The organism is Thalassospira povalilytica (assembly GCF_002844235.1).
GTDB lineage: Bacteria > Pseudomonadota > Alphaproteobacteria > Rhodospirillales > Thalassospiraceae > Thalassospira > Thalassospira povalilytica.
The window spans coordinates 576,715-634,385 of record NZ_PGTS01000003.1 but is presented as its reverse complement, the minus strand read 5'-3'; the positions used below and the strand labels follow the sequence as shown (position 1 = coordinate 634,385).

53 protein-coding genes, 1 tRNA gene and 1 other RNA gene (2 of these 55 only partly in view) are annotated in these 57,671 nt (G+C 53.5%); 20 read left to right on the top strand and 35 right to left on the bottom strand.

Annotated features, from left to right (window positions below; all coding sequences use genetic code 11):
• Together CU041_RS11375 and CU041_RS11370 are read right to left on the bottom strand one after the other, a co-directional pair.
• Positions 1 to 172, bottom strand: the 5' portion of a protein-coding gene (locus CU041_RS11375) for a DUF3012 domain-containing protein (RefSeq protein WP_212733789.1). 17 nt of this gene lie to the left of the window's left edge; only the first 172 of its 189 coding nucleotides appear in the window; it begins with the start codon at positions 170 to 172; its stop codon lies beyond the left edge, outside the window.
• Positions 173 to 310: 138 nt separating this feature from the next.
• The gene (locus CU041_RS11370; RefSeq protein ID WP_233433086.1) at positions 311 to 1,768 is read right to left on the bottom strand and encodes a TrkH family potassium uptake protein; all 1,458 of its coding nucleotides are present in this window, start codon (positions 1,766 to 1,768) and stop codon (positions 311 to 313) included.
• Positions 1,769 to 1,985: 217 nt separating this feature from the next.
• Between CU041_RS11370 and CU041_RS11365 the strand changes: the two genes are divergently transcribed.
• Positions 1,986 to 2,699 (top strand): thermonuclease family protein, encoded by a 714-nt coding sequence (locus tag CU041_RS11365; protein WP_101246978.1) that lies wholly within the window; start codon positions 1,986 to 1,988, stop codon positions 2,697 to 2,699.
• Here CU041_RS11365 and CU041_RS11360 read toward each other — a convergent pair whose 3' ends face one another.
• The 10 genes from CU041_RS11360 to CU041_RS11315 all read right to left on the bottom strand — a co-directional run bounded on the left by CU041_RS11360 (position 2,700) and on the right by CU041_RS11315 (position 15,041).
• A complete protein-coding gene (locus CU041_RS11360) occupies positions 2,700 to 4,064 on the bottom strand; it encodes a PepSY-associated TM helix domain-containing protein (RefSeq protein ID WP_101246977.1) in 1,365 nt (454 codons plus the stop codon). It abuts the gene before it with no gap.
• Positions 4,064 to 6,502 (bottom strand): TonB-dependent receptor, encoded by a 2,439-nt coding sequence (locus CU041_RS11355; RefSeq protein WP_170310203.1) that lies wholly within the window; start codon positions 6,500 to 6,502, stop codon positions 4,064 to 4,066. The genes CU041_RS11360 and CU041_RS11355 overlap by 1 nt, the downstream gene beginning before the upstream one ends.
• A 135-nt stretch (positions 6,503 to 6,637) precedes the next feature.
• A complete protein-coding gene (locus CU041_RS11350; protein WP_101246975.1) occupies positions 6,638 to 7,678 on the bottom strand; it encodes a FecR family protein in 1,041 nt (346 codons plus the stop codon).
• Between the two features lie 118 nt (positions 7,679 to 7,796).
• On the bottom strand, positions 7,797 to 8,357 hold the full coding sequence (locus tag CU041_RS11345) for an RNA polymerase sigma factor (RefSeq protein WP_170310202.1): 561 nt from the start codon (positions 8,355 to 8,357) through the stop codon (positions 7,797 to 7,799).
• Positions 8,358 to 8,516: 159 nt separating this feature from the next.
• Positions 8,517 to 8,590 (bottom strand) — tRNA-Gly (locus CU041_RS11340).
• Positions 8,591 to 8,804: 214 nt separating this feature from the next.
• Positions 8,805 to 9,284, bottom strand: coding sequence for a xanthine phosphoribosyltransferase (gene gpt / locus CU041_RS11335; protein ID WP_068517785.1), 480 nt, complete (start codon positions 9,282 to 9,284; stop codon positions 8,805 to 8,807).
• A gap of 183 nt (positions 9,285 to 9,467) precedes the next feature.
• Positions 9,468 to 11,363 carry a CHASE2 domain-containing protein gene (locus CU041_RS11330; protein WP_101246973.1) on the bottom strand — a complete coding sequence of 632 codons (1,896 nt, stop codon included), beginning with the start codon at positions 11,361 to 11,363 and terminating at the stop codon, positions 9,468 to 9,470.
• Positions 11,364 to 12,833, bottom strand: a complete 1,470-nt coding sequence (locus CU041_RS11325; RefSeq protein WP_101246972.1) for a M48 family metalloprotease — start codon at positions 12,831 to 12,833, stop codon at positions 11,364 to 11,366.
• Positions 12,834 to 12,835: 2 nt separating this feature from the next.
• Positions 12,836 to 13,246, bottom strand: a complete 411-nt coding sequence (locus tag CU041_RS11320) for a hypothetical protein (protein ID WP_170310201.1) — start codon at positions 13,244 to 13,246, stop codon at positions 12,836 to 12,838.
• Positions 13,247 to 13,427: 181 nt separating this feature from the next.
• The gene (locus tag CU041_RS11315) at positions 13,428 to 15,041 is read right to left on the bottom strand and encodes a tetratricopeptide repeat protein (RefSeq protein ID WP_101246970.1); all 1,614 of its coding nucleotides are present in this window, start codon (positions 15,039 to 15,041) and stop codon (positions 13,428 to 13,430) included.
• Positions 15,042 to 15,494: 453 nt separating this feature from the next.
• Here CU041_RS11315 and CU041_RS11310 point away from each other — a divergent pair, with 453 nt between their 5' ends.
• A complete protein-coding gene (locus CU041_RS11310; RefSeq protein WP_068517790.1) occupies positions 15,495 to 17,153 on the top strand; it encodes a methyl-accepting chemotaxis protein in 1,659 nt (552 codons plus the stop codon).
• Between the two features lie 69 nt (positions 17,154 to 17,222).
• Here the strand turns inward: CU041_RS11310 and CU041_RS11305 are convergent, their stop codons facing one another.
• From CU041_RS11305 to ubiE, 3 genes are read right to left on the bottom strand one after another with little or no spacing between them, the layout of a single operon-like run.
• Positions 17,223 to 17,675 carry a GNAT family N-acetyltransferase gene (locus CU041_RS11305; protein ID WP_101246969.1) on the bottom strand — a complete coding sequence of 151 codons (453 nt, stop codon included), beginning with the start codon at positions 17,673 to 17,675 and terminating at the stop codon, positions 17,223 to 17,225.
• Positions 17,676 to 17,705: 30 nt separating this feature from the next.
• Positions 17,706 to 19,268 carry a 2-polyprenylphenol 6-hydroxylase gene (gene ubiB, locus CU041_RS11300; RefSeq protein ID WP_101247063.1) on the bottom strand — a complete coding sequence of 521 codons (1,563 nt, stop codon included), beginning with the start codon at positions 19,266 to 19,268 and terminating at the stop codon, positions 17,706 to 17,708.
• Between the two features lie 13 nt (positions 19,269 to 19,281).
• Complete coding sequence (ubiE, locus tag CU041_RS11295) at positions 19,282 to 20,055, bottom strand: bifunctional demethylmenaquinone methyltransferase/2-methoxy-6-polyprenyl-1,4-benzoquinol methylase UbiE (protein WP_068517793.1); 774 nt, start codon at positions 20,053 to 20,055, stop codon at positions 19,282 to 19,284.
• A gap of 155 nt (positions 20,056 to 20,210) precedes the next feature.
• On the opposite strand from ubiE, the gene CU041_RS11290 reads away from it, so the two are divergent.
• The 3 genes from CU041_RS11290 to CU041_RS11280 all read left to right on the top strand — a co-directional run bounded on the left by CU041_RS11290 (position 20,211) and on the right by CU041_RS11280 (position 24,434).
• Positions 20,211 to 20,855: a phosphoribosylanthranilate isomerase gene (locus CU041_RS11290; protein ID WP_101246968.1), complete on the top strand. Its 645-nt coding sequence runs from the start codon at positions 20,211 to 20,213 to the stop codon at positions 20,853 to 20,855.
• 117 nt (positions 20,856 to 20,972) lie between these two features.
• Entirely contained in the window at positions 20,973 to 21,968 is a 996-nt protein-coding gene (locus tag CU041_RS11285; RefSeq protein ID WP_101246967.1) for an ion transporter, read from the top strand.
• Positions 21,969 to 22,196: 228 nt separating this feature from the next.
• Positions 22,197 to 24,434: an anthranilate synthase component I gene (locus CU041_RS11280; protein ID WP_101246966.1), complete on the top strand. Its 2,238-nt coding sequence runs from the start codon at positions 22,197 to 22,199 to the stop codon at positions 24,432 to 24,434.
• A gap of 129 nt (positions 24,435 to 24,563) precedes the next feature.
• Here the strand turns inward: CU041_RS11280 and CU041_RS11275 are convergent, their stop codons facing one another.
• Positions 24,564 to 25,181, bottom strand: a complete 618-nt coding sequence (locus tag CU041_RS11275; protein ID WP_101247062.1) for an RNA methyltransferase — start codon at positions 25,179 to 25,181, stop codon at positions 24,564 to 24,566.
• A 260-nt stretch (positions 25,182 to 25,441) separates the two neighbouring features.
• On the opposite strand from CU041_RS11275, the gene CU041_RS11270 reads away from it, so the two are divergent.
• The 5 genes from CU041_RS11270 to CU041_RS11250 all read left to right on the top strand — a co-directional run bounded on the left by CU041_RS11270 (position 25,442) and on the right by CU041_RS11250 (position 29,773).
• Complete coding sequence (locus tag CU041_RS11270) at positions 25,442 to 25,639, top strand: CsbD family protein (protein WP_101246965.1); 198 nt, start codon at positions 25,442 to 25,444, stop codon at positions 25,637 to 25,639.
• The gene (locus CU041_RS20925) at positions 25,581 to 25,952 is read left to right on the top strand and encodes a DUF1289 domain-containing protein (protein WP_233433085.1); all 372 of its coding nucleotides are present in this window, start codon (positions 25,581 to 25,583) and stop codon (positions 25,950 to 25,952) included. The genes CU041_RS11270 and CU041_RS20925 overlap by 59 nt, the downstream gene beginning before the upstream one ends.
• A gap of 122 nt (positions 25,953 to 26,074) precedes the next feature.
• Entirely contained in the window at positions 26,075 to 26,848 is a 774-nt protein-coding gene (locus CU041_RS11260) for a HugZ family pyridoxamine 5'-phosphate oxidase (RefSeq protein WP_101246963.1), read from the top strand.
• Positions 26,849 to 27,068: 220 nt separating this feature from the next.
• A complete protein-coding gene (locus CU041_RS11255) occupies positions 27,069 to 28,694 on the top strand; it encodes a phosphoenolpyruvate carboxykinase (protein WP_068517805.1) in 1,626 nt (541 codons plus the stop codon).
• A gap of 206 nt (positions 28,695 to 28,900) precedes the next feature.
• Positions 28,901 to 29,773, top strand: coding sequence for a substrate-binding periplasmic protein (locus CU041_RS11250; protein WP_101246962.1), 873 nt, complete (start codon positions 28,901 to 28,903; stop codon positions 29,771 to 29,773).
• 47 nt (positions 29,774 to 29,820) lie between these two features.
• Here CU041_RS11250 and CU041_RS11245 read toward each other — a convergent pair whose 3' ends face one another.
• The 13 genes from CU041_RS11245 to CU041_RS11185 form a co-directional block, all read right to left on the bottom strand.
• A complete protein-coding gene (locus CU041_RS11245; protein WP_101246961.1) occupies positions 29,821 to 30,732 on the bottom strand; it encodes a flagellin in 912 nt (303 codons plus the stop codon).
• An 11-nt stretch (positions 30,733 to 30,743) separates the two neighbouring features.
• A complete protein-coding gene (flgK, locus tag CU041_RS11240; protein ID WP_101246960.1) occupies positions 30,744 to 32,465 on the bottom strand; it encodes a flagellar hook-associated protein FlgK in 1,722 nt (573 codons plus the stop codon).
• 52 nt (positions 32,466 to 32,517) lie between these two features.
• The gene (locus CU041_RS11235; protein WP_101246959.1) at positions 32,518 to 32,958 is read right to left on the bottom strand and encodes a hypothetical protein; all 441 of its coding nucleotides are present in this window, start codon (positions 32,956 to 32,958) and stop codon (positions 32,518 to 32,520) included.
• Positions 32,959 to 32,970: 12 nt separating this feature from the next.
• Positions 32,971 to 34,266: a flagellar hook protein FlgE gene (gene flgE, locus CU041_RS11230; RefSeq protein ID WP_101246958.1), complete on the bottom strand. Its 1,296-nt coding sequence runs from the start codon at positions 34,264 to 34,266 to the stop codon at positions 32,971 to 32,973.
• A gap of 17 nt (positions 34,267 to 34,283) precedes the next feature.
• Entirely contained in the window at positions 34,284 to 34,979 is a 696-nt protein-coding gene (locus tag CU041_RS11225) for a flagellar hook assembly protein FlgD (RefSeq protein ID WP_170310200.1), read from the bottom strand.
• Positions 34,980 to 35,117: 138 nt separating this feature from the next.
• Positions 35,118 to 35,621 carry a hypothetical protein gene (locus CU041_RS11220; RefSeq protein ID WP_101246956.1) on the bottom strand — a complete coding sequence of 168 codons (504 nt, stop codon included), beginning with the start codon at positions 35,619 to 35,621 and terminating at the stop codon, positions 35,118 to 35,120.
• Entirely contained in the window at positions 35,618 to 36,319 is a 702-nt protein-coding gene (locus tag CU041_RS11215) for a hypothetical protein (RefSeq protein ID WP_101246955.1), read from the bottom strand. The genes CU041_RS11220 and CU041_RS11215 overlap by 4 nt, the downstream gene beginning before the upstream one ends.
• Positions 36,320 to 36,382: 63 nt before the next feature.
• Complete coding sequence (locus CU041_RS11210) at positions 36,383 to 36,994, bottom strand: sigma-70 family RNA polymerase sigma factor (RefSeq protein WP_170310199.1); 612 nt, start codon at positions 36,992 to 36,994, stop codon at positions 36,383 to 36,385.
• 7 nt (positions 36,995 to 37,001) lie between these two features.
• Positions 37,002 to 37,466: a flagellar protein FliS gene (locus tag CU041_RS11205; protein ID WP_170310198.1), complete on the bottom strand. Its 465-nt coding sequence runs from the start codon at positions 37,464 to 37,466 to the stop codon at positions 37,002 to 37,004.
• Entirely contained in the window at positions 37,459 to 39,147 is a 1,689-nt protein-coding gene (fliD, locus tag CU041_RS11200; RefSeq protein WP_101246953.1) for a flagellar filament capping protein FliD, read from the bottom strand. Before fliD ends, CU041_RS11205 begins: the two co-directional genes overlap by 8 nt.
• Positions 39,148 to 39,225: 78 nt before the next feature.
• Positions 39,226 to 40,044, bottom strand: coding sequence for a flagellin (locus CU041_RS11195; RefSeq protein ID WP_101246952.1), 819 nt, complete (start codon positions 40,042 to 40,044; stop codon positions 39,226 to 39,228).
• A 271-nt stretch (positions 40,045 to 40,315) separates the two neighbouring features.
• Entirely contained in the window at positions 40,316 to 41,182 is an 867-nt protein-coding gene (locus CU041_RS11190; protein WP_068517826.1) for a flagellin, read from the bottom strand.
• A gap of 294 nt (positions 41,183 to 41,476) precedes the next feature.
• Positions 41,477 to 43,162, bottom strand: a complete 1,686-nt coding sequence (locus CU041_RS11185) for an EAL domain-containing protein (protein WP_101246951.1) — start codon at positions 43,160 to 43,162, stop codon at positions 41,477 to 41,479.
• 354 nt (positions 43,163 to 43,516) lie between these two features.
• Here CU041_RS11185 and CU041_RS11180 point away from each other — a divergent pair, with 354 nt between their 5' ends.
• The 3 genes from CU041_RS11180 (at position 43,517) to dapE (ending at position 46,592) form a co-directional block, all read left to right on the top strand.
• Positions 43,517 to 44,212 carry a pyrimidine 5'-nucleotidase gene (locus CU041_RS11180; RefSeq protein ID WP_101246950.1) on the top strand — a complete coding sequence of 232 codons (696 nt, stop codon included), beginning with the start codon at positions 43,517 to 43,519 and terminating at the stop codon, positions 44,210 to 44,212.
• Positions 44,213 to 44,485: 273 nt separating this feature from the next.
• Positions 44,486 to 45,331, top strand: a complete 846-nt coding sequence (gene dapD, locus CU041_RS11175) for a 2,3,4,5-tetrahydropyridine-2,6-dicarboxylate N-succinyltransferase (protein ID WP_101246949.1) — start codon at positions 44,486 to 44,488, stop codon at positions 45,329 to 45,331.
• Between the two features lie 121 nt (positions 45,332 to 45,452).
• On the top strand, positions 45,453 to 46,592 hold the full coding sequence (gene dapE, locus CU041_RS11170) for a succinyl-diaminopimelate desuccinylase (RefSeq protein ID WP_101247061.1): 1,140 nt from the start codon (positions 45,453 to 45,455) through the stop codon (positions 46,590 to 46,592).
• On the opposite strand, the gene CU041_RS11165 is transcribed toward dapE, so the two are convergent.
• Positions 46,593 to 47,267: a TetR/AcrR family transcriptional regulator gene (locus tag CU041_RS11165; RefSeq protein WP_101247060.1), complete on the bottom strand. Its 675-nt coding sequence runs from the start codon at positions 47,265 to 47,267 to the stop codon at positions 46,593 to 46,595.
• Positions 47,268 to 47,435: 168 nt separating this feature from the next.
• Here CU041_RS11165 and CU041_RS11160 point away from each other — a divergent pair, with 168 nt between their 5' ends.
• Positions 47,436 to 48,104, top strand: coding sequence for a glutathione S-transferase family protein (locus CU041_RS11160; RefSeq protein ID WP_101247059.1), 669 nt, complete (start codon positions 47,436 to 47,438; stop codon positions 48,102 to 48,104).
• A 137-nt stretch (positions 48,105 to 48,241) separates the two neighbouring features.
• Here CU041_RS11160 and CU041_RS11155 read toward each other — a convergent pair whose 3' ends face one another.
• A complete protein-coding gene (locus CU041_RS11155) occupies positions 48,242 to 48,850 on the bottom strand; it encodes a glutathione S-transferase family protein (protein ID WP_101246948.1) in 609 nt (202 codons plus the stop codon).
• Between the two features lie 158 nt (positions 48,851 to 49,008).
• Here CU041_RS11155 and CU041_RS11150 point away from each other — a divergent pair, with 158 nt between their 5' ends.
• Both CU041_RS11150 and CU041_RS11145 read left to right on the top strand, forming a co-directional pair.
• Positions 49,009 to 49,908 (top strand): LysR family transcriptional regulator, encoded by a 900-nt coding sequence (locus CU041_RS11150; RefSeq protein WP_068517835.1) that lies wholly within the window; start codon positions 49,009 to 49,011, stop codon positions 49,906 to 49,908.
• Positions 49,909 to 49,965: 57 nt separating this feature from the next.
• Positions 49,966 to 50,334 (top strand): DUF1636 family protein, encoded by a 369-nt coding sequence (locus CU041_RS11145; RefSeq protein WP_101246947.1) that lies wholly within the window; start codon positions 49,966 to 49,968, stop codon positions 50,332 to 50,334.
• 27 nt (positions 50,335 to 50,361) lie between these two features.
• On the opposite strand, the gene CU041_RS11140 is transcribed toward CU041_RS11145, so the two are convergent.
• Entirely contained in the window at positions 50,362 to 51,162 is an 801-nt protein-coding gene (locus CU041_RS11140; protein WP_170310197.1) for a hypothetical protein, read from the bottom strand.
• A 105-nt stretch (positions 51,163 to 51,267) separates the two neighbouring features.
• On the bottom strand, positions 51,268 to 52,194 hold the full coding sequence (nudC, locus tag CU041_RS11135) for an NAD(+) diphosphatase (protein ID WP_068517840.1): 927 nt from the start codon (positions 52,192 to 52,194) through the stop codon (positions 51,268 to 51,270).
• A gap of 191 nt (positions 52,195 to 52,385) precedes the next feature.
• Here nudC and ffs point away from each other — a divergent pair.
• The 4 genes from ffs (at position 52,386) to recR (ending at position 55,577) form a co-directional block, all read left to right on the top strand.
• Positions 52,386 to 52,480: signal recognition particle sRNA small type (gene ffs, locus CU041_RS11130), an RNA gene on the top strand.
• Positions 52,481 to 52,635: 155 nt separating this feature from the next.
• Positions 52,636 to 54,531: a DNA polymerase III subunit gamma/tau gene (locus tag CU041_RS11125; protein ID WP_101246945.1), complete on the top strand. Its 1,896-nt coding sequence runs from the start codon at positions 52,636 to 52,638 to the stop codon at positions 54,529 to 54,531.
• Positions 54,528 to 54,851 (top strand): YbaB/EbfC family nucleoid-associated protein, encoded by a 324-nt coding sequence (locus CU041_RS11120; protein WP_101246944.1) that lies wholly within the window; start codon positions 54,528 to 54,530, stop codon positions 54,849 to 54,851. Before CU041_RS11125 ends, CU041_RS11120 begins: the two co-directional genes overlap by 4 nt.
• A 132-nt stretch (positions 54,852 to 54,983) precedes the next feature.
• A complete protein-coding gene (gene recR / locus CU041_RS11115) occupies positions 54,984 to 55,577 on the top strand; it encodes a recombination mediator RecR (RefSeq protein ID WP_101246943.1) in 594 nt (197 codons plus the stop codon).
• Between the two features lie 160 nt (positions 55,578 to 55,737).
• Here recR and aroQ read toward each other — a convergent pair whose 3' ends face one another.
• Both aroQ and CU041_RS11105 read right to left on the bottom strand, forming a co-directional pair.
• Positions 55,738 to 56,184: a type II 3-dehydroquinate dehydratase gene (gene aroQ, locus CU041_RS11110; protein ID WP_101246942.1), complete on the bottom strand. Its 447-nt coding sequence runs from the start codon at positions 56,182 to 56,184 to the stop codon at positions 55,738 to 55,740.
• A gap of 55 nt (positions 56,185 to 56,239) precedes the next feature.
• Positions 56,240 to 57,671 carry the 3' portion of a bifunctional sugar phosphate isomerase/epimerase/4-hydroxyphenylpyruvate dioxygenase family protein gene (locus tag CU041_RS11105; RefSeq protein ID WP_101246941.1) on the bottom strand. It continues 446 nt past the right edge of the window, so 1,432 of the gene's 1,878 nt are visible here — the last part of the coding sequence; its start codon lies off the right edge, out of view — the gene reads right to left on this strand; its stop codon occupies positions 56,240 to 56,242.

The window sequence follows — 57,671 nt, the reverse complement described above, 5'->3', positions numbered from 1 at the left end:
TGGCGAAATCCGCGGCCTCATTGGCCGTCCAGTCGCCTTTGGGCTTTTCCTTAAGATCGGCACACCATTCCTCGCTGCCGACTTCCGGTGAACAGGCCGAAACCGCACCGGCAATCATCAGCACCGAAAAAACGGTGGCCATTTTGCGCGTGAATTTGTTCTGCAGCATCATGTCCGTGTCCAGGTTTGTTTGTTCGTTTGTTTTGTTTGTTGCCTTCACAACATTGCACAAACCTGTATCAAACCCGGCGCGCCGTCTGTGGCGTCCGTCACAGCCGTTCGATAATTCCCGAAACAAAGGATAACGAGGTTAATCCCGCCAGAATGACGGCATCAAAAGCACCAGAAGGGTTTCGAATTCAAGTCGCCCAAGAACCATCGCGATATCAAGAATCCATTTCGCAGAATCCGGCAAGGACTGGAAATTACCCGCCGGCCCAATGATGTTGCCAAGCCCCGGCCCCACATTGGCAAGTGACGTTGCAGCGGCACTCATCGACGTGATCAGATCAAGCCCCGTCATGCCAAGCGCGATGGTCACCGCGATATAGCTGACAGTCAGCAAGAACACATAAACCGTCACGGCATTATAGATGTCAGACGTGATTTCATGCCGGTCAATACGACTGACCACGACAGCCGACGGACTGCGCAGCCGCATGAAATGGGCACGCAACCCGGTAAACACGACATAAAGACGGAACATCTTGAAACCGCCCGATGTGGATCCGGAACATCCACCAATAAAGGTCGCAAAGAAAAACAGCATTACTGCTGCCGGTCCCCACAAAAGATAATCCCCCGACGCAAACCCGGTGGTCGTTATGACCGACACAAGGTTAAATGCCGCCATGGTCAAAGACCGAAACAGGCTATCATCTGAAATCTGGGTCAAACGGATCGTCAGCAACACGGTAAAGCCCGCGATGATCAGACAGAACAGCTTGATCTGCTGATTGCCGATTACGGCCTGGATATTGCGTTTGCGCAGCACCACGGCATAGGCAGTAAACGGCAATCCACCAGCAAACATGAACAGAATGGCGATCCAGTGCAGCGACAGGCTGCTGTCAAACTTGGCAAAGGACAAATCCGACGTGGCATAGCCACCGGTCGACAATGTCGTCATTGCATAGTTGATGGCATCAAACCAGTTCATGCCAAATACGCGATACAAAACAAGGCACACGAAAGTCAGGCTGCTATAGATCAGGACGATCTGCAAACACATGTCGCGCATGCGCGGGCTAAGCTTTTCTGATCGATCTGAACTTTCCATCTGGAAAAGCTGCATCCCGCCAACCCGCATCATCGGCAACAATGCCAGTGCAGTGACGATGATCCCGATCCCACCCAGCCATTGCATGATGGACCGCCACAACAGCAACCCCGGTGGCAACTGGTCAAGCCCGGACAGGATGGTCGATCCCGTTGTCGTCAGACCCGAAACCGTTTCGAACACGGCATCGCAAAAACTGATATCCAGCGACGAATACCAAAGCGGCAATGCCCCGGTCACACTGACAGCAATCCAGGACACAACGGTCAGGACATATCCCTGACGGGCGGTGACACGCGGCCCGATATCCGATCGGCAGGCAAGGCACGCCATGCCGCCAAGTCCGATGGTCGTGATCGATGCCTGGGCAAAGATTTTCCAGTCAGGATTACCGTAATAAAGATCCACGGCAGCCGGCACCATCATCGAAATCCCGATGATAATGACCATAACCCCGACAACGAAAAAGATGGGTTGCAGACGAAACAAAGAAGCTTCCCTGTCAGCAAAAGACAAACCCGCTTGTAGCGCCAAATCCGGATCAATGCATCCTGTTATTGCGCATGGCACCTGCCACACCGCATGCGGTTTCAGACCTTAAAATCAAAGCCGGTCATCATTTTGCCGTTCTTTTCCCTTGTTCTTTTGATCTATCCGATGTGTCATTCGTCAAAGACCGATCCGTCGCCCAACCATCGAGGTCCCGTTGCAGCGTTTTGTCCGCCTTCTCATTCTGTTCGCAGTTCCCCTTCTGTTTGTCCTGGCGGTCAATGCTCAGGGCGGGCCGGTACATGCAGCAGACAAAACCCAGCACAGAGACAAGCTCGCCGGGCTGGAAGCCGAAGGACGTGATGTTGTCGTCATTGATGGCGATACCATCATCATCGACAATGTTGTTGCCGATATCGCCGGCATTGACGCCCCAGAACTTGGCCAGCAATGCCTTCATAATGGCAGTTTCTGGGATTGTGGCATGTCTTCGGCGATGCAACTTCGCAAATATTTTGCCATGGCACCGTTCCCGGTGCAGTGCTGGCCCGGGGATCAGGAACGCTCGTCCAAACCGGGCGACTTCCCCATCGTGGAATGCGGAATTGGGGAACGTGACGTTGCCGCTGCAATGATCAGCGATGGCGAAGCACTTCCGATAAGCGGCTATTCACATCGCTATGATCGTTTGTCCGCAGAAGCCGACAACGCCGAAATCGGCATTCATGGCGGAGACATGATTGCCCCGGCCGACTGGCGGGACGGAAAGCGCCTTGAAGGTGAAACAGGTCGATGCCTGTTCGTCGCGACAGCAGACCACCACTATATCGGCACACTTGATCCGCGCTTTGGTAAGATCAATCAGGCAACAAACACCGAACTTTGCAGCGACGAAGAAGCGCGCACCAAGGGCTATTCTTATGCCCCGTGATCACGCCAAGTGAAGCTTCCTGTTCTTTGCGCGAGACAACCGACAGATACCAATCACCCAAAGCAGTTCGATCAGCAACGTTACTATCGCCCAACTGACGATGAAAACTGTAACGCCATCTGGAAGTTCGACCATAACATATTCACCGTCGACTTTGCCGCCGACACGGTGCAGGTAAACCCAAACAATCGGCAATACCGAGATCGGGACCATCAATGCAACACAGGCGGCAAAATTCGCCTTTGGCCATTTTACAGACCTTTTGCCTTGCTGCTTTTTCACATAAAGCCAGCCCCCGGAAAGCGACAATCCAGCCAGAACAAGACCGAAAACAAACCAGATAACCTTGCTGGCGATCCCTGCGAATGTTCCAAAATGCAAAATATCGGCCGTTTCAGACCAACGCCAATAGGTGTTTAGATCTTCGGCATACTGATTGAATTCAATCTCGCCACTCGCGGGATTGATGAACAGTTTGTTTGCCCGGTCTCGTACCAAAACATCATCGGATTGGCCGATAACATAAAAAAATCCCGCACGATCAGGCTGGATCGTTGTGATGTGCATATCAGGACGCGCCTGCCGCGCGATTTCAATCAATTCTCCAACAGGCAATTTCTCCAGCCCCTTGTTTCCGGGACCTGGCAACTGGTGAACTGCCAACGGATATGCGTCGACCAAGGCAAATTTTTCATCACCAAGTTTGTAGCGCGCTTCTTCAAACAGATACCAGACACCGGTAAACGCCATCAACAAAACGAACCAAAGGCTCCATAACCCTGCAAACTTGTGCAGGTTGCTCCACAGGCTGATTTTTGTTCGACCAAGACGCAGTTGAAAGAAGCGCTGCCACCACCGTTTAAAAAAACACAACGCCGAGAACATCGACAGGAACAGCGGAATGGCAAACAAACAGACAAGGAACTTGCCAACGCCATAAAGACCGAAAAACGCCTCGTGAAACTCGCGAAAGAACCTTTGAACTGTAAAGATCGACTGGCTTCCGGAAACCTCGGATGTCGCTGGACTAAAATACACGAACAAGCGTGCGCCATCTGGTTCCTTGACTGTGAACCGTGCGGCAGAAACTTTGTTTACCGGGGCTTCGGCGAGTTCGATTTTGGCACCTGGATAAGCACGTTCCACGACCGAGAAAGCGTTAGAAAAGTCGAAATTTTCGTCTGCTGTGGCTGTGCGGGACTCAGGCATAAGAAGCCAATCGATTTCCGATGATAGTGCGGCAAAAGCCCCGCTCCAACATATGGAAAACAACATCAGCCCCAAATACACGCCGATCCAGCTATGCCAGTCAAACCAGTTTGGTTTGACTGGCAATTTCGCTGATGATTTCCAGTCTCGAAGCATCAAAACTCGACTCTGACACTTCCAAACAGGGTTCTTGGATTACCGACACTCACACGGTATGTCCCGCCCGAGGCCACGTAATAGTCCTCATCCGTTACGTTTTTGACCCCAAGGTCAAAGCGAATACGCGACTCATTTCTAAGTGGCAGATAATACCAGACACCAAGATCATAGACGGTATAGCTGCCCAGCTCGAACGTATGACCATTGTCGCCGTAGCGATCACCGACATGCGTCAAGCCGCCACCAAAACCAAGTCCCTTGAATTCACTTGCGGTATCCTGGAATTCGTAACTTGCCCAAAGGCTTGCCGTCATATCTGGCGTATTTCCCGGACGGTTACCATCGTTGGCATTGTCGCTGACAATTTCCGAACCAAGGAAGCCGACACTTCCGCGCAGATTCAAGCCTTTAACCGGTGTCGCGGTGACAGAACTTTCAAACCCGCGCGAACGGATCCCCCCAGTCAATTGCGGTGTGCCATTAACAGATTCGACCACGTTTTCCTGCTCAATATCAAACAGTGATGCGGTCAGAAGCAAACGATCCTTCAAGCCAGACCATTTTGCCCCGATTTCATACTGGCGCCCCTCTTCCGGGGAAAACACTGCTGTTGTTCCATTACCGCTATAAATATTCTGCGACTGGAAGGTCTCGGCGAAGGATGCATAAAGTGACAACTGCTCAACCGGCTTCCACAGAAGTCCTGCCGATTTTGTCAGTTTGCCATCGCGTTTCGGATCTACCCCCGACAGAGCACCGGTAAGCTTGTTTTCAGCACTGTATTCATTGTCAAAGATCTCATACCGTGCGCCGAGTGTCAGCGTCACGTCATCGGTAAGATGCAAGTCACCCTGTGCGTACGGTCCATAAGAGATTTGCTCGACTTCGGTATATTGTCGAGAGCGCGGGTTGGAGGTCGTATTGTCAACCAGCGTGAAGGAAGACGGATTTGAAACGGTGCCACCAACCTGATCCTGACCAGAGAAGTTGGTCCAGGTTTCATATTGATGTCGCAGCTCGACCCCGGAAACCAAATCAACCGGTCGCCAAAGATCGGCTTCACCACGCAGTTGCATACGCCCGAACGCAGTGCTGAGTTCGCGATCGTCATTGCCCTGGACACGTCGGGTTAAAACACCTGTGCTTGAAACATTGGTTACCTCATTACGCAGCTCGTCAACCTGTTCATAGGCATAGAAAAGCTTGCTTTCGAGGAACCAGTCATCATCAAAGACCGGAACAGAGGTATCAAGCTCCCAGATATGCGTCGTCACATCACGGTTGTTCAGGTTGGTCTGATCAAATCGGGTATCAAGCGACACATTTGCGATCTCTCGGCTGCCACCGCTTCCGGGGACCGTGACAACGCCACGGTCAACAGGTCGCTCGTCATGGGTATATTCATAACTGAAATCAATCATTGAACCGCCATCCGTCATCCATGACATCGCGCTGTTCAAGAATTGCCGCTCGATCGTAGCATCGCGGAAGTTTTCGCTATCCTCGGCAGAGGCCGTAACACGATAACTAAACGCGTCACTTTCCCCGAGCGGTCCGGTCACATCAGCCAACGCCTGTTTCTGACCATGCTCATTGAAATTCGTAACTGCATAGGCTTGCTGCTCATAAGACGGTTTTTTGGTAATGACGTTGACCAGTCCACCTGGCGTCATCTGACCGATTTCGGCCACCGGCCCTTTGATTATCTGCACATTGTCTACGGTTGACGGGTTGATGCGGCCATTGGTTTTAAGCCGCACCCCATTGCGATAAATATCATCGCGGCGACGAAAACCACGAATAAGAAAGTCTTCACGACTACCGCCATAACCATCCATATTCACAACGTTCGGCGACAAACGATATACGTCTTCAAGCTCCTGTGCATGCTGATCAAGCAGCAATTGCTCCGGGATAATTTCTACCGTGCGGGGGATCTCGGTTACATCTTTGGGAATCATGGTTCCCGTCTCGGCATACCGACTGTCATACCGGGATTGTCGCGTACCGATGACCTGAATGGTATCGAGTGTCATCTCGTCGGCATCGCTATTTGCATCAAGCCGGTGCAACGTGATCGAGTTTGCTGATGTGTAACTGAATTCGACGTTGCTGCCTTTCAGCAGGATATCAAGAGCCTGATCTGCCGTATATTCGCCAACCAGTGCTGACGACGCATGTTGGTAAATCGACTGTTCCGTATAAAGGATCTGGATACCGGTGATGTCGGAAAATGCCGTCAAAGCCTGTGGCAAGGGTTGGGCCGATATATCGAATTGGAACAGTATCTGATTTTGTTCCTGCTGATCGGCGTCTTGCGCAAAAGCACCTTGTGCAAACGCATATTGAAAGGCCAACAACGATGCCCCAACCATCAGTTGCCGTCCGATCTTCATATTCATTAAGCTGACCACGTCAGTCCCCCAAGTCTTCAAACACAAAAATGCGAATAGGTCGCATTGACATCGTGCATATAAAGACGCGAGAGAATTGAAAGTCCCCTAGGCGTCAGGGAACATTTTTTAAAATCATTGAAATGACCTAACGAAATCGAGTGTCATTTCCTTAAATTACATAATCAATATCATATAGTTAGTCAGCTTTACGACACGTACCGATAATGTGCCCTCGATCGCATCAAGAACCTGCTCAATATCATCTGTTCGGAACACACCGCTGACGGACAGATCGTTAAGTTCGGGGTTTACCGCCACTATGCGCCCGTCGTGATAGGTATTAAGGACATCCAGCACATCTGAAAGCGGGGCCTGATAGAAAACCATTTTGCCTTTGCGCCAGGCTGTTGTCGCAACGCGATCAAACCGCGTACTTTCTCCGATTCCACGCGATGAAAGTGTCGTTGCCTCACCCGCAACCAATGTCACAGTTGCGCTGTCGTCGCCCGTATTCTTGCCCGCCCCGTCGGCAGACCAGTTCACAGCAACCTTGCCTTGCTCCAGACTGACTTTGACCCGTTCTGCATCCGAACGAATGTTAAACGCCGTGCCCAATGCGGTCACATTCCCAAATTTCGTATGTACGACGAAGGGACGCTGCGCATCATGCGCAACATCAAACCAGGCTTCACCCGACACCAAATTCACGCGCCGGATATTCTCGTCAAAGTCAACGGACACAGTAGTTTCTGCGTTCAATTTGATCTCGCTGCCGTCCGACAGCGATTTGGTCAGGACAGAATGCTCCGCATGCAGAAAATTCTCGTCAAACATCGCCATGACGGTCGGATAAAAGTTTTGCCCAAGCCCAACGAAAAGCAACAAACAAGCCGCCATTGCTACCGCCATAACAGGCCGCATATAGCCACGTTTTTCTTGCACAATCTGGCGTGTGCGGCTTTGCTGAGCGCCTGACGATCGCGCCTGTCGTTTTACAGGAAGCGCCAATCTGCCCCAAAGTTGCTCGACCTCGCCGTAAGCCCGCGCGTTATCTGTGGAAAGTGTCTTCCATCTTTCAAACTGTGCGATCAGCTCTTCCTGCTCATCCGCACTTGCGACATCATTTGCTTCGCGCAAACGCGTGTGCCAAATCACAGCCTCGTCAAATAACTGCTCTGAAACCGGCTCAAGGGGCATGTTGTGACGATCCGTCATTCAATCGCACCTGAAGGTTTATGATATTCGGCCATCGCCATACTGCCGCGTAATATAGCGGAGATGCGCATGTTTACACCGTAAAAGACCACAGGTTTCAAAACTCGAAGATACACTTTCAGTTATCCGCATGTGCTTTTTGAAGACTGCGACGACATTCCAACATCGCCTTGCGAATATGATTTTCAACTGTCTTAACAGATACATCCAGCCTTTCAGATATCTCGCGCATCGAAAGTTCTTCACCACGATACATCAAAAAAACCTGGCGACACTTCGGCGGAAGGGTTTCAACAGCTTGAGAAATAATACGTAACTCCTGCTGGGCGGCGGCCACGTCTTCTTGTGACGGTGCCTGATCTATTTCAACAATCCCGGGGGCATCTTTTTGTGATGACCGAACTGACAGATGAGACAGTCGCCCATAAGTTTCAGGAGAATTATGGCTGCGACGATAATGATCCGCCAAAAGGTTACGTGCAATTCGAAAGACATAAGCGCGCGGGTTTTCCGGAATAGTCTCGGCTGCGCTTTTTGCCCGCACCCAGGTTTCCTGCACGATCTCTTCGGCCACGACATCAGATCCGCAGCGTTTTCCGATAAAAAGCAACAGGTCGTCATAATATTTCTCGACGACCAGTTCTAAGCTGGTTGAAACCTGCCCGGCTATTTCTGACACAATGCCTCCCCGCTTGAGGCTGCCGATGGAAGTTTCAGTTGTCTAACAGCTTCAACAACCCTGTATTACACGATTTTGATAATCATTCGCAAATATTTTATAGATATATGTAATGCGAATAAATACGCCGCTGTTCTTGAGGTTCTTGGGGGAGAAGATTGGAGCGGGTGAAGGGAATCGAACCCTCGTATGCAGCTTGGGAAGCTGCCGTTCTACCATTGAACTACACCCGCAAAGCGCGCGTTTTATAGCTCGCTTTGTCACAGTGTGCAAGCAGATCAAAAGACAGCTTGGCAATTTATTTCCTTAAATCGGCCCTTCACGCCAGGGCACCTTCGCACAAAAAAATCGCCCGGAGTTGCATCTGGAAACATCAACAGTTCCCTGATGGAAGTCCGGGCGATAATTCCGTCATTCTGACAAAAATCAGATGCGTGGGATCGTCACTTAGCGTGCGCGTTCGGAAATCGGTGCATTCACCGACAATTCCATATCCCACGGGAAGTAAATCCAGGTGTCCTGGGACACTTCGGTGACAAAACTGTCGACGATTTCACGACCAAGCGGCTTGGCATATACAGTGGCGAAATGCGCATTCGGGAGCTTTTCACGAACGGCCTTTGCGGTTTTACCGGTATCGACCAGGTCATCAATGATCAGCATATCGGTGCCGTCACCTTCGATGCCTTTGAGCCATTCCAGTTCGCCACGGCTTTTGTCTGAATAGCTGCGTACACAAACCGTATCAATCAGGCGAATATCAAGCTCACGTGCAATGATCGCCGCAGGAACCAGCCCACCGCGGGTAATCGCGATAATGCCTTTATACGGGCCTTTTTCCAAAAGACGCCATGCCAATGCACGTGCGTCGCGATGCATCTGTTCCCAGGATACCGGGAAACCTTTGTTATACGGAGCTTCGCTCACAAGAATTCTCCTGCGCCAGATCAGTTCGCCAAAACGGGTGGTCTTCACATCGTGAACGATACCAAACCGTCAAGGACCGCAACTCATAAAAATTTAAGGCGCTTAACTACGCCTTGTTTGCAGCAAAGGCAAGGGCAGCCGTTATTTGCCGCAACCAATCCACCTTCGGACAATAGCGCAAAATTAAACAGTTGCAGATTTTTCAATAGCTTCGGCTGAATTTTCATGGCGGTCATGTTCTGCACCTTCTGCCAATTCATTGTCCTGAGCAAACAGCGAGCGCACAAACGGTATGTAACTCAGCATGCCCAAACCGATTACCGCCAGCCAATTGACCGGGGCAATAGACAGCACAGACAGCTCCAGCACAATTGCGCCGAACGTCACGATCGCAACACTCAAAACCAAATCGAGCAAACAAATCACAACCATGAACCAGTTGCGCGCGAGCTGGCGGTCACGCAAGTCAAGTTGTTCCGTCCAATGGTATTCTGCATTGCGATTCCCTGACCAGACCCGAAAAAGCTTCGGGATCTTTGGGACAAACTTCATCATCGACAAAAACATTGAAAGTTTGTTCGCCAAAATCAGTCCGAAATATTCAAGAGGATTGCACTCCCTGTCTTGGGCATTGCTGGCGTGTGGCAACGCAGGAAACGACCGCCGCGCAAGCCCGGCCAGTCCAAAACGTAAAAAGACAATGATCGCCAGTGTCATGATTTCAATCAGGTCCGCTGTCAGCCAGAAACTGTATGTTGCCTTGTCAGAAAGATATGCAGACCCGTTGCTCAGAAGGTTTTCCAACGCCATTGCATGCAGGAAGACGCCCGGAATATCCGTATCAAGCGTTGGTGGTCGAACCACATCCTGAAACCCCTGGAGGTTCTGACCATACATCACAATGCGATCATTGAAATTCTCCACCCATCGCCCTGCAGAAGGGGTGTCACGATAAACCTGTTCTGCAGAAATTGTGTGAAACGGTGCACAGTTGACGTCGGCGCGCGCCCCGATCCCAAACAGTGTCGCCAAATTGCCAGTTATTCGTTTGGCAACATTCGGGTCGCTATATTGCGGACCGCATTCATAGGGTGGAATGACATTCCCGGATTGATCATATGCCTTTGTCCAGGCCGAATAGTCCGCTTGCCGGTCCGGCCATGACAGCCACATCGGACGGACCAACAAATCGTCCCGCCATGCCAGCCATTCCGATTTGTCTGCTTTGGGCGGCATAATCAATGCCTGGTCACAGTTCCAGCCACGCCTTATGGATTTTGCGCGCTCTTTGCCAGAACAAAAATGCTGATAGATCGTTGTTGCTGCTGCGGTAATTCCGGAAACGTCACATCCAAGGAGGTTGCCGTTCCCCGTCCGGCGCATGACTGCATCATCACAAAGCGGCAAATCATCATCCTGGAGATTTGCAACGCGCCCGGCGTTGCGTAATTCAGGAGCCAATTGATATGAAAGTGCCCTGATATCAGCCTGGCCTCGCAAATCACCCCAGCCCGATACCAGAGTTACATATGGTGCGAGCTCTGACAGAACAGCGTGGTGCTGATAAAAGTTAAGCGCCCCGGCCTGCAAATATACCGGAATATCCATCATCTGGTACATCTGCAACGTACTGACCAGCATCGTCAGGCTGTCGTCATGGACATAAAGCTCGGGCATCCATTCGTCAGCAAGAACACCTTGCGGTGCTGCCGCGCGCCGGTCACGGAAGGTAAAATCGATGAACAGTGCCTTTGGCTTTGCTGTCAGCAACTTGCGCAAAACCTTGGCATGCAATCCATATACCGCGGGCCAGCTTGATTTCAGCCCCGCCAGGGATTCGTCATCAAGAAGAATAACGCCAATATCATCCACCCGGCTGGCTGGATATAGCGGTGCCCCAACTGTCTGGCTGAAGACAGCATAGCTGTATTCATCTACCGCATCCCCAATGGAATCCGGCTCGATCAGCAAAATAATCGCGGCCAGGGCGACGTTGATTACCCCCCACCACACTGGCTTGAGACGGGCAACTTTGAGTTCTTTTTGTTGCCCGTCGCTACGAAAACTCTCTTGCCCCATTTACATACCGGCCATTTGTCCGGCGGGGGAATTTCCCGCGCACATGGCACGCTGTTGCGGATACCGGGTCACACATCCGATCAGCAGTTCGTTTTCACGCACTTTGTTGCCGCTTGCTTTTACAAGTGGATATAAAAACCGGTAAGTTTCAAGCGGCCAGTCATAGTAGGTCGCAACCTCTTCAACCCGGTTGAACGCCGTTTTGGTATTCCCAAGCGATTTAAGAATCTCGGCCCGCTTCATTTCAATCGGCAAGGCAAGAATCTCGCCATTGCCGATAAGATCAATATTCTGAGCTGCTTTCTTGAGGTTCCCCTGACGTTCGCGAACTTTGGCGAAGGCCCAGCGTGTGTATGGATGACTTGCCGTCGGTCCGCTTACGGCCTTGCGGGCATCTGCTTCAAGAACTCTCAGATCAATTTCACCGTCGTCACTTTCCAAGGTCTGCAAGATTTCGGCTGCTACCCGGTAATTTTCCAAAGTGCGTTTGTTGCGCTTCACGACAGAATCAAACGCGTCTTTGTGAACCATCCTGCTGGCACGCTCCGGCATGTATTCCCGCATACCATAAGCAAATATTTCCTCGGCACGTTCTGCTGCGTCATCATGCTTTGCTGCAAGATTTTGCTGAATTGTGCTGACCGCGTTTCCGAGCTCGGAAAGGAACTGGTTTAGCAGGACATTGTCCTCGCCTTTCGGCTGGAATTGCATCTGAAGAAACAGTTCAAGCTGGTTCCTGGTGACCTGGTAATTTGCACCGAACTTTTCTTCTGCTTCTTTGGCCACTTCAAAATAGCCAGATGCTCCTTTCGGCTGGTAGCCGGCTTTCACCATCAAATCCAGACCAAGATAATCTGCAACCCGCTCCTGGCTCCGATCCCAGTTGGGCAACAAAAGATCACGCAAGATCAGGTCACTTCCATACATCTGCCCTGCCTTCCGAAGCAGGTCGCTTTGGTTATTTTCATTCCCAAGCGCAATATCCGCAGCTGTCAAAAGATACGGACGCAGCATGGAAAACAGGTTTTCCGGGGTATGCTGCATCAAGACGTGGCTGTATTCATGGCCAATCAAAAAGGCCAGTTCGTCCTCGCTGCGCAGATATTCGAATGCCGAATGATAAAGAAACACTACACCTTCACGTGCCGCATGTGCGCCCGGTCCGGAATTGCCGATCAAAACGACCTCGGCTTTCGGTGCCCCGACTGGTGCAACGGCAATGATCTTGTCCAATACCCCTTGGGCATAGTCCTGAAGCTCGTTGATCGGGGCCTCACCGATTGACTGGGCCATGACCATAGCTTTCGCCGAATGGATTTCCTCAATCGTGTATTTCTTGGCTTCCGGAATAGAAACCGTATCGATCAACTTTCCTTTTTCCGGAATTGAATCCGAAAGAAATTGCATATCTTTGACGCAACCGGTCAGCGTCATCGCGCCAACGACCAGGATCAAACCCAGCTTTTTCATTTTTATTTCCCCTTAGCCGAGACGCAATCAGCACCCGCGCCCCGTGTCCCCTTACCGCCGAGTGTCCCAATGTCGCCTCCGCAGACGACCGGGCTACGTGCGACTTCTTTGCCCTGCACGACAATCATGTCGTCAGGAATCCAGTAGATTTTCTGTTCATCGAGAAAACGGACCTGGTACGCCCCGAAATTCTTGCTGTCGTGCGAATAGAAAACGACCTGAGCGGGAAAATTTTCCCCCAGGACCATTCGCTCGCATTTTCGGGATTCGCCACCAGAATCACACATGACAACGGGGAACGAGGGATGGGTAACAGTGACCCCTCGAATTTCTTCGTTCTGTGCAAAAGCACTGCTAATACCAAGCACACATAGAACTGCGGCCACAAAACCAGACCGAATTAGAGTCGCCACCCGAAGTCCCCCCATCATGTATCCCGGATACAACCGGCACATGTGAAGCATCATGCATCTTCAAAAAAGATGATGTAACTGTTCGAAGGGGAACTTATGCTATCCGATCAGATAGTTAGAGAGTTTCCGGATTTCACATAAACCTGAAAAACATCAGCTTACCTTGCCGAACTTATCACTTCTAATTTGCAGCTTCGTTTCTTTGACGTGCCTGCAGCAGCGTCAAAAAGTCGCCTGTCAGCTTTTTGACCGGTGCTGTCCAGTCGTTGGGGTCCTGTTGCCGATAGATCCGCATGGTCGGATACCATGGACTGTCGGCGCGATCGACCATCCACCGCCAGTCGGTTGTGAACAGTTGCAGCATCCAGACAGGAACGCCCAGCGCACCGGCAAGATGGGCTGGTGAACTGTCAATGGTGATCACCAGATCCATTGCCTGCATCAGGGCGGCACTGTCCCCGAAATCATGAATATGGTCGCCAAGGTCGGTCACAAAGGCCTGAAGACCGATCTTTTCGATGTCGCCGCGACGATCATCGATCTGGAAACTGTAAAAAGCGGCCCCTTTGGCCGACAGGATCGGCAACAGCATATCAAGCGGACATGACCGGTCACGGGGATTGAGTTTCCCGGCCCAGATCAATCCGACCTTAAGAACCGTACCCGGGGTCGGCGCCAGCCGGACCTGTTTGCCAGCCGGCGGCGAAAGATAAGGATCAGCCGATATCTTTTGCAGTTCCGCAGCCCCGATCCCCATCACATGGGGTAAGCTCAGAAGCGGGACATGCACATCGAATTCCGGTAACGGGCGGCCTTTTTCAATCAATGTCCCGACACCGGCCACAGTGCGCATGATCGGCATCAGTTCCTTGCGACATTCAAGAATGACGTGCCCCGCCTTTTTGGCGACCAGTGGCACAAACCGGGCAAACTGTATCATGTCGCCAAAGCCCTGCTCGGCGCGCAGCAAAATCCGTTTGCCCCGAAGATCGGATTTGCCATCCCATTCCGGTGCAGTATCAAGCGGACGAATCGGATTGTCCGCCAACTTGCGCCGGGTTTCATACCCGGCCCAGCCATCGGTATAATTGCCCAACGCCAGATGCGCCAACGCCTTGTCCCAGTTGGCATCGACATAATCGGGATCAATCGCAAGCGCGCGGTCGAAATATTCCAGCGCCTGCTCAAACCGGTTGAGATCACGATAGACAAGACCGGCATTGAACGTGTGCGACTTGATGCTGTCATCAAGTTCGATGGCCTTTTTATGCGCGACAATGGCCTCGTCAAAACGCATCATTTCACGCAGGCAATTTCCCATATTCGACCACAGTCCGGCATTGTCCGGACGCAGTTCCCCAGCCCGTCGATACGCCAGAAGGGCCGCTTCGAATTTCTTGCTGCGCCGTAGCGCAACACCAAGATTGTTCCACACGTCGGGCTGTTGCGGGTTTTGCCGCAAGGCGGCGCTGTAAAGACGGATCGCATCGTCAATCTGGCCGGCCTGATGGGCCGCCAGTCCACGCTGGAACAAATCATTGATCACACGGCGCCGCTGAATGGCGGCCGCGTTTTCGGCCCCACCATTGGTTCCCGTTGTCCCGGTGGCAGGTTTGGATTGGGTATCACCGCTCGGGGATGCATCGCGCGTGTCGGTATTGCCTTGGGCTTCCTGACTTTTCTGGGAAACAGCAGACTCATCTGCCGGATCTACCTTGACTGTCTTTTTGGTTGCTGACGATTTTGTGCCTTTTTTGGTCTGTCGCTTTTTCGCCGTTGTCGCAGATTTAGCCATCCTGATCCCCTTGTGCCCCGCATGTTTCCTGATCGGAGCAAACCCGTGCGCGATGACACGGACATCTGACTGCACGCCATGGCCCTATCGAGTCGGCGGCATATCTTCACATAAGCACATTAGTATATTTTACCAAAAATTACCTAACCAATAGCCGTATTTGTCGTTTCAATTCACAGAAACCGAATATTCGCCAAACCCGTCGTTTCTTGTTTCGGGAATGTGACTGTATGGGGTAGCCTCAATCGCAGGAAGAGAAGGTTTTACTCAACTTCTACGTCCCCACACGGTAAAGTGGATAAAATATAAAAACGCAGAATGATCCTGATTCCTTAAGATTCAGGAAAACAGTCTGCCAATACCTGTCAGGCTTCGTACCAGATCAATGGCGAACTGCGCGACAGTATATCTAGGGAAGCGACTTAAAGCCTTTGAAGGAGTGGGAGACCATAAATGGCTGAACCAAAAAGATCCGGTGCTTCTGTCGGACGAAAAGTTATCTTCGTTATCGTCGCACTTCTGGTCGTGGGCTTTGGCTCCATGATGACCATTCAGACTGTTTCGCAGCACGAAGCCATGCTCGAAATCATGTATAATGAATCGGTCGAAAAAACCGAAATGCTGTCGACTGCAGTCCAGCCAGGTTTCATTGCGATGGATGGCGCGTCCGTCGAAAAAGAATTTCGCAAAATCACTGACAAGGAAGGTTCACAGCTTGCCAGCCTGATCGCGGCCAATCCCGGTGGTGACGCCATTGGCACCTATCAGTCAGAAACCCTGCGCCAACATGATCTTCCTGCCTTGGTCGAGCCCTATCTTGAACAGATCGAAAACAAGGAAGTCGTCAGCTTCATTTCCGAAGACGCGGTCATTGTCGCAGCCCCCATCACCAAATATTCCAAACGCCGTGATGAAGACCAGTATCGCGGTATGCTGGTGACAGCCTGGTCTCTTGATCGGGTAAATGCCGAAGTCAAACAGGCGGTCATCATTCAGGTTGCCCTTGCTGCTGCGATCCTTGTGGTTCTTCTGGGCGCGACCTGGATTGTGTTGCGCAATCAAATCCTGACCCCGATGGTCAAGATCAATGGTGCGATGCGATCACTTGTTGATGGCGATCTTGATGTCGATGTTCCGGGCGTCGGGCGCAATGACGAAATCGGCGAAATGGCATCGTCTGTTGAAATCTTCAAGGAAAATGCCAAACGCGTTGCCCAACTGGATCGCGAACGCGAACAGGAACGCGAACGCGCCGAAGCCAAACGCCGCGAAGCCATGGTTGGCCTTGCCGGACGCTTTGAGCAAACCGTTATGGGCGTGGTTGATGGCGTATCGGGTGCATCCGGTGAAATGCAACAGGTCGCCCAGACAATGGTTGCCGCAGTCCAGCAGAACGAAGCTGGTTCCCAGGCTGTGGTCGCGGCCGTCGAGCAGGCCAATCACAGTGTGGAAACCGTCGCCAGTGCCGCCGAAGAACTGGCCGTTTCGATCCGCGACATCAGTGCGCGCGTCAATGAAACATCCAATATCACCGCCAATGCCAGCACCGAGGCCGTTCGCGTTAACGAAATGGTCCAGGGGCTTGATGTTTCGGCCCAGAAGGTCGGCGAAGTGGTTCAGATCATTCAGGCCATCGCAGAACAGACCAACCTTCTGGCCCTGAACGCCACGATCGAGGCCGCCCGTGCCGGTGACGCCGGCAAGGGCTTTGCCGTGGTCGCCAACGAGGTCAAAAACCTTGCCAATCAGACCGCACGTGCGACCGAAGATATCTCTGCACAGATTTCCGGTATTCAGGGATCAACCCAGGAAGCTGTCGGTGCGATCGAAGGCATCACCAGCATCATCGCCAATCTGAATGAAATCGCCACCGAGGTCGCAGCCGCGGTCGAGGAACAGGGCCAAGCTACGACGGAGATTTCCAACTCGGTCCAGCAGGCTGTTCAAAGTACGCAGGAAGTGACCAATCACATCCATGAAATGCGTGAAGCCGCCCGCCAGACCGGCGAGGCCGCCCATCAGGTACTTGGTGCATCTGACAAACTTAACAGCCAATCGGGCACATTGCGCGGTGAAGTCGGCAACTTCCTTGACGAAGTCCGTGCAAGCTAGACCATCTGCCACTGACCAAAAAAACGCCGCCCGGCAATCCGTGGCGGCGTTTTCTTTTACCGGATTTCTTCAGCGCAGCGGATCGCGCTTTTGGGCATTCTCATCAACGCGCATCATCATCAGATCATCCAGATCCTCGTAACCGTGCTGACGGTAAAGCGGTTGCATATCATCTGTCGCCAGCACCCATCTTTTCACCCGGCGAAGTTCGGGATGCGTGTGCAAGGCGTCAAGCATCCGGGCGGCAATCCCGCGCCTGCGAAAGTCGGGATCAACAAACACGTCAGCGACATAGGCAATGGCAATCTGATCACTGACCACCCGCGCAAAGCCGACTTGCCGGCCGTCGCAAAAGGCCCCGACCGGAAATGACATTTCGACAGACCGGTCAAATTCGCCACGGGTCCGCCCACCCGACCAATAGGATGACGCGATAAAGCCATAACAATAGGCAAGATCAATGCGCGCGCGATCCGTACTGATTTCGACTTTGATGTCGGCTCGATCATTATCGTCGGTCATAAGGACAAGCTCCCGGAATGACAGGTGCGGCTATTTCAGATAGACCGCAACCCCCAGCGCAATGATCGCCACCCACAGAACAAGTGTCTGGCGCAAAATGCCCGTCGACTTGCTTTGGCCATTACCCGATTTTCCGCGCATGGCCGCCACCGTTTCAGGATGCAGTCGCAACCCCTGATCGGTCAGAACCGAGGATGCCTTTTCCGCGGCTTCAAGCACGCGGGGCAAACGTCGCAACATTGATCCTGCCTGAAGGGCTGCTTCCTTGACCTTGGCTTCCGGACCAAGGTTTTCACGCATCCAGTCTTCGATCAGCGGACGCGACAGTTCCCACATATTTTCATTCGGGCTGAGGATACGTGAAAGTCCCTCGGCTACGATCATGGTTTTCTGAAGCATCAGAAGCTGCGGCTGGGTTTCCATCCCGAACTGTTCGGTAATCTGGAACAACTGGCCCAACAAACGACCCACCGAAATATCGGCCAGTTCCTTGCCCAGGATCGGCTCGCCGATTGACCGGCATGCCTGCTGGAACGTTTCAAGCGACTGGTTGCGCGGAACATAGCCCGCTTCGAAATGAACCTCGGCCACGCGATGGTAATCGCGCGTCAGGAAGCCCAGAAGCATTTCCGCCAGATACAGACGTGTCTGTTTATCAACACGTCCCATGATGCCGAAATCAACAATGCTGACCCGACCGGTTTCATCGACAAACAGGTTGCCCGGATGCATGTCGGCATGGAAAAACCCGTCGCGGAAAACCTGCTGGAAAAATGCGCCCGCCGCCTTGGCCAGAAGGGCTGAACGATCAATTCCCATGCGATCAAGGGCCTCGACATTGTCGATACGCACGCCTTTGACCCGTTCCATGGTCATCACATGTTCGGCCGTCCGTTCCCAATCGATCTGGGGAATGTAATAGGTCGGATCATCTTCGAAATTATCGCGGAATTCCGATGCCGCGGCCGCCTCAAAACGCAAATCCATTTCAAGATGGACACTGTCTTCAAGCGCCTTGACGGTTTCAACCGGTTTCAGGCGACGCAAACGCGGCTGGGTCAATTCGACAATTTCGGCAACCCAGTAAAACAGATCAAGATCACGGGCAAACCGCACCTTGATATCCGGACGCAGTACCTTGACCGCGACTTCGCGACCATCTGTTGTGGTGGCAAAATGAACCTGCGCGATTGATGCCGCGGCAACCGGCGTTTCATCGAACTCGGCAAACAGAACATCAAACGGTTCGGCCAGCTGTTCGGTAATGATCCGTTTTGCAACTTTGGCCGAAAAAGGCGGCAAGCGGTCCTGAAGCGATGACAGATCGGCAGCAACATCATCACCAATCAGATCGGATCGCGTCGCAAGTGTTTGCCCAAGCTTGATGAATGCCGGTCCAAGCTCTTCGAGTGCGCGCGCCAGACGCCGCCCCGGCGGCAACCCGGACCGCCCGGAAAACGGGGCTGTCAGACGGGCAAAAAATGCCAGGATTTTTCCACCCGGCACAAGAGCCAGCGGGAACAGGGCATCATGACGTGCCAGGGTCCGCGCCATGGCAAGCAGGCGAAAGCTGTTTCGGACAAACCGGATCATGCGCCAAGCACCCTCAAACCCGCCAACCGGAATGAATGGCGGCAATCCCGCCCGACAGGTTGCGGTATTTCACCCGCTCGAACCCGGCCGCACGGATCATCGACGCAAAGGTTTCCTGATCCGGGAATTTGCGAATGCTTTCGGCCAGATATTGATACGCTTCGCGGTTCCCCGCGATAAAGCGACCAATTTCAGGCAAAAGCTTGAACGAATAGGTATCGTAAAGCTTGTCGAAGCCCGGCACGACGACCTTGGAAAATTCAAGGCACTGGAACTTTCCGCCGGGCCGCAAAACACGGAACGCCTCGGAAAGAGCTTCTTCGATGCGGGTAACGTTGCGGATGCCAAACGCAATGGTATAGGCATCAACCGAGTGATCGGGCAGCGGCAGTTTCTGCGCATCGCCAACGGTCCAGTTGATGTTTTTCAAAATCCCGTGGTCAGCCGCCCGGTCGCGTCCGACATGTAGCATTTCATAGTTGATGTCGCATACCGTGACCGAACCACCGCCATTTTTCAAAAAGCGGAATGCGATATCCCCCGTGCCACCTGCAACGTCCAGAAGCTTCATGTTCGGGCGCGGCTTAAGCTCGTTGATGAACGTGTCTTTCCACAGACGGTGGATACCGCCGCTCATCAGATCGTTCATCAAATCATATTTGGACGCGACAGTGTCGAAAACCTCGCGCACCATGGATGCCTTCTGGCTTTCAGGAACATCCCGAAACCCGAAGTGGGTTGTGTTTTCGCCGTTTTCGCCCGCGGCAGGGTCTGTATGCTTGCTCATGGTCGGGAAAATAGCGCAGCAATGATTATCCTGCCAGTGGAAAGCCATCGGAAATCGCAAATATCCTGTCGATATGATGCAGTTTCTGCTAAGTGACTCAGACGCACCAATTATTTGCCGTGCGAATTAGAGTGACGACAAGACAGGATACCCCGATGAGCTGCATGGTCAAAATCTGTGGAATCAACAGCGAAGATGCCCTTATCGCGGCCATGAGTGCCGGGGCAGATGCATTGGGATATGTGTTCTTTCCACCAAGCCCGCGCCACATATCGCTCAAGGGTGCCAAAACCCTGACCGAACGGGTCCCCAACAGCATCCTGAAAGTCGGCCTGTTCGTCGAAGCCGGTGACGAGGCACTTGAAAATGCGATCACGGCCGGAAGCCTTGATGTCATTCAGCTCCATGGCAAGGAAAGCCCTGAACGCGTCGCCGCGGTCAAGGAACGTTTCGGTCTCAAGGTGATGAAAGCCATTTCGGTAAGCACCGCCGATGACATCGAAAATGCCAAATCCAACTATGACGGCGTTGCCGATTTCCTGCTGTTTGATGCCAAACCACCCAAGGACAGCATTCTGCCCGGTGGCAATGCCGTATCTTTTGACTGGACGTTGCTGACCGGTCAGAACTTCAAAAGTGACTGGATGCTTGCCGGTGGTCTTGATCCCAATAATGTCGCCGAAGCCGTCGAGATATCCGGTGCGCCATGGGTAGACGTCTCATCAGGTGTCGAAAAATCCAAGGGTGTAAAAGACGCCCGGAAAATCGCCGATTTTGTTCGCGCGGCAAAAGGCTATTGATCACCGAATTGAGCAGGGCCGGAAAATAAGGCCCTGATAATTTAACCATTTCTGAAGCGATTGGCGCAAAACTCACCGGGCAATCAATACTCTATTGCCGGATCGGGCTTGCGCGACATGACAGCGACTCTTCGTTCAAAGACACATAAATTGCTCCATGGTGTTGAACGCCATTCGCGCCTTTCCCTGTTCGTTCACCTGGTTCTGGCCAGTGCGATTGTCATCAATGTCGTGTCGGTGATTTTTGACTCGGTCCACGAACTGGCCGAAAGATACTATCTGCAATTCGCCATCATCGAGATCGTTTGCACCCTGATCTTCACCGTCGAATATGCATTGCGGGTCTGGTCCGCCCCCGATGACGAACGTTTCAGCGGCCGCCCGTGGGCACGCCTGCGCTATATGTTCACGCCGATGGCGCTGATTGATCTTCTGGCGATCCTGCCGATCCTTCTGTGGTTCTTTACATCCGTCGATTTGCGATTTGTGCGGATCATCCGGTTGCTGCGTTTGCTGAAATTCACCCGCTATTCCACCGGGCTGGAATTGATGTTGCTGGTGTTTCGACAGCAATTGGGCATTTTTGGTGCCGCCAGCGCCGCACTGGCCTGTATGCTGGTATTCAGTGCCGGTGCGATCTATGTCGCCGAACACGAAGCCCAGCCGGATGCATTTGGCAACCTGCTTAAGGCATTGTATTGGAGCGTCATTACCCTTGCCACGGTCGGCTATGGCGACGTTGTGCCAATCACACCGTTTGGCAAATTCCTGGCCAGTGTCATTTCCCTGACAGGGATCGGGATTGTTGCGGTTCCGGCCGGTATTCTGGCATCGGCCTTCAATGCGGAATTGCGACGTCGCGAAAATGAATACCGTCATCAGGCCACCCGTCAGCTGATGGGCAAACGTCTGACAGAACGGGTTCGCCACAAACTGAAATCCCATCAGGAAGAACTCGGGATCAGTGACGAACAGGCCCAATCTGTTCTTGATGACATCCGCGACGTTCACCGCAATGAAAGTGACGAGATTCTTACCTGTCCGCATTGCCATCAGCCCCTGCACATGGAACTCAAAGAGGCAGAAGGCAACAGCTCGACGCAAAAGCCTTGACGCCGGGAAATTTTGCGCACATGGTTTGAGCCATGAAAACACATGGCATGAACCCGATCCGTATTTCCAATCGTTGGTGGTGGCTCGCTTAAGCGGGCGGCCAATACACATGCCCTGAACATACCGGCCGCCTCATTCTTGCAGGCGGCTTTGTGTTTTTCAGACTTCCCTTTTTCCTGATCATCACATGGCTCCTGCGGCACTAGGCCCCAAAAGGAGTATCTGAACGTGACGACCCCAATTCAGGAAACCGGCATTTCCGACGATCAGGCCGAATACCGATATACCACCGATGGCGGTGTTTCGGTCATTCGTCGCATGACCACCATTGGCTATGAAAACGCCACCGAAGGCCTGATTGACGCCCTTGATCAGACCAAGGGGGTGCTTCTGTCTTCAAGCTATGAATTCCCGGGTCGCTATTCACGGTGGGATATGGGGTTTGATGCGCCGCCACTTGAAATTGTCGGGCGGGAACGCGGTTTCGCGGTAAGGGCCTTGAATGACCGCGGTCGGGTCCTGCTGGATGTGATTTCCGACATTCTGGGAAGCCATCCGCATGTCGACAGCATCACCGATGGTGAAGATGGCCTTTATGGCGTGGTCAAAAAGCCCGCTTCCTGGTTTGCCGAGGAAGAACGCAGTCAGCAACCAAGTCTGTTTTCGGTCGTCCGCGCGCTGCGCGATCTGTTTGGTCACAAGGGCGATGAACGCCTGGGGCTTTATGGCGCGTTCGGCTATGACATCGCGCTTCATTTCGAACAGATCAACCTGACACAGGACCGCCCGTCCGATCACAAGGACATCCACCTGTTCCTGCCCGACCGTTTGATCACGGTCGATCATGCGTCAAAAATCGCCACCCGGATCGAATACGAATTCATCACCCCTGACGGGCACAGCACGGCCGGCCTGCCCCGCAATTCCCAGCCCCATCCGCCATCGCGCGGCAACAATGCCGTTGTCGAAAATGACATGAAAACCGGCGAATATGCCGCCATCGTCGATGAAACCAAGCCCCGCTTTGCCCGTGGCGAACTGTTCGAAGTTGTCCCCAGCCGCGTTTTCAGAACCCCTTGTGCCACCGCACCTTCGGAAATTTTCCGCCGTCTTAAACGCCGCAATCCGGCCCCTTATGGCTTCCTGATCAATCTTGGTGACGGGGAACATCTTATTGGTGCATCACCCGAAATGTATGTCCGGGTCAAAGGGCAGCGTATTGAAACCTGTCCGATTTCGGGCACGATTGCCCGTGGTCGCGATGCGATTGAAGATGCCGAAAACATTCGCACATTGCTTAATTCGACCAAGGATGAGTCGGAACTGACGATGTGCACCGATGTTGATCGCAATGACAAGGCCCGCGTTTGCAAACCCGGAAGCATCCGCATTCTTGGTCGCCGCCAGATCGAAATGTATTCACGCCTGATCCACACGGTCGATCATGTCGAAGGCCGCCTGCGTGACGGGTTTGATGCGCTTGATGCCTTTCTGACCCATTGCTGGGCTGTCACTGTGACGGGTGCCCCCAAACGTGCAGCCATGCAACATATCGAAGCCGTCGAACGCAGTGCGCGCGCATGGTATGGCGGGGCGATTGGTGCGGTTCTGTGTAATGGTGATCTCAATACCGGGTTGACCTTGCGCACTGTGCGCCTGAAACAGGGTGTCGCCGAAGTCCGCGCCGGTGCCACCTTGCTCTATGATAGTGAATCAGACGCCGAAGAAGCCGAAACCGTCCTTAAGGCATCGGCAATGATTGATGCCGTTACCCGCGATGCCAAGGATGAAGTCACCATCGACCCGGCAAGCTCGGGCATTGGCAAACGCGTTCTTTTGATCGATCACGAAGACAGCTTCGTGCAAAACCTTGCCAGCTATATCCGCGCAACCGGTGCCGAAACACTGACACTTCGTCCCGGCTTCCCGGACGAGGCATTTGATGATTTCAAACCCGATCTTGTCTTCCTGTCGCCGGGTCCCGGCCGTCCAGATGATTACCATCTGCGCGACAGCATCGAACGCGCCCTTGCGGCCGGCTTGCCAGTCTTTGGTGTATGTCTTGGATTGCAGGGAATTGTCGAATTTTTCGGCGGGTCACTTGGTCAACTTGTCACACCGATGCATGGCAAACCGTCAAAGGTGAAACTCGATACCACCGATCCGCTGTTTGACGGATTGCCCGAAGACATTGTTGTTGGCCGGTATCATTCCCTGTTTGCCAAGGCGGCTGAACTACCTGCGGACCTGAAGGTGACGGCGCGAAGTGACGATGGCGTGATCATGGGCATTCGTCACAGCAGCCTTCCGATCAGTGCCGTACAATTCCATCCGGAAAGCCTTCTGACCCTTCAGGGCGATGTCGGAATGCGGATGATTGCCAACCTGTTGCGCAATCCGCATGGCACCCGCCCCGGCGAAGAAGAAACGTCGGACACCATGACTTCGGATATCAAGGCAGCTTGATTCCTGCACCCGATCTGCGCTGTGTCAATCCCCCCCTTAAGACACAATCGCGCAGATCACAAAGCGCAACGGCCGTGCTCCTCCCTCGCGGCCGTTGCTTTTTTATCTGTATGTCTGACTGTCTTTGGATCAGGCGTCATCATCATCAAGTGTGCCGTCAATCACCGAATAATCGGGTGGTGGTGCCTGACGGAATTTTTCCGGGTCCCCTTTGCGCTTGTCACGGGTCCGCGAAATCCAGCCACCATAATGGGCTTCGGGTTTCGGTTCGGTCGGCGCACCGGCACGCACCGGACGCGGCGCAAACCGGCCCAGACTGATCAGGCGGTCATACATCACGATATTTGCCGCAATCGCGACATTCACACAGAAGCTCATCGGGATCTTGATGATGAAATCGCATTTTTCCTGCATTTCATCGGACAGGTTGCCGCGTTCCGGCCCCAGGATATAGGCCGCCTGTGACGGATGCTTGAAGCTTGGCAGTTCGATCGCATCGGCGGTCAGTTCAATGCCGACCATCCGGCACCCTTGCGGCAGGAACAGGTTGTCATGATCCGGGAAATGGTAATAGGGCATCTGTTCGCCCGACTTTGATGTATCGGTGATGTTTGAACGTTCCTCGCGGAAGTCCGCATCAACCGTAAACGCAAAGCTTGCGCCAAAGGCATGGGCGGAACGAAACAGGGTGCCCACATTCAAAGGCTTGCTTGCCCCTTCAATTCCAATCCCGAAATAGCCGCGCATATCTTCCTCCGTGCCGCACGTCACGCCGTATTCGGGCCGGTGCGAAATCAACTCCATGACAAGACAAGGGGTCCATACCCCACCGGGGCTATACCCCCATGCGCCCGATAAGGCAAGCAAACCGCCCGATAAACCCGTCAATCGCCCGCGCTGTTTTCACCCGCCTTGCGGTTTTATGGAACAACACGCCCACAATTTCGTTCTTAAAGTCATACGGCATTTGCCACTATTACGAGCAACCCCGAAAGCAGGAGAACCCGATGAATTGGGATCAAATTGCTGGTCGCTGGAAACAGGTACGCGGTCACGTCAAACGCGAATGGGGCCGCCTGACCGAAGATGATGTCGACCGCGTTGATGGACAGCGTGAAAAACTGGTGGGCCTTATTCAGGAGGCCTATGGCATTGAACGTGAAGAAGCCGATCGTCAGATCCGCAACTGGTTCTCGCGCCTTTAAACCGGTCTTAAGCCACACAGATTTATTCGCCCGCATGGATCGCTTCAGGCTTGATCCTTGCGGGCGAAACTGTTTTCTATGGGATCAATCATTAACGATCCCACCCAGGAATTTCATGCCCGTCAAATCCCCCTGTATCGGTATTTGCGTCCTTGATGCCAAAGCTGGTTATTGCACCGGTTGCTTTCGCACCGGTGACGAGATCGGCGCATGGATGGGGCTGAGCGACGGCGAAAAAAAACGTGTCCTTGCCAAATCAAAGACACGGAAAAAGTCACATCAAAACATCCGCCAAAAACAGACAGACTCCTGATTAAAACCACAGCCTGCTTTTAATGTGTCCTTGGACGTTCGGGTGCCCCTGCCATGTACGCGAAGACGGAAATCTGCGATAATTTCACATCCGTTTCATGCGCCGTGACAAGGTAGATTTCCATGTCCCAGATCACACCACCGCCACCACCATCAGCCAGTGCATTGCGCCAGCTTTGCCGCATTGCTGATCAGGCGACATTGGCGACAATTGCCCACGATCATAAACAGGTCACTGACGGCTGGCCCGTGACCTCGATGGTTGTCCCGGTCATTGATATTGACGGAACGCCATTGCTGCTGATTTCCGATCTTGCCGATCACACGCGTCATATCCGCGCGGATAACCGGGTCTCACTGTTATTTTCGCCCGCCCCACTTGCGCAATCGCAGCACCAGCAGACCGGCGCGATCCAGACAGACAGCGCGCGGCTGACACTTTTTGGCAAAGCTGTTGCTGATCCCGATCCCCATACCCGTGCGCGCTATTTGCGCGAACAGCCCGATGCCGGGCAGTATGCCGACTTTGCCGATTTCGCCTTTTACCGGATCGCGGTCGATGCAATTTATTGGGTCGGAGGATTTGGCAAACAGCGTCGCCTCAAAGGCGATCAGTTCATCGTTCCCGATTGTCATCCGCTCGTCACCGGTCATGACGGCATTGTCAGCCACATGAATGCTGACCATCTTGATGCCATTGCCGACATTGTTGCCCATTTCACGTCCCACGATCCCGCAGTCGGCTGGAAAATGCATTCGATTGATTGTGACGGCATGGTTCTGGACTGTCACAAACCCGAACAGCCACCGATCAGAATCGACTTCGCACGCCCCATCCATTCACCGGGCGAAGCGCGCGATATTTTGGTCGAAATGTGCAAAAAATCGCGCGCATAAGTCGGACCATTTGTATTCCGAAAATTTATTGCTTCGACCCTGAACATGGAATTTTCGCAAACGCAAAAGTCGCTACGTTTTCCTAGGTATTAGGCAAAAGGACCGGTTGCTTTTAAGACACCTTTGTAACAATATGTCTCAACACAACGATTTCCCACAAATTGTTGTGTAAATTAGGATATTAACCCCCAGCTCTTTTAATTCCCACCAGGAGAGATTCGTGCTGCAATCAGGACCCGTTGTCAGCCGTGTAGGCCTTGAAACTCATGGCCTCAAAAACCTTGGCGCCGTTCACTGGAACCTCGACGCTGCCGGCCTTTACGAACATGCGATCCGTCGCAATGAAGGCAAAATCGCCAAGGGTGGTGCATTTGTCGCACTGACCGGCGAACATACCGGCCGTTCCCCACAGGACCGTTTCGTTGTCGAAGAAGAAAGCACCAAGGCAGATATCGATTGGGGCGATGTAAACCGCCCGGTCAGCCCAGAAGTATTTGAGCGCCTCTATCAGAAAGTGCGCGCATATTTCCAGGGCACCGAACTGTTCGTCCAGGATTGCTATGCCGGTTCTGATCCGCGTTTCCGTCTTCCGGTTCGTGTGATCAACGAAAATGCGTGGCACAACCTTTTTGCGCGCAACATGTTCATCCAGCCGCAGAAAGAAGAACTTCGCGATTTCGCACCGGAATTCACCATCCTTCATGCTCCGGGCCTTCAGGCTGATCCAGAAGTCGATGGCACCCGTTCCGAAGTTTTCGTGATGGTCAGCTTCGAACGCAAAATGGTCATCATCGGCGGCACCTGGTATGCCGGCGAAATGAAGAAATCGATTTTCTCGGTTCTCAACCACATCCTTCCGGCCAAAGGCGTCATGCCGATGCATTGCTCGGCCAACATGGGCAAAGACGGCGACACCGCGATCTTCTTTGGCCTGTCGGGCACCGGCAAAACCACGCTTTCTGCGGATGCGTCGCGCACCCTGATCGGTGACGACGAACATGGCTGGGGCGAAGACGGCGTCTTCAACTTCGAAGGCGGTTGCTATGCAAAGGTGATCAAGCTTTCGCGTGAAGCGGAACCGGAAATCTTTGCCACCACCGAGCGTTTCGGTACCGTTCTTGAAAACGTTGTGATGAACAAGCAATCGCGCGAGCTTGACCTCGACGATGCCCGTCACACCGAAAATACCCGTTCTTCCTATCCGATCGAATTCATTCCGAATGCCTCGGAAACCGGTCGTGGTGGTCATCCGAAAAACATCATCATGCTGACCTGTGATGCATTTGGCGTTCTGCCGCCGATCGCAAAACTGACCTCGGCACAGGCGATGTATCACTTCCTGTCAGGTTACACCGCCAAGGTTGCCGGCACCGAAAAAGGTGTCAAGGAACCGACCGCGGCGTTTTCCGCATGCTTTGGCGCACCGTTCATGCCGCGCCATCCGTCCGTTTATGCCAAGCTGCTTGGTGAACTGATGGAAAAACACGAAGCCAATTGCTGGCTGGTCAATACCGGCTGGTCCGGTGGCGGCTATGGCGTTGGTTCGCGCATGAAGATCGGTTACACCCGTGGTCTTCTGAATGCGGCCCTGAATGGCGAATTGGAAAATGCCGAATTTGCGACCGATCCGTATTTCGGTCTGGCATATCCGACCGCATGTGGCGATATCCCGGCAGAAGTTCTGAACCCGCGTGAAAGCTGGAGCGACAAGGCAGCCTACGACAAGGCCGCTGCCAACCTGACCGGTCTGTTCGAAAAGAACTTTGCGAAGTTCGAAGAACATGTCACCGACGATGTCCGCGAAGCCGCAATCCGCAGCAGCGCAGAAGTCAAAGCAGCCGAATAATCCGCTGTCGACATATTGCAAAAAGGCCGGTCTTTGCACCGGCCTTTTTCATTTCCGTGCCGATCTGCCATGTTGATTTCCAGATTGATTTGACCTGCCTGATCTAACGCAATTCCTGCCGACAAGAGAAATAATACATTGCGCCCAAAGCGTGATATCATCTTGAACTTGTTTAAGAATGGCAGATCTTTGAAACCGGAACCTACATGCGCATAGCAGCATATTTTCCCAAGAATTTACGTCACCGGATCACTGATTGTGCCACCGGCAAGGACCGGCTTAAAAATTGGATCAATGCGGTCATCGCGCTTTTTGCCGTGACCCTGATATCGATCAGCACCATTGCATCTGCGCAAAACACGCTAATCCCCCCGGCAGGCAACCACGAAACCATCACCCTTGCCTGCAATCCGTTTCCGCCGGCCAAAATCGCCGACAAGGCAACCGAACCCGGCTATGACGTTGAAATTCTTCGGGCCGCGTTTGCCACACGCAACATCACGTTGCTGACGCCATTTTACCCGTGGAAACGCGCCTATTTCCTTGCCAGAACGGGGCAGGTCGACGGCCTGTGTTCCTGCAGCTACCTGCCGGAACGCGAAGCGGACTTTCTGTTTTCCGATATCCTTGGCCATGTACGCGTTGCCATTTATTCCACCCGTGACGAGGTTCTTGGGTCTGTTGAAACCCTTGCCGATGCGCGCGACATGACCGTCGGGGTGGTGAACGGCTATAACCTGGAAACGGCGGCACGCAAGGCCGGCCTTGATATCATCATGGCCAACAGCGAAACCACACTGGTCAATCTTTTGCTGTCCAAGCGACTGGACGCCGCCCTGTCATTTCGGGCCCCAATGGATTATGTGCTCAATGTCGGTAAAAGTGGTGCGACAGATATCGACAAAATCAAAAGCAAAATCCTGTCAAACGATCCGTATTATTCCTGCATCTCGCGTACAACCGAACATGCCAGTCTGCTTTTGGCCCAACTTAACGTCGGGCTTTCCACCATTCGCAAAAATGGCCTGTATGACAAAATCCTCGCGAAATACGGGATATTGTCCGAAGCATCGCAGTAAAATCGACATTTGATCCGGAATTCCGTGCAAGAATCCGAAATCCCCAATTAACGCAAATATTCGAACAACGACATGTCGCTGATCTGTGCTGTGATCGAATAGGATGCTTCTAGCTGGATCGAAAGCGTTTCAAGCGTCACAACAGCTTCGGCCAGATCAACATCGGCCAGATTGGAAACCGTTCCCTCGGCCGCCAGTTGAAAATCGGTATGCATATCGACCACCGCTTCAAGCTGGTCCTGGGTGTAGGACACCTGATTTTGCAGTTCTGACAAACCGGCTGCTGCCGATTCAATCAGTTCCATCGCCTCGGTCAGGGCGGCTTCATCCACCGGATCGGTGCTGGCATTCGCCGCAAGGTTCAAGGCCCGCAATGCCTGTTCGAACGCATCTTCCTGTGCGGTAATCCCGTATTCGATTGTCGTGCCGTCCGCGACCTTGGCCGATGCAATATCACTGTTACCGGAATAATAGCTCAGATCTGTGGTCGACGGGCTGGTGATCACCGCATAATCGGCGGTATCAACCGAAACCGGTGCCGTATCGGATGCCGACCCGGCATAGATATAACGACCTTCATATTGGGTGTTCAAAAGCGACGCAAATGTCTCAAGTGCGGCACCAGCAGACTCATTGATACCGTATGCTTTGTCTGTCCCGGTACTTAATGCACCCGACAAATCCGACGTCATTTCAGTCAAAAGATCGACCATGTCATTTAACGTCGAATAATAGACTTCAACACGTGTCTGGATTTCTTCGGCAATGTCGGCATAGGCTGCGGCCTCGGAAATTTCCGCACTCAGGGTCGCAATAACATAGGCATTATCCGCAACCCCGGCATAGGAATCCGATTTGACCCCCGAACTGGATTGTTCGGTGGCCTCGGCCAGTTGCGACTGTACCGATCGGATCTGGCTTAGCATATTCTGTTGCATTGCGGCTGTGGAAACGCGCATTTTCTGATCCCTTAACTGACCGCCTCAAGCAATGTGTCCATAAGCGACTGGGTAATTTCCAAAATCGCCGCGGCGGCCTCATATGCACTTTGAAGATTGCTAAGTGTCAGTGCCTCTTCATCGGTGTTGACGCCGTACTGGTTGGAAAAACTTTCCACCAGCTCCTCATAGGCACTGCTCGCAACACTGGCCTCGGTCTCGGCACTTGAGGCCTGTTGGGCGACATCTGACAGGATTTCAGCCGCATAATCTGACAATGTTGTTTTGGTCGAGCCAAGATTACCTGCGGCGTCAAAACTGACATTCTCGTCAAAAAGGTCGGCCAGTGCTTCGGCAACATCGGAACTGCCCGATGAAATGACACTGTCACCGACTACCAGTGTCGCATCGTCCGATCCCGACCCCACCGGCAGCCTGCTGGTATCGTCAAGCCAGGCCGAATTGACCGAAATATTGCCTGCATCGGTTCCGGTGAACATGTCGTTCAGTCCGAAATAATCCGAAAATCCCTGATCTTCGGCACCGACACTGGCATCCATATTGATAATCGAAACACCATAATCATCATCCGATGCCGCGATCTCAAGGGTCCCGTCACTGCCGACCGACGCATCCAGATAGGTCGAACTGTTGATCGCATCGACCAGATCCTGAACCGTTGTGATTGTGCTCAGATCAATCTCGATGACTTCAACGGCATTGCCGTCCTCGTCGGTTGCCGCCAGGCGTACCGTACCGGTTCCCGAAAACGCATCGGTCAGATCAACCTCTTCTGATCCGACCAGTTCGCTTGGCGCGGGATATGCTGTGCCAAGATTGGTAACCGCGTTGATGCTGTCCATCAATGTGGTCGCAAGATTATCAAGCTCTTCCTGGATGTCAGGAAGCGTTTCATCACGCAACTCGATCAGACCGCCCAGACTGCCGCCTGAAATGCTGTCGGTGATCGAATTGCCATTTACCGTGATGTCGGCAAATGTCGTGTCCGAGGTCACGGTTCCGACTGCGTTATAGGACAGCTCCTGAACCTGACTGCCAACCACGAGCGTCCCGCCGATATAGATCTGGGTCGTGTTTGATGAGTCGGTGTAGTAGCTGATATCGACCAGTTCCGATAGCTCGTTGATGGCCTGCGCGCGGGCATCTTCGAGTTCGCTGGTGGTCAGCGTGGTGCCGTCGGTTCCGCTGAGCTGATTGTTATAGGCATGAATTTCATTCAACAGATCATTGATCTGATCGACAGTGTCTTCAATCGACTGGTCGGCACTCGCACGCTGATCCTGAACGGACTGTGAAAGGTTGTTCAGTTCGTCTGCGATTGCGTTGGCTTCGCTGAGCGTGGTTGATTTCTCGGACTGGCTGTCGGCACTGACGGCCAATGCCGCAATTGCGGTTTCAAGATCGGCAATCAGGGTCGAAATCGACCCGTCATCGCCGACATCCCCGAACTGGCTCGCCACGATATTAAGCGGATCTGAAAAAACCGATGCATAGCCGCTTTCAGATGCCGCTTCGCTGATCGATTTCAAAAGGTAACTGTCCACGGTCGATCCGACCGATGTCACTGTGACACCCGTCGATGCGCCGGTCGTCACACTGCTGGAAAGGCTCAGTGACTTGGCTGTGTATCCTTCGACCGACGCATTGGCGATATTTTCCGAAGACACACTGATCCCAGCCTGACTGGTTTGCAGGGCACTAAGCGCGGCTGATTGTGCGGCACGGATCGACATGGCTGTGACCTATCGGGTCTGATCGGTTGATAAAAAGATCGAAAATGGTGACTTACATTTTCATGCTGAAGATTTTCTGGGTTGCCTTGCCCTGCAGGTCCCCCTGCTGGTCATAGGATGTTGCCCCCTCTCCGGCCGTCGCCGCCCAGCCCGCACGAATGCGTTTCAGGCACGCTTCGCGCTTTGCCTTAAGGCGGATATTATTGCGATTGAGCTTCTCGCGAAGGACTTTGACCATTTCAAAATCAACGATCACCCCGGCATACGGCTGGCCTGCCTTGGCGGTGCGCTGGTTGGCAAGTTCGCTGTGCAATTCTTCTTCAAGAAGGGTCTTTTCGGCCGTGATATCAGGCAAAAGATTATATTGCGCCTGATCAAGGATCCGCCATTCCACATCCAGAAGATCGCCAAGGCGGGTCATAATACTGGTGATCTTGTCATTATCCTTTGGCATCGACAGATCGCCAGCCGGGTTTGCGTTAAGTACGGTCATCTCGGCCTCGCCTTAGTTTACGGAAGAAATCAGGGTGTCATACATGTCGCTGGTGGTCGAAATGACCTGTGCGGCGGCCGAATAGGCCTGCTGTGCGACAATCATCTTTGAAAACTGGGATGTCGTATCAACCGTCGAACTTTCCAGCGAATAGTCCGCAATCGTTCCGGTACCACCATCACCCGGCGTCTTGAGAACATAAGTCCCCGACGTATTGCTTTCCTTGTAAACGGTGTCGCTATAAGCCATCAGACCGTCTGCATTGGCAAAGTCGGCCAGCACAATCTGATAAACCGGTTCGCTGACACCATTGTCATACGTCACCGACACCACACCATCGTCAGAGATCGAGATTTCGGAAATCTCGGAATAGTTCGATCCGTTCTGATCGACGGAATAAAGCGTCATGTCGCCGTCTTCATCATCCGACGCATATTGCTGCAAACCATCATTTTTGCCGGCTGTGCCCATGTCGGTAACGATGGTGCTGTCAGACGCACCGGTCGTCCAGCCGGTCACAGTCAGCGTGGCGCTGTCGGTCACATCGTTGCCACCGCCGTCTTCGATCGATTCCAGTTCACCATCGGAATTGAACGTAATGGTCAGCGGCCCGCCAGACGTGGTGCCCGTAACCGTGGTCCCGTCTGACGTCAGTACCGGATCGGAATAATCAAGTTCCCACTCGTTCGCGGCAGTCTTTGTATATTCATAGGTAATGGTGTGGCTGGTACCCAGGCTGTCAAAGACCTCAACATCGATCGAGAAACTGTCACCGACTTCCGCATCCGCAGGCAGGTTGGCGACAATTGATGTTTCTGTCGTAGCCTCGGCGGTGCCGGTCAGATTTTCAAGATTGATGGTGGTCAGGGCAGAAGTACTGGTCGGCACCGTCCCCGATGCGGGCTCGCCATCGGAATTGAGCGCATACCCCATCAGGTAATAGCCCGAGCTATTCACAAGATCGCCGTTTGAATCCGCGGAAAAATCACCGGCACGGGTGTAATAGGTATCCCCGTTACCATCGGTCACGACAAAGAAGCCGTCACCCGAAATCGCAAGACTGGTTGCAGTGGAATCCGATTCAATCAGGCCCTGCGACGAAACATTGGTCAGGGTCGTGGTCGTCACACCGTTGGAATACCCCTGGGTGGTCGATCCCGGTGTCGTCACCAGCGATGAAAATGACGCGCTGCTGTCTTTGTACCCGACAGTTTCACTGTTTGAGATATTGCCCGAAATGATGCCAAGCGATGTCGATTGTGCATTCAGACCTAAAACGGCGGAATTCAGGGCGCTATTGAGGCTCATGGTTTTGATCCTTTGTTTCAGGAAACTGTTTGCGTGCCCTGTACATCCGAGATCGAAACATCGACCCCGTTTACGTACAGAACAGCTTCGTCACCGGTCAGGTCGAGTGCCGACACCACACCGGTCATAAGGATTTCGGAATCAACGGAATTGCCATTGGAATCGATGGCACTGACCGACAGGGTGTAGGTCCCCGATGTCAGCGTTGCGCCATCATCGGTAGTGCCATCCCAGATGAAGTTGTTGCTGCCTTCAGATCCGGTTTCGGTCGTTTCATAGACAACATTGCCGTCTTCGTCGGTCACGGTGACCGTGACACTTTGGGCGTCATCTTCAAGGACGTAGTACCATTCGGCTTCGCCATCCTCGAGCGGGGCGGTATCGCCAATGGCAACAACATCGGTTCCGAGATAGGCCTGTGCCGCACTGTCATCGACAACACCCTGAAGTGCCGTCAGCGATTCAGAAAGATTGGAAAGAAGCGCGTTATTCTGCTCAGCCAGTTCAAGCTGTTCAAATGTTGCAAGCTGATCTGTGATATCCGACACGTCTTCCGGGTCGGTAGGATCCTGATTCTGCAACGTCGTCAGCAGCAAGGTCATATAGGTTTCATACGTCGAGTCATCGCTCGTCGTCGTGCTGGACGTGCTGCTGCCCGACGATGACGTCGAGGAAGTCAGGCTGTCATATGTCAGGCCACTGAGAAAACTCATCACCAACTCCGGGCAAGAACAGTTTAAGGCGTGTATGTTCATTGCACGGGGGGTGGCGCGAAAACTGGCGCAGAAAGTTTCCGTTTTGACGAAATAAAAAAAGGGATGCGATCGCATCCCTTGATTTTCACCGGTATTCTATTGCCGTCTTGGTGGCGGCGGCAATTCGCCAGGACCCATCAAAATCATTTGCCGACGATCTTTGGGCGACAGCTTGATCGCCGCATTGGCCATATGACCAAGTATCGCGCTCAAATCATCTCCAATCGCCTCGCGCAAACCGGCATAGGCTTCCCTGATCTCAGCTTCGGTGGCATCGGGACGATCGAGCGTCTCGCGCAGTTCCACTGTCAAAAGGAACGGGCTTGGCCGGCCTTTGATGTCGTTGATCACACCATCAAATTCAGCATCGAAAATAACCTTGCCTTCCGGGCTAAGCCGACTGCGCACATTCTTGAGCATACGCACACCGGGCGGCTCATTTTCAAAGGCCGGTGGTGGCGGTGGTGGCATGAAGAAATGAAACATCGAAAACCCGCTAACCAGGTTTCCGGCAAGCGCACCAGCCAAAAACAGATTGATCGCCAGTGACGCCCACATCACTTTGCGCATGGATGACACGCGGCGGAATGCAAAGCTCATTGCGGCTGCACTCCTTGTGCTTGATCGGATTTTGTCATTTCCGGCTTTTGAAGGTCATCGGGGTTGGTCATCTGATCAATCACATAAAGATGGTTTTCCAAAAGATCGATCATCTCGACCTCGTCGGCCTGTGCGGTGACCTGTTGACCTTCCTGTACGGTCATCGCGACCCCGAATGCAAATCCGGCCAGCACACAGACAACCATCCCGACACCCGAAAACACACCACGCCCCAATTGATAAAGCGCACCCTTCGCCCGGCCGCCATAATGCGCACCGTCACCTGTGATCGCCTGATTAACCGGCGATGTTGCGGGCTTGGCGGGATAGGTTTTGCGCGCCGGGCTTTCTCCGGTGGGCGCGGCACTTGCCGCACTCAGATGGGCGCGCGAACGCGGGCGATCATCAATTGATGCAAAGGATTGGGCGGGATCGGTTTCCGAATTGTCGCGGGCATCGCTACTTTGGGCTTCTTGGGCCTCGATGGCAGCAAAAATATCGTCAATGGCCTTGTGTTTGCCCAGCGGCAACGGATCATCAGACAGCAAATCTTCGACAGAGCGCAGCGATTTCAGCATTTCTGCCGCTTGCGCATCCTGTGCGATCAGAACGTTTGCTTCACGACGCAACGCGTCTGGCCAGGACGCCAAATCCCAACCGTACTGATCCAGTAATTCTTCGAAACGCTCGATTTTCACAGCACACCGCTTTTTAATAGGACGAACTTACCTGTTCGAACAGAACGTAAAACTAATCGTATATCAGATCGTTTTCAACTCTTCACGTAAACGCTTGCGCGCCCGTTTCAACAGAGATTCCATAGCATTGACCGAGACCCCCATAATTGACGCGGCTTCCTGATTGGATAATTCACGGTCGTAAAACAAATTAATGGCAATTTGTTGTTGGTCGGACAATTTCTTGATTGCAAGTCGCAGACGCTTGAATTCCTGATGCTGGGCAAGCCGGTCAACCGCCGACATGGCTTCATCGGGCACCTCGTCAAGTTCGGCACCATCGACAAACTGGGGTTTGCGTTTGATGTCGATAACCCGGTTCACCGCAACCCGGTAAAGCCAGGTCTTGAAAGTCGCCCCGCCATCGGCCCGCCACTTTTCCCGATGCAGCCAGACACGTACAAAGACATCCTGTGCCACATCTTCGGCGTCTCCGCCGGTCAGGCCCATACGACGCGCGATGCCGACAATCCCGCGGTAATACCGTTCAACCACCACGCGATAGGCCCGCTTGTCGCCCTGAACCATACGGGCAACAAGACTGTTGTCATCAAGTTCGGACAGAACCTCACTGACAGCTGGAATGTCTGACGTATCAGAGCTTGTCGGCACTGCTCCGCGAAGACCTACACTCAAATGTCCCTCACAACACTGTTCCGATCATCGTCTGCCCTGATTGGGCCTGAACAGTCCTACTTGGATCGACTTTCGAGAATTTTTCCCATTCGCGCGCAAGCTCTTGCAGGTTGCGGTCAACGACCTCGTAACGTTCCTCCATGGAAGCGTCCCTGCGATTACGTGCGAGCAATTTAATCATTCTTGCGTAAAAGGCAAAGAGATCTCGTGACAGTTCCGGTGCACTTTTTGGCGCGATACACGCCTGAAGCGCCTTGAGCCGGGTCACCACCACCGCCTTTTCGCGGCCTTCAAGATCAAACTTCTTCTCGCTGCGATATTGCGCGGCCAGACGCAAATGCTGACGGGTCCGCGTGATGGCAATCGCCATCATTGCCACCGGTGACGTCGTGCGCAACGCGTTGTTATACTGGGCACTTGCCCCGGCATAACGATATGCCTGCTGCGCGGCTGTTGCACTGTTATTAGTCATCATCACCCCACAAGGCATCAAGTTGTTCACGCAAAAGCTGCAACTGGTAAAGCTCTGCTTCGATTGCGGAATATCGTTCGGTCAGTTTGGCGGCATATTCTTCGGCATCGGCGGTGATGTCTTCGACTTCTTCCTCAAGATCATCCACCTGCTCTTCAAGCCGTTCCAGGCGATTGGCAATCAGGCCATCGGAACTGTTGGTATATTTGTCGAGCGAATTGGTCAGGTCATAGGCAAGGCCGCTGGTGATCGACACCTCGACACTTTGCGAACTGTCCCCGCCAAAGAACAGCGTGACACCCTCATAGGCACCACCTTCGACCCCGACCAGTTTGTTGCCATTGATGGTAAACAGGCTGTCATCACCATTCACACTGGCGGACGTGATATTGCCATCGGCGTCGGTAACAATGTCGACCGTAAAGGTCCCGGTGTATGATCCGTCAGCTTCCGACACCAGAAGGTCATCAGAATCCGTTGACCCGGAATAGGAAAACAGATCGGCCACCGCGTCAAAGTCCGACACCAGCGCTTCTTCAAGCACTTCTGAATCAATGACCAGATAGTTGCTGTCATCAAGCGTGATGCCGATTGACGCCAATGACGCATATGTATCGCTGTCACTGGTAAAGGACAGGGCATCATAAACGGTCGAGGAAACCGAACTCAGAAGACTGTCACCAAACAGAACCGCGTCCTCGTCCGCACCTTCGCCGGCCTCATAGGCCTGGTTGGTAATGACAAAGCTGCGCAGCTCGTTATAGGCATCGACAAAGGCCTCGATGGCGCTATAGGCAGAGCTGGCGTCTTCTTCGATTTCAAGCGTGATTTCCGTGCCTTCTTCCTCGGCATAGAGATAAAGCGTCACACCATCAATCACATCATCAACCGTGTTGCTGCTGCGTGTGACTTCAACGCCATCGATCGAAAAGATCGCCTGATCTGCTTCCACCAGTTCGTTGGCATAGGACCCGTCCGCCGCCAAAAGCCCAAGCGACTGCGCCATGGCTGTATCGGCACCATCGCTGTCAAATGTGATTTCCTGCCCGGTATCAACAGCTGACAGAACCAGCATGAATTCATCATCGGAAATCTGCAGAACGCTTGCACTGACACCGGTTGTCGATTTCTGGTCATTGATGGCATCGGCAATATCATCAAGCGACATATCGGCGGTAATTTCGATATCGACCGCCTCGTAATCGTCACCGGCGACAAGACTGATTGTCCCAGTAAGCGACATCGCCGTCGTACTGTCGGTTGTCGTATCCCCGCCCAGTTTGTGCGCAGTGGCAAGTTGTGTGATTTCAAGTGTATAGGTGCCGGTCTCTGCCGTATCGTCAACCAGCACACCGACAACATCGGATGCATCGGTATTGGCATCCGACGATGAAAGATAGGCCGACTTTCCGACCCAGACATCATCACGCGAACTGTCAAGTTCGGTTGCCGCTGTCAGATCCTCGGCTGCATCTTCAAGCGCCTCAAGCAAGGTCTGAAGATCTTCAAAGGCGGCAATCTCAAGTTCGACTTCATCGATTTCGGCCTCGACATTGTCGGCGACTTCCATCTTGGCGTCATAGGCATCCTGAACCAGCTCGGCAGTATCAAGATCGGTCAGGCCTGAAACATAGGATGAAGAGGCATAACTCGACGACGATGCAGAATTGATGGTCGACATGTGCTCCTCCCTTTCTCATCCGTTAAAAAATTCAGGGCCATCCGGGGGCTCTCAAACACCGGATGGCCCTGTCACGAGTTAGCTCAGCAGTCGCGAGAGCTTCTCGAGATTCTCATTGGAAACTGACAAGGCCTGAATGGCAGAATCCATCTTCACGCCCAGTTCGGTCTGATCCGCACTGAGCTGCGCGATATCGGCGTCCATATAGACGCTCATTGCTGATTCAAGGTTGGTTTTCGCGGTTTCGATGTTGCCTGCGGCATAATCGAAACGCGACATCATCGCACCGACGGATGCACGGCCTGCCGAAACGGTTTCAATTGCCGTCTCGATCAGGGTCAAAGCAGCAGCAGCAGTGGTCGAAGTCGTGACATCAGCCGCGGCAATACCAAGACCGGTTGAGTCATAATCGGTGCCGATCGTGACCGAAATGGCCGTTGCTGACGCGTCTGCGGAAACCGTGAAGTTTTCGTCATACGTCCCGTCAAGCAGCGAGGTATCAAAATAGGTCGTTGATTCAACAATGGAATCAACCTGGCTGATCAGTTCCTGGAATTCATCATCCAGATATGCACGTTCGGTATCGGTCACCGAACCGGACGATGCCTGGGATGCCAGTTCATACATACGTTCAAGGATGTCGGCGATTTCAGAAAGGCCGCCATCTGCAGTTTCAAGAATGGCTGTTGCAACCTCGGCATTGTCACCGGCCTGTTCCCAGGCCGCATAGTCAACCGACATTGCGGTATACACAGCAAGACCTGCTGCATCATCAGATGCCGAGTTGATTGCCTTGCCGCTCGACATTGCTGTCAGAACAGAAGTCATCTCGTCGGTGGTCTTGTTCAGGTTCGACACCGCAAGGGTGGCCGACATGTTCGTGTTAATACTCGCCATTGCGCTTCTCCTATTTGGATGTGTTTTGGCCTACCTGCCAACGCGACCCACTTCGGGCCGATATAGGTGTCCACGCAGCGGCGCGAAAAAACTGGCGCGCCAAATGACAATTTTTTCGATTTATTTTTCAAACACCCGCCAAGCCGCCAGAACCCTGGGGAAACCGCGCACAAAAAAGAAAAAGGCAGCCATGAAAAAAGCTGCCTTCAGAGTGTGTCGGGGGTGTTGTTAATCCTGACCCGTCCCAATCAAAATGGAACAGGCCCGTGCCTTAGCTCAGAAGCTTGGAAAGCTTTTCAAGGTTTTCGTTGGAAACAGACAGCGCCTGAATGGCTGAGTCCATTTTCACACCAAGTTCGGTCTGATCCGCACTTAGTTGCGCAATGTCGGCATCCATATAGACACTCATTGCGGATTCAAGGTTGGTCTGGGCGGTTTCGATATTGCCTGCGGCATAGTCGAACCGCGACATCATCGCACCAACCGATGCACGACCGGCCGAAACGGTTTCGATCTGTGCTTCAATCATCGCCAGCGCCGTGGTTGCGTTTGCCGCCGACGATATAGAAGACGTATTGAACGCCGCAGTCGCAGTGGTGGCAGTCGTACCACTGCCAACAACATAAACAACGTCTTCGGTGGTGGCATAGTTGGTATCAAGCGTCACCGAAATCGGTGTTGCACCCGCATCCGCGGACACGGTGAAGCTTTCATCGTAGTTGCCATCAAGAAGCGACGTATCGAAATAGGTCGTTGATTCAACGATGGAATCAATCTGTTCCATCAATTCACTATATTCGTCATCCAGATAGGCACGTTCGGTATCGGTCACCGAACCGGACGATGCCTGGGATGCAAGTTCGTACATCCGTTCCAGAATATCGGCAATTTCCGACAAACCACCATCAGCGGTTTCAAGAATTGCTGTTGCGACCTCGGCATTGTCACCGGCCTGTTCCCAGGCGGCATAGTCAACCGACATCGCAGTGTAAACCGCAAGACCCGCCGCATCATCGGATGCCGAGTTGATCGCCTTGCCGCTCGACATCGCGGTCAGAACCGATGTCATCTCGTCAGTGGTCTTGTTGAGGTTCGACACCGCAAGGGTGGCCGACATGTTTGTATTGATGCTTGCCATTTCTAACTCTCCTATATGGATGTGTCGTTTGGCCTACCTGCCAAAAGGCCCGCATAAGGGCCGATACAGGTGCACACGCATCACCACATGGAAAACTGGCGCAGTTTTTTGGTCTTTTTTCCAACGACCGCCAAATGATCCGGTTTCTTCACTGGATGTGCATCGGGTTCGGGCACACATACCAACACCCAAAAATGCAACAGGGCCGCCCGAAAGCAGCCCTGTTCAACATCAACTTTATGATCCCTTGGGCATGCCGTCTTGGTGTGGCTCGACCGGACCCGCCTTTGGTGATTACGAACGCCGTTCTGCCCGATCACGCCAGTAAAGACTGATATCGGCCTCGGGTTTGCCAAACAGATAGCCTTGGGCAAAATCAAAACCGGCCTTGGTAATCAGATCGCGCATCTGATCGGTTTCAATCATTTCGCCGACCACCTCGACATCAATATCGTGGCACAGCTCGACAAGCGAGCGCATGAAAGCCTGCCCTTTGATGGTCTTCATTGATTGCCGGATTGATTCCCCGTCGACCTTGACGTAATCGACATCCATCGCACTCAGATACCGGAAGTTCGACGCCCCGGTCCCGAAATCATCCAGACAGATTTCAATGCCGAATTCCCGGAACCGGGCAATCCATCTGGCAGCATTGTCGATATCTCGGATTTCCGAGGTTTCCGTGATCTCGATCATCAATTGCTGCAATGTTTCGTGATTTCGTTCGAACAACGCGACAGCTGATCGGCAAAAATCCGGATTACTTAATGAATGCCCGGAAATATTCACGGCCACCCGAACAGTTATTCCGGTTTCAAGTTGCGATTTGATCCATTTCAGGCTTCGGCGCAACATCGCAAGATCAAGCCGATGGATCATGTTGACCTGTTCGGCAAAGGCGATCAGTTCCTGTGTCGGGATCAGTTTTCCATCATCGTCATGGAATCTGACCAAGGCTTCGAAATGGTGAATTTCCCCGTTCGGAAGCCGCACGATCGGTTGATACACAACATCGAATTTCAGTCGATCGACCCGCTTGCCGAAATCCTGCATCGCCGAAAAGGTACTGTTGACCAGATTACCTGTCTGCCCCATCAGGCGTGAAAAGGTAAATCCATGCTCCTGATGGTCACAGAAACGGCGGATCGAATATAAAACGCCGCGCGCCAGATCCCCTGGCGGAATGACGTCGGTGGTAAAATCGGTAACGGTCGAACTGACTTCAACGCCAATCCCCTTGGGATCGGCATCGCGCACACATTCCTCGATCCGTTTTTCCAGATCGCCAATCGGTACATCCGGGCGGTGCAACATGCCAAATTGTTCGGCCCCAAGACGCCCGGCCGTATCACCGGCAACTGAATGCGCCCGTAAAAATGCCCCGACACTTGCCATCAATTCGTTGCGTTCGATCTGTTCCATGCGCTTGCACAACGGATCAAAGGCATTCAGCGTCATCAGGGTGAATTTATGTTCCGTTCCGGTTTCGCGCTGGGCGACCAGCCGTTCGGTCACAACCTTGGACAGGCTTTCCTCATCAAGAAGCCCGGTTGAATTATCGCGCTGGATGGATCCGACCACCTCGGGCGGCAGGGCATTGATCGCCACACGCAACGCGACAAAGAAATGATCCCCAAGATCAGGCAGGAAATAACCGCTCATGGAAACAGGGGGGCTCAACAATTCGTTACGCTGGGCAAACCGGACCTGAATATTGTCCATGCGGCCGCGTCTGCGGGCCACATGCAGCATTTCCGTAACCAGCGGCCTGAACTGTTTGGCCAGCAAACCCGTAAAGAGTTTACCTGCAAGATCTTGTGGACGGCGCCCCAAAATGCCGTCCGACGCGCCGGAGGCAAATACAATCCGAAAATCGCCATCCAGTTCCAGAAGAAGATCGCCCCACACAAAGGCCAAAGCCGCAAAACGGTTGCGTTCCTTCCGTAATTCGGTTGTTCGAGCTTTTATAAGTTTGTCCAATGCGCCCTCTCACGCTGCTCGTCACTCCCGATGTTTTTCACTTCCCCCGAACTCGAAAAACATCTCCTTTGCCATTCCGGCTTTTCGCCATGATCAACCGCCTATGCTTAACAAGGGTTTTACAACCACAACTTTTGCTATTGTGGTAAATACGCACATACGCAGTCCGGCCTGGCCGGATTACCCGCCCGAGTTGACGGGCATGATTGACCACCTGTCTTGTTATGCATGCGATTGAAATTACGATCAAATGCGCAGAAACCATACCCGGTGACTTGAAATCCGCCGGAAACCCCATACAACAAGGGTAGATTTACTGAACATGCCCCATTCACGCATCAAGGCCGCCTGACAATGACCAATTCAGCATCCCGCACCGCCAGTTTGCCGCGTCTGACTTCTGACTCTGTCCTGATTTTTGATCTCGACAACACCCTTTATCCGGCCGCGTGCGATCTGTTTTCACAGGTCTCCGATCTGATCGGGCAATATGTGCGTGACACCCTTAAGCTCGAACCGGATGCCGCCTATCGGGTGCAAAAGGACTATTTCCATCGCTATGGCACCACGCTCCGCGGCCTGATGACCGAACATGATATTGACCCGGCCGACTATCTTGCCAAGGTCCATGACATTGATCTGTCCGTAGTCGATCCGGCACCCGATCTTGCACAGGCACTTGATGATCTGCCCGGTCGCAAACTGATTTTCACCAATGCGTCACGCGGGCACGCCGAACGGGTGATGGGCCGTCTGGGGATTGCTGACCGGTTCGAAACAATTTTCGATATCGTCGATGCCGACTATATCCCCAAGCCACAACAGCAACCCTATGACCGCTTGCTGGCACGCGATGGTGTTGACCCGACACGTGCGATCTATTTCGAAGACATGGCCAAAAACCTTTTGCCAGCCAAGGATATGGGCATGACCACGGTCTGGGTAAATACCGACATCGAATGGGCCCAGAACGGCAGCGACGATCCGCGCATTGATCATCACACCACAGATATCGTTGATTTCCTGCGCAACCTTGCCACCACTTCCTGATCGCGATCGGATCACGCGCGCCTGTTGCTGCCCTGCTTATCATCCACCTGTTCATCCACCTGTGCCCGGTTTTGTTGCCGGGCGGCCGATTTGTCACGGTTCTAAGATTGAGCTTCGCGGCGTGATCCGCTATGTCTATCGACCAAAGGGATCAGGAACGGAGAATTGCCCGAAAAAGGGCGTTTCTACGCAAACTGGCGGAGTTGACTTCATGGGCTGCATTGACCATTCTCCGCCCGACAGATTTAGGCTGACCGCAAGGACCTTCGTAAAATGAACAGAACTGAACTTGAAGGCGTGATCAACGTCGCTTGGGAAAACCGCGACGAGATCAGCTCCGCCACCCAGGGTGAAATCCGCAAAGCTGTTGAGCAGGCACTTCATGCCATGGATCGCGGCGAACTGCGCGTTGCCGAAAAAACCAATGGCAAGTGGGTTGTCAATCAGTGGGCCAAAAAGGCGGTTCTGCTGTCTTTCCGCCTTAATGACATGGCCACGATTGCCGGTGGCCCGGGCGAAAACACCAACTGGTGGGACAAGGTTCCGTCCAAGTTCGAAGGCTGGGGCGAAGCAGAATTCAAAGAAGCCGGTTTCCGTGCCGTTCCGGGCAGCATCGTGCGCCGTTCGGCTTATGTCGCACCGGGCACCGTCCTGATGCCGAGCTTCGTGAACCTGGGTGCCTATGTTGATACCGGCGTTATGGTTGATACCTGGGCGACTGTCGGTTCCTGCGCACAGATCGGTAAAAACGTTCACCTTTCGGGTGGTGCGGGCATCGGTGGCGTTCTTGAACCGCTTCAGGCCGGTCCGGTCATCATCGAAGACAACGCATTTATCGGTGCACGTTCGGAAATCGTCGAAGGCGTGATTGTCGAAGAAGGTGCCGTGATTTCCATGGGTGTCTTCATCGGTGCATCGACCAAGATCATTGACCGCACCACCGGCGAAACCTTTGTCGGTCGCGTTCCGGCATATTCCGTTGTCGTTCCGGGCAGCATTCCGGGCAAGCCGCTTGCCGATGGCACCCCGGGGCCGAGCCTGTATTGCGCGGTCATCATCAAACGTGTTGATGAAAAGACCCGTTCGAAAACCTCGATCAACGAATTGCTGCGCGACTGATTTCTGTCCCGCGCAGGATGGATGATTTATAAGGGGCAAAACGGCCAGTCCGTTTTGCCCTTTCTCACACATGCATGCCGGCAACCAAACCACCGGCATCACACCAACAAGAGATTGCCCGATGTCTGCCGCCCTTGAACTTGCCCAGTCCCTGATCCGTTGCCCATCCGTTACACCTTCTGATGCCGGGGCACTTGATGTCCTGCAAAAGGCACTTGAGGCGCGCGGATTTGATTGCACGCGCAAGGTCTTTGACGGCGATGACAGCGATGCGATCGACAATCTTTATGCCCGCCTGGGCACCAAGGGCCGCAACTTCTGTTTTGCCGGGCACACCGACGTCGTGCCGGCAGGCGACACCAGCGCCTGGACCGTTGATCCGTTTGGCGGCGAAGTCATCGACGGACGCTTGTTCGGGCGGGGTGCTGTTGATATGAAAACCGGTATTGCCTGCTTTGTTGGTGCTGTTGATGCCTTTCTGGCGGCCCGTCCGGATTTTGATGAATCGATTTCCTTCCTGATCACCGGCGACGAAGAGGCCGATGCCATCAACGGCACCGTCAAGCTGGTTGAATGGTGCGATGGCCGGGGCGAAAAATTCGATTGCTGTCTGGTGGGCGAACCGACCAACCCGAAATATCTGGGCGAAATGATGAAAGTCGGTCGCCGCGGCTCTGTGACCGGTTGGCTGACCGTATTTGGTGCACAAGGCCACGTTGCCTATCCGCATCTCGCCGATAACCCTGTGCCGCGCATGATCAGAACACTGGATGCCCTTAATTCCCGCGAACTGGATCAGGGCACGGACCATTTCCAGCCCAGCAATCTTGAAATCACCACCGTCGATGCGGGAAATGCCGCCACCAACGTGGTTCCGGCCAAGGTCAGCGCGGCATTTAACATCCGCTTTAATGATCAGCATACCGGTGCCGATCTTAAAAAATGGATCGAAGATACCTGTGCCGAACATGCCGGCGCGCACGAACTTAAGGTCAAAATATCGGGCGAGGCATTCCTGTCCAATCCCGGCAAGCTCGCCACCCTGATTGCCGATGCTTCGGAAAAAGTCACCGGCAAACGCCCGGAAATGAGCACCACCGGCGGCACATCCGATGCCCGCTTCATTCAGAAATACACCGAAGTCGCGGAATTCGGTCTGGTCGGACAATCCATGCACAAGGTCGATGAACATGCCATGGTCGATGACATCGAAAACCTTGTCACGATCTATGCCGAAGTTCTCAGCGGCTTTTTTGACTGATTATCCGGCCTGTTTGGTTTCCCCGGCCGGAATTTTGCCGCGCGATGTCAGAATGCTGTCGCGCGTGTCGGCCAGAATACGATCGGCTGTCTGATCATCAACCGCGCGGCTTAAAACCACCGCCCCCACCATCATCGCCAGCATGGTGGTCGATTCCTGCTCATATTCGGGCGGCAGGTTACGGACCTGTTTGTCGGAATCGATATTGATGTGCTGGTCAATGCCCGGCACATCGTCTTCTTTTGCCAGCTTCCAGGCCAGTTTCTCTGTCGCCTGATTGATCAGTTTTGAAAATGCGGCGCGTGCCTTGTCACCAGATCTCGAAACTTCGGTCGACAAGGTCGGCAAGGCACATCCCATATCGGGATTTTCAATATGAAGCCGCGACAGATAAAGTTCGGCAAATGCGGTTACCCAGTCATGCCCCCTCATTTCCGCCTTGCGCAATTTGGCCAGTACCGGCGATGACAAAAGTGACATGCCGTTTTCCACACAGGCCACAAACAGGTCTTCCTTGTTTTTGAAATGGGCGTAAAACCCGCCCCGCGTCAGTCCGGCTGCTGCCATGACCTGATCAATCGTCACATTTTCAAACCCGTGCTTTTTGAACTGGGCTGTTGCCGCATTCAAAATGCGAATACGGGTCTTTGGCTTGTGCGCAGCGCTATAGGGCATGGCGACCTCCGTCTTGCGATCCTGATTTTCATCCAGTCGCACGATGACACATAACAATAATATGTTCTTGAACATATTATGTGGAAGGCAATCCTGTCTGCAAGGCACCGCATCACCGATCCCCGATCGGTTGGCAAAACCGCACGTCATGCAGCAAAGGAACCTGCCATGTCAGAACTCATTATCGTCGGAATGCCGCGCAGCAACCTGACGCGCAGTGTTCGCATTGCTTGCCTTGAAAAGGAAATCAGCTTTGATTTCACCAGCCGCGATGTTCAGACACCAGGCCGCCCGCCCACCAATGCCTTGTTGGAACGCAATCCGTTTGGCACGGTCCCGGTTCTGATCCACGGCACCTTCACGCTTTTTGAGACTGCGGCAATTTGCCGCTATATCGATGATAATTTTGCCGGTCCGCTATTGCGCCCGGTCCGCGCCGACAAAGTGGCGCGCATGAATCAGTGGATCAGTGTTGCCATGACACGGCTTGATCAAAACATCATCCGCAACTTTGTCATCCCGATGGTCTTTGCCGATCATAAAAAGCGCCACGATCCGGGCTTTGCCATCCACATGAACCAGCTTGCCGACGTGATCCGTCGCGATCTGGCCGTTCTTGATGATGCCTATGCCGATGGCTGGTTGTTCGAAGATCGCTTCACGCTTCCCGACATGATGATCATGCCGATGCTGCATTACCTTAATGCAATGCCCGGCGGTCCGGAAATGCTGGCAGATGCCCCCAATGTCAGGGCCGCTTACGACCGGTTCAAGGCCCGCGGTTCTGCGGCCCAAACCGACCCGCTTCTGCCTGAACAAATTTTGAAATCGGCCTGATGACGGCGTTTGCCCGGCCCCGATGGTTCCCTTAATCCTGTCGGGGTCTTTGACCACCACAGACGGGGGCGTCTTCCTCCCCCTTCCCCCGGAATGGCGGGTTTCCTGTCTGTGGTGGTCTCTTTTTTGTAAACCGGTCAGGGCGTCCAGGTGATCGGGACATAGCCGCGAAGCATTTCAATCCGTTCCAGCCAGGCACGCACCCCCGGATAGGGCGCAAGACTGATTTTCCCAAGTTCGGCCCGGTGCGTATAGGCATAAAGCGAAATATCGGCAATCGTGACCGTTTCACCCACCAGCCAGTCATGTGCAGACAGACGTTTTTCCATCAGATCAAGCGCACGCTTGGCACCGGCCTGCTTCATCGGTTCAAGGATGTCGGCATTGGCCGGAAGCCCCTTGATCTCGTACCAGGAAATCAGAACCGCCACGTTCGGTTCATGGTCATACTGTTCAAAGAACAGCCAGCCCATCATCTCAGCCCGTTCAAAGCGGTCTTTGGGGATAAAGTCGGTACCCTCTGCCAGATAGCCGAGAATGGCGTTGCTTTCTGCCAGAACCCGACCGTCATCAAGAACAAGGGCCGGAATCTTGCCGTTCGGATTGATCTTTTCAAGATATTCCGGTGTGCGGGTTTCCCCCTTCATGATGTCGCGTTCGACATATTCAAAGGATTGCCCCAACATGGACAGCAGCAAACGGACTTTATAGCCGTTACCCGACATCAGATAGTCGTTTAATATCATTGTGAAATTCCCTGTGGCACATGCGTTAAAAGCATTCGCGTCAAAGCATTGGCCGGCCAGCTCCGATATTTGCCGCTGGATGATTTTCACACAATCGAATAGTTTTGACCCAATTGTTCAAATTAATTGATCATAAATTCTGATCAAAAGGATGGCCCATGGATTCCGACCTGTTGCGCAGTTTCGTCGCCTTTGCCGAATGTGGCAGTTTCAACCGCGCAGCCGACCGGATCGGGCGTACACCATCGGCCTTTTCCATGCAGATGAAACGACTTGAGGAACTGGTCGATAACAAGCTGTTTGAACGGGACGGCCGCAATGTGCTTTTGACCAATGATGGCATCACCTTTGTCGGCTATGCACGGCGCATCCTGTCCCTTCAGGACGAAGCCATGGGCAAGTTGCGCAATCAGGATGCGGCACGCCCTATCCGGATCGGCTGCCCCGATGACTATGCCCAGAAAATTCTGCCCGTCGTCCTGCGTGCGATCCGCAGCATCCTTCCCGATGTGACATTCTTCATTTCGATCAATCCGACTATTCTTTTGCAACGCATGCTTGATCAGGGGGAACTTGATATCTCGCTGGTCAGCCGTTCGGCCATGGGTGAAGAAGGATATTTTTTACGTCACGAACCGGGTGTCTGGGTAACATCCCCGATCCATCGCCAACATGAAATTGATCCGCTTCCGCTGGTTCTTCCGGCCGAAGACTGCAAATTCCATGCATGGGCAATTGATGCCATTTCGAAATCCGGCCGCCCCTTTAACCTGTTTGCCACCACAAGACAGGCCGCATCGCTTTTGCATCTGGTGCGTGACGGGTTGGGTGTTGCCGCCCTTGCTGCGGCAAGTGTCACCGATGAATTCCAGATCCTGGACAGTCGCGATGGTTTCCCGCCGCTGCCTGCTGTCGGGGTTGCCATCATGCTGGCAGAAGATTCCCACCCACTCGTCAGCCGCAAACTGGCTGGTGTGATTCAGGATTATGTCAGTCAAAACCTTGATGACACCCCGGCTGATCGTCAAGAAAGCTTGACCATGGCCGGTGCAAACTGATTGGATGCGCGCCCGCGACAAACAACCTGACCAAAAACGCCAACCAAAGTTGATCCGATGACGTCCAAACCACGCCTGAATATTTGCATTACCTGCACCGCATCGACCGCCGATGCCCCGTCCGATCCGCGTGACGGTAAGCAATTGTTTGATCGCATGGCCGCACTTTGCGCCGACCACGACCTGCCATTTGACCTGCATCCGGCGGAATGCCTGACCAATTGCAAATCGGGCTGCTCAGTCGCGCTGAATGGCGCGGGCAAGTGGGGATATGTTTATGGCAATGTCGATCCCGACACCATGCTCGATGATCTGCGGGATCTTGCCACCCGATATGCCGACAGTGAAAATGGTATTGTTGCCTGGCGCGAACGTCCGGAAACATTGCGGCGCAACGTCATTGCGCGCATTCCGCCACTCGATTGACGGGATAACTTGACCGATATCCGGGCGTCAGCCAGATACACCGGCATGCAATTGACGCCATAATTCTTCAACGTCGCCACCGGCCAGCAACCTGGCCACCAACGCGTTGAATTCATCAAGCGGAATGGCAGATTCCCTGGTCAGTACCGACACCAGATCATAGGTCGCATCAGGTTTATCCCCGATGATCAGGCGTTCATGCAATCTGGGGTCACTTGCAAAACGACGGGCCAAAAATCCGGCCGACACGATGCCGATCGGCGCTTCACCGGCCAGAAGTCCGTTCAGAACTTCGCTTTCGTTATAGCGAAGCTCCACATTGAAGTTTTCGCGTAAATAATCCGGATCGGCATTGAAATCGGCAAACCCGTAATGAAAGCCCAGAACACAAAGCATGGGATGGGCCGAAACATCGGCAAACAGGCTTTTGGCGTCTCTCTGGCTTGCCAAAGTCAGATAGATGTCCTTTTCCCGGACAATCGGATCGGAATAAAGCACGTCAAACGCCGGCCAGTCCCATTTCGCACTTTCAAGCAAAATCAGATCAAGCTCGCCATTCATTAATGCCTGATATCGTCGTCTTGATGACGTTTCGGCCAGTTCGAACCGATAGGTGTCCTGTAACCCGTTGAGCCGATCAATCAGCATCGGGACGATGCCGCGCGGTGATCCGTCCTCAAAATAATATACCACGCCATATTCATACGCCCCGACCTTGACGGTAACAGGGTCGCCGGCCTTGGCCGGAACTGCCCAGACCCACAACAAAAACGCACCCAGCGCCAAAACGGCCCGAACCGCGTGATGATGTGAATGATGCTTTCGCACGATCTCTTTCCCGAACTTTTACTGCCACCGATAAAACGTGCTATCGCTGCCAACCCAAAAAGTGTCAAAGCCGGTCGCGGCATGTTTTGCCCTCGACGACACCTTTTATATGAGTCGGGCGCACCAGTTTTCCAGAAGGTAGCGTGCAATAGAAATCGGACGCGGAAGATTTATGCCCTTTTCTGGCAGTCCCGGGACGTCATCGCGATGAACCCACATGGCGAATTCGATTTCTTCCTGATCGGGGAAAAGTTCGGTGGTTTCTGCTTCGGCAATGAAACCCAGCATCAATGAGCCGGGAAACGGCCATGGCTGGGACGCCACATATTGCGGGCGTTTGATCCGCACGCCGACTTCTTCATAAACCTCGCGGGCCACCGCCTGTTCAAGCGTTTCGCCCGGCTCCACAAACCCCGCCAGAACCGACACCATCCCGGGCAGAAATTGTGGCGATCTTGCCAGCAAAACATGATCCTGATGATGGATCAGCATGATCACAGCCGGGTCTGTTCTTGGGAAATGGGCCTTGCCGCAATCGGGATTGGTACATTGCAACCGGTAACCGGCTTCCTCGATCCGGTTGGGATGCCCGCAATTGCCGCAAAATCGATGACCCCGATGCCAATTGAAAATGGCACGCGCCTGGGCGGCCAATGCCGCCTCGTCACTTGAAAGTGCCGCCATGCGGGTGCGCATATCACCAAACCCGCCCCCCAATGCCCGTACCGCTTCATCCCGGTCGGCAACCACCGGGGCAATATCCACGGCAATGACCGGCCCGTTTTGATCCCGACCGATATAAATCCAGTGCCCGCCATTCAAATCCACATCCAGATGCGGGATCGCCGGACCACCAAGCACCACCAGTTCATGGGCATCCATATCCTCAGGCCAGGCAAATAGCGGATCACCGGCATGACAAATCAGAATCCGCAACGACTCCTCGGCCAGAAGAATCTGCTGCCAGTCCGCGGTTTTGCGCAATACGGCATCGCGATCAAGATCAATGGATTCATAGAACTGCCTGTTCATGGTGGTGCGTTTCCTTGAATGCTTATTGCGGGATCACGGGCAGTCAACTTCTTGAGGTTCCCGGTTTTTCCGTGGGGATTGGCAACGACATTAACGCGGACATTCCCGTGCCAAAAGCCACGATTGCGTCATTTCAAAAAAATCCAAGCCAACCCTTGCGTTTTGGCAGCTGTTGGGCGATATAGGGGGCGAGAGGCTGGCAGTGGACGGACCGCTCGCCAACCCGGTCAGGACCGGAAGGTAGCAGCCGTAACGAGTTTTTCCGGGTCGCTGTTCAGTCTCTCACCCTTATCATTCCCCAAACATCCCCTTGTCTTTTGTCATGTGCCTTACATCTTCTGGCATGTGGTTTTTTGTATGGGAAATTTCCCACTTGGCCTTTCCCATCCCCGATGGAAGCTGCTAAAACCAAACTGACTTTCAACATGCCGGACCGGATGAATGAGCGATCAGATCGAGACCGCCAGCCAAGATATGCCCGAAAGTGACGCACCTGCGCCCGAACAAGCCGCTGCACCCCAATCAAGCAGCGCTGCGCCGGCCGCCGCAGACAGCAACACCGCACCCAAAAGCGAATATCAGGTTCTTGCGCGAAAATACCGTCCGAAAACCTTCGAAGAGCTGATTGGTCATGGCCCGATGGTCAAGACCCTGTCAAACGCCCTTGAAAGCGGGCGTCTGGCCCATGCCTTTGTTCTGACCGGGGTGCGCGGTATTGGTAAAACCACAACGGCCCGTATCATTGCACGTGCGCTGAACTGCATCGGTGCGGATGGCAAAGGCGGGGCGACCATTGAACCGTGTGGCGTCTGCGAACATTGCCGGGCAATTGCCGAAGACCGCCATGTCGATGTTCTGGAAATGGATGCCGCGTCCCGTACCGGTGTGGATGACATTCGCGAACTGATCGAAGGCGTGCGCTATCGCCCGACCTCGGCCCGCTACAAGATCTACATCATCGACGAAGTGCACATGCTTTCCAAAAGTGCGTTCAACGCGCTTCTCAAAACGCTTGAAGAGCCGCCGGAACATGTGAAATTCATCTTCGCGACCACCGAAATCCGCAAAATTCCGATCACGGTTCTGTCGCGTTGTCAGCGCTTTGATCTTCGCCGCGTTCAGACCGAAGAACTGGCAGCCCATTACACCCGCATCGCCGGGCTGGAAAATGCCGAAATCGAAGAAGAAGCCGTCACCCTGATCGCCCGTGCCGCCGACGGATCTGTCCGTGACGGCATGAGTTTGCTCGATCAGGCGATTTCCCATGGTGCTGGCAAAGTCACCACCCAGCAAGTCCGTGACATGCTGGGTCTTTCGGACCGGTCGCGCATTTTCGATCTGTTTGATTTCACCATGAAGGGCGAAATCAACGAAGCGCTTGAACTGTTGTCTGCGCAATATGCACTGGGTGGCGATCCCGCCGTGATGTTGCAGGATATGCTGGATCTGACCCATTGGCTGACTCGTGTGAAATTGTCACCCGATGCCGCCAATGACCCGGGCGTGTCACAGATCGAACGTGAACGCGGCAAGGAAATTGCCGCCAAGCTGGCGATGCCGCAATTGACCCGCGCCTGGCAGATGCTGCTTAAGGGGCTTGAAGAAACGCGCATTGCGCCATCCCCCATTCAGGCCGCTGAAATGATTTTGATCCGTCTGGCCTATGCAGCAGAAATGCCGCCGCCCGGCGATCTGATCAAAAAACTGCGCCAGGACATGGCCAACGCGGCAAGCGGTGCCGAACCACAAGGTGGTGGCGGCGGCAATGGCGGCCCCGGACCGCGGATGCAGGTGGTCAATGGCGGCGGTGGTGCCGCGGCCGTGGCACAGCGCCGCCCCGACCCGCTCGGCGAACCCGAACAGGTCGAACAGGTCGCCTATGCCAAAATGCCCGAAAGCTTTGCCGAGGTTGCCGAACTTCTGGGCAAGGAACGCGAAACCACCGGTATCGCGATGCAGGTCAAAAACTATATGCATCTGGTGAAATATGAACCGGGACGGATCGAATTTCGCCCGGCACGCGGTGCACGTTCGGACCTGTCGACCCAATTGATCAAGGCGCTTAACAACCTGACAGGCCATCGCTGGCTGGTCAGTGTGTCAGAGCGCGAAGAAGGGGCACCGACCCTCAAAGAACAGGAACTCGAAGCACTGGAACAGCGCAAGGCTGACGCTTCGCAGGACCCGGTGGTCAAAGCCATCCTTGATGGTTTGCCAAACGCAAAAATCGTGGCCGTTCATCTGCCACCCGGACAGGAACTGTCCGAAGGTGAAGAGGACGAAAGCGGTTCCGTATATGACGACGCATTTTATCTCGAAGGAGACGACGAGCTATGAAGAACCTTGCAGGGATGCTGAAACAGGCCCAGCAAATGCAGACCAAAATGCAGGAAATGCAGGAAAGTCTGGTGGAACTCCAAATCGAAGGCCAGTCCGGTGCCGGCATGGTCAAGGTGATGCTCAATGGCAAAGGCGAAATGCGTGGTCTTTCGCTTGATAAAAGCATCGTTGACCCGAACGACACCGAAGTCCTCGAAGACCTGATCGTCGCCGCCTATAACGACGCCAAGGTCAAGGTTGAGGCCGCCGTTCAGGAAAAGATGAAAGACGTCACCGGTGGCATGAACCTTCCCGAAGGTTTCAAACTGCCGTTCTGATCCGGACCGGATGACAATTTGATTTGCACTTTCGAAGTGCCAGACAAAGGGTGGCATTGCGCCGCCCTTTGTTTTTGATACAAGCTAGGGGTCTGACCCTGACCATCAGGACACACCATAAACGGGATCACCATGACCGGACGGGAAATCGAAAATCTGATCAAATTGCTGTCGCGCCTGCCGGGCCTTGGTCCGCGTTCTGCACGGCGCGCAGTGTTGCAGATGCTCAAGAAACCCGAAACCCTGATGATCCCGCTGGCCGATGCGCTGCATGAAACGGCCGAGGCCATGACCACCTGCACCAATTGTGGCAATATCGATGTTACCGATCCCTGCCATATCTGTGCTGACACCAATCGTGGTACGGACATGATCTGTGTGGTCGAAGAAGTCCAGGATCTTTGGGCGCTTGAACGTGGCGCAGCGTTTAAGGGGCAATATCATGTTCTGGGCGGCACGCTGTCACCACTTGATGGTGTCGGTCCCGACGACCTTAAAATCGATCAGCTGGTCAACCGGGTGCGCAACGGCAATGTCGCCGAAGTCATCCTTGCCACCAATGCCACCGTCGATGGCCAGACCACCGCACATTACATCACCGAACGGCTGATCGAAACCGGGGTCAAGGTCACCCGCCTCGCCCACGGCGTCCCGGTGGGCGGCGAACTTGATTATCTTGATGATGGTACCCTGGCCGCTGCCCTGCGATCACGCAGTTCCGTCTGACATCGGAATGTCCACTTGCCCATCCAATAACAGCGATCAAACATTCAAAAGGGCAGCCAAAGCTGCCCTGTGAACGTTGCGTATGTCGCAATTTTTCAAATTGTTTTGAATTGAAATACTGTGCAAAAAGTCAAATGTGACTGACTTATTTTATCGCGATTTATGCCGACTTGATTTTTTCCGCGGCCAGACGCGTTGCCAGTTCATAACCATATGCACCCGCCCCCGCCATGACGGCATCGGCCACCGGACTGATCCAGCTTTTATGGCGGAATTCTTCGCGGGCATGCGGGTTGGAAATGTGCAACTCGATGATATAGCCATCAAAAGTCTTCAGCGCGTCATAGATCGCAATCGAGGTATGGGTATAAGCCCCGGCATTGATAATGATGGCCGCCGATCTCTCGCGAGCCTCGTGAATCAGATCAATGATCGCGCCTTCATGGTTGGACTGGCCGAACCGAACGGCAACACCCAACTCACCCGCCAGTTCAGCACATTTTGCCTCGATCGATTGCAGCGTGTCATAGCCATAGATTTCCGGCTGACGCTGCCCCAGCAGGTTCAGGTTCGGTCCATTAATGACAAGAATTTCCTGCACGCTCATTTCAATATTCCCACCTTTATGCCCCGTATTCTGGCGGAATTCCCACGGGGCGTGTTTATTTCGCTGCTTCGCTGCGACGGTTCATGCGCGTCTGTGATGCCAGACGGATCGGTGCATTGGCTGCGCCAAACCCACGATACGCGCGTCGCTCCACCAGTTCAAAGAAGAAACGATTGGCAAAGGTCCGCGTATAGGCCTGATAATATTCACCTTCGTCGTCACGATCATAGAGAATATTACGCGCACGCAAACGATCAAGCAGTTCCGGCTCCAATCCGAACCGCGCTTCGATATCATCGTAATAGTTTTCCGGGATCGGCAGAATCTCCACCCCGTGCTGCTTGCAATAATCGACAGATGCAAAAATATCGTCGCTCGAAAATGCCAGATGCTGCACGCCGCTTCCGAAAAACTCGTTCAGGAACTGGGAATGCTGGGTATGGGGGCTTTGCGACCCATTGAGGATCAACCGCACCGCATCACTTTGCACCACCTGACTTTGCACAAGCCCACCCGGATCCGGGATATCAAGGGTCGGCATCTTGCCCAGATCAAAGATCGATGTGAAATACAAAAGCCAGGTCAGCATTTCCTCATACTGCATCGAGTAGGAAACATGATCGACCGCACGCAATTTTGCCATGCCCGTCCCGGCATTACCGGCATTTTCCGGCTCGAATTCAACATCCCAGATCCGTGACAATTCACTGTGATCATCCAGGAAGTAAACAAGGCTTCCGCCAACACCACGGATGGCCGGCATCTCGATCTCGCCTTCGCCGACTGCCTGACTGAACGGGGCAGCAAGCAATGCCTGCGCGCGATCAAGGGTCGCCTTGGCGTCATCAACCTTAAGACCGACCGCACAGACCGACGGACCATGCACGATATTATAGGAATGGGCAAAACCATCCTTGTCGCAATTGATCACAAGGTTGATGTCACCCTGTTTCCACCATGTCACCGCCTTGGTCTTGTGGCTGCCGCGCTTTTCAAAGCCAAGCCCGGCAAACAGGGTTTCAAGCTTGTCTGCGGTTTCTTCCTCGACCGCAAATTCAACAAACCCGACTTCCTGCGCATGCGCCTTGGGCGGCAGCGTCTTGGCCTTTTCACCGACCTTTACCCCCTCAACCCCGTCGCCAAGATAGATCAGTGACCGCAACCCGTCCTTCGCCACGTTCTTGGTCGAACTGGACCGAAACTGGTCATTGAAAATTTCAAGCGACAGCGGACCGTCATACCCGGTCATCGCCAGATTGCGCATGAATTCATCAAGCGGGAAATCCCCCTGCCCGGGGAAACATCTGAAATGGCGGCTCCAGGACAGGGCATCCATTTCAAGGATCGGGGCATCAGCCACCTGGACCAGGAAAATCTTGTCACCGGGGATCGATGAAATCGCATCAAGCGGCACCTTGCGCGCCATGATGTGGAAGGTATCAAGCACCAAGCCGACATTGGGGTGATTGGCGCGCCGAACCACTTCC

Coding starts and splice junctions, on each gene's coding strand:
- dapE (WP_101247061.1), top strand. CDS start 45,453: ATGTCTGCCGCCCTTGAACTTGCCCAGTCCCTGATCCGTTGCCCATCC.
- fliD (WP_101246953.1), bottom strand. CDS start 39,147: ATGTCGACCATCAATTCTGCATCGTCGTCGAGTTATGCCTCTTCATCC.
- CU041_RS11160 (WP_101247059.1), top strand. CDS start 47,436: ATGTCAGAACTCATTATCGTCGGAATGCCGCGCAGCAACCTGACGCGC.
- CU041_RS11275 (WP_101247062.1), bottom strand. CDS start 25,181: ATGCGCGGCTATTTCGGGATTGGAATTGAAGGGGCAAGCAAGCCTTTG.
- CU041_RS11180 (WP_101246950.1), top strand. CDS start 43,517: ATGACCAATTCAGCATCCCGCACCGCCAGTTTGCCGCGTCTGACTTCT.
- CU041_RS11360 (WP_101246977.1), bottom strand. CDS start 4,064: ATGCTTCGAGACTGGAAATCATCAGCGAAATTGCCAGTCAAACCAAAC.
- CU041_RS11125 (WP_101246945.1), top strand. CDS start 52,636: ATGAGCGATCAGATCGAGACCGCCAGCCAAGATATGCCCGAAAGTGAC.
- recR (WP_101246943.1), top strand. CDS start 54,984: ATGACCGGACGGGAAATCGAAAATCTGATCAAATTGCTGTCGCGCCTG.
- CU041_RS11285 (WP_101246967.1), top strand. CDS start 20,973: ATGACAGCGACTCTTCGTTCAAAGACACATAAATTGCTCCATGGTGTT.
- flgE (WP_101246958.1), bottom strand. CDS start 34,266: ATGAGCCTCAATAGCGCCCTGAATTCCGCCGTTTTAGGTCTGAATGCA.
- CU041_RS11150 (WP_068517835.1), top strand. CDS start 49,009: ATGGATTCCGACCTGTTGCGCAGTTTCGTCGCCTTTGCCGAATGTGGC.
- nudC (WP_068517840.1), bottom strand. CDS start 52,194: ATGAACAGGCAGTTCTATGAATCCATTGATCTTGATCGCGATGCCGTA.
- CU041_RS11165 (WP_101247060.1), bottom strand. CDS start 47,267: ATGCCCTATAGCGCTGCGCACAAGCCAAAGACCCGTATTCGCATTTTG.
- CU041_RS11350 (WP_101246975.1), bottom strand. CDS start 7,678: ATGACGGATCGTCACAACATGCCCCTTGAGCCGGTTTCAGAGCAGTTA.
- CU041_RS11250 (WP_101246962.1), top strand. CDS start 28,901: ATGCGCATAGCAGCATATTTTCCCAAGAATTTACGTCACCGGATCACT.
- dapD (WP_101246949.1), top strand. CDS start 44,486: ATGAACAGAACTGAACTTGAAGGCGTGATCAACGTCGCTTGGGAAAAC.
- flgK (WP_101246960.1), bottom strand. CDS start 32,465: ATGTCGATCCGTGCCGCACAATCAGCCGCGCTTAGTGCCCTGCAAACC.
- CU041_RS11325 (WP_101246972.1), bottom strand. CDS start 12,833: ATGAAAAAGCTGGGTTTGATCCTGGTCGTTGGCGCGATGACGCTGACC.
- CU041_RS11260 (WP_101246963.1), top strand. CDS start 26,075: ATGTCCCAGATCACACCACCGCCACCACCATCAGCCAGTGCATTGCGC.
- aroQ (WP_101246942.1), bottom strand. CDS start 56,184: ATGAGCGTGCAGGAAATTCTTGTCATTAATGGACCGAACCTGAACCTG.
- CU041_RS11330 (WP_101246973.1), bottom strand. CDS start 11,363: ATGGGGCAAGAGAGTTTTCGTAGCGACGGGCAACAAAAAGAACTCAAA.
- CU041_RS11155 (WP_101246948.1), bottom strand. CDS start 48,850: ATGATATTAAACGACTATCTGATGTCGGGTAACGGCTATAAAGTCCGT.
- CU041_RS11235 (WP_101246959.1), bottom strand. CDS start 32,958: ATGACCGTACTTAACGCAAACCCGGCTGGCGATCTGTCGATGCCAAAG.
- CU041_RS11205 (WP_170310198.1), bottom strand. CDS start 37,466: ATGACTAATAACAGTGCAACAGCCGCGCAGCAGGCATATCGTTATGCC.
- ubiE (WP_068517793.1), bottom strand. CDS start 20,055: ATGAGCAAGCATACAGACCCTGCCGCGGGCGAAAACGGCGAAAACACA.
- CU041_RS11315 (WP_101246970.1), bottom strand. CDS start 15,041: ATGGCTAAATCTGCGACAACGGCGAAAAAGCGACAGACCAAAAAAGGC.
- CU041_RS11145 (WP_101246947.1), top strand. CDS start 49,966: ATGACGTCCAAACCACGCCTGAATATTTGCATTACCTGCACCGCATCG.
- CU041_RS11195 (WP_101246952.1), bottom strand. CDS start 40,044: ATGGCGAGTATTAACACGAACATGTCGGCCACCCTTGCGGTGTCGAAC.
- CU041_RS11120 (WP_101246944.1), top strand. CDS start 54,528: ATGAAGAACCTTGCAGGGATGCTGAAACAGGCCCAGCAAATGCAGACC.
- CU041_RS20925 (WP_233433085.1), top strand. CDS start 25,581: ATGGCATTGAACGTGAAGAAGCCGATCGTCAGATCCGCAACTGGTTCT.
- CU041_RS11225 (WP_170310200.1), bottom strand. CDS start 34,979: ATGAGTTTTCTCAGTGGCCTGACATATGACAGCCTGACTTCCTCGACG.
- CU041_RS11190 (WP_068517826.1), bottom strand. CDS start 41,182: ATGGCAAGCATCAATACAAACATGTCGGCCACCCTTGCGGTGTCGAAC.
- CU041_RS11305 (WP_101246969.1), bottom strand. CDS start 17,675: ATGACCGACGATAATGATCGAGCCGACATCAAAGTCGAAATCAGTACG.
- CU041_RS11220 (WP_101246956.1), bottom strand. CDS start 35,621: ATGAGCTTTGCATTCCGCCGCGTGTCATCCATGCGCAAAGTGATGTGG.
- CU041_RS11290 (WP_101246968.1), top strand. CDS start 20,211: ATGAGCTGCATGGTCAAAATCTGTGGAATCAACAGCGAAGATGCCCTT.
- CU041_RS11310 (WP_068517790.1), top strand. CDS start 15,495: ATGGCTGAACCAAAAAGATCCGGTGCTTCTGTCGGACGAAAAGTTATC.
- ubiB (WP_101247063.1), bottom strand. CDS start 19,268: ATGATCCGGTTTGTCCGAAACAGCTTTCGCCTGCTTGCCATGGCGCGG.
- CU041_RS11245 (WP_101246961.1), bottom strand. CDS start 30,732: ATGCGCGTTTCCACAGCCGCAATGCAACAGAATATGCTAAGCCAGATC.
- CU041_RS11270 (WP_101246965.1), top strand. CDS start 25,442: ATGAATTGGGATCAAATTGCTGGTCGCTGGAAACAGGTACGCGGTCAC.